Below are 57,671 nucleotides of genomic sequence, written 5' to 3'. Positions count from 1 at the left end.
CACGAACGTTTCACCACCGTGCTGGAGGGGCTGGATGCGGCGGTGTCGGTGCTGTCGGTACAGCAGGGCGAGTTGCTGTTCGCCAATCGCAGCTACCGGCTCTGGTTCGGCGCCGACCCGGCCGGCCATGCGCTGCTGTCGGGTAGCCAGTTGGGTCGCAGCGCCGGCCCCGATGTGGACGAAGAAGTCGACGACTACTCCGGCCTGCCGGCCCAACACCTCAGCGACGCCGGCACCGCGCCGCGTGAGGTCTTTGTCGAATCGCTGGAGATGTGGTTTGACGTGCGCACACGCTATCTGCAGTGGACCGACGGCCGCCTGGCGCAGATGCTGATTGCCACCGACATCACCACCCGCCGCCGCGCCGAAGAACAAGCCGCGCTGCAGGCCGAGAAAGCGCAGATGACCAGCCGCTTGATGACCATGGGCGAGATGGCATCCAGCGTTGCGCATGAGCTGAACCAGCCGCTCACCGCGATAACGAACTACTGCAACGGCATGGTGTCGCGCGTACGCAATGACGCGATACAGAAAGACGATCTATTGGCCGCGCTGGAGAAGACCGCCAAGCAGGCCCAGCGCGCCGGTCAGATCATTCACCGCATCCGCAACTTCGTGAAGCGCAGCGAGCCCAAGCGCGAAGCCGCGCAGGCGCATGACATCGTCGAGGACGCGGTCGAGTTGGCCGGCATCGAGCTGCGCCGGCGCAATGTGGCCATCCACACCTATGTCGCGCAGCGCCTGCCGCAGTTGATGGTGGACCCTATCCTGATCGAGCAGGTCTTGATGAATCTGCTCAAGAACGCGGCCGAGGCGATCGACAACGCCGGCCTGCCGGCCTCGCGCCGGCATATCGAGTTGCGCGTGATCCCCAAGCACACGCCCGAGTTGGGCGGCCATATCGACTTCAGCGTCACCGATATGGGGCCGGGCATGCCGGAAGAAGTGATCTCGCGCATGTACGAGGCCTTCTTCTCCACCAAGTCTGACGGGCTGGGCATTGGCCTAGGGTTATGCCGGTCTATTGTGGAGTCGCACAAGGGCCGGATCAGGGCCGAGAACTTATACAATGGCGCAGCTATTGTGGGCTGCAGGTTCGCCTTCAGCATCCCGGTAGACATCTCCCGCATTGACCCGACTGCGCCGACCAGCGTGGCCGGAGCGAGCGGGCCAACAGCACCAGCAGCAGCAACAAACCAAATTTCGACACCATGAGTCTGATTCCGAAGAAGGGCAATGTCTACGTTGTCGATGATGACGAGGCCGTACGTGACTCATTGCAATGGCTGCTTGAGGGCAAGGACTACCGCGTTAAATGCTTTGACTCGGCCGAATCATTCCTGAGCCGTTATGACCCGCGCGAAGTCGCCTGCTTGATCGCCGACATCCGCATGGAAGGCATGAGCGGCCTGGAGTTGCAAGACCGTCTGCTGGAGCGCAAGAGCCCGCTGCCCATCGTCTTCATCACCGGTCACGGCGACGTGCCCATGGCCGTGCAGTCGATGAAAAAAGGCGCGCTGGACTTCATCGAAAAGCCCTTCAAGGAAGACGAACTCGCCGCCATCGTCGAGCGCATGCTCGAACAGGCTAGAGCCGCCTTCTCCACCCATCAAGAAGCCGCCAGTCGCGATGCCTTGCTGCAGCGCCTGACAACGCGCGAGTCGCAAGTGCTGGAGCGCATCGTCGCCGGCCGCTTGAACAAGCAGATCGCCGATGACCTTGGCATCAGCATCAAGACGGTGGAAGCGCACCGCGCCAACATCATGGAAAAGTTGAATGCCAACACGGTCGCCGATCTGCTGAAGATCGCCCTCGGCGCACCGGCCAAGGCTTGATCAAGACCTGACCCCAAGAAGCGCGCCGAGAGCGCGCTTTTGCTTTTTTCGGAGATGAATATGACCGCAGAACTGATCGATGGCGTGGCCCTGTCCAAGCAGATTCGCGCCGATGTGGCGTTACGCGCAGCGGCGCTGACCGCCAAGGGTGTGAAGCCGGGGTTGGCCGTCATCCTGGTTGGTGAAGATCCGGCCAGCCATGTCTACGTGCGCAACAAGGTCAAAGCCTGCGCCGACGCCGGCCTGCACTCGGTGTTAGAGAAGTACGAAGCCTCAATGAGCGAAGCCGACTTGCTGGCCCGCATCGATGCCCTGAACAATGACCCCAGCATCCACGGCATCTTGGTACAGATGCCGCTGCCCAAGCATATTGACCCGCACAAGGTCATCGAAGCTATCGCCACCAGCAAGGATGTGGACGGCTACTCGACCTTGAGCGCCGGCGAGTTGATGACCCAATTGCCCGGCTTTCGCCCCTGCACGCCTTATGGCTGCATGAAGTTGATCGAAAGCACGGGCTATGACTTGAAAGGCAAGCACGCCGTGGTGATAGGCCGCAGCAACACCGTCGGCAAGCCGATGGCCCTGCTGCTGCTGCAGGCCAACGCGACCGTCACGGTCTGCCACAGCGGCACGCCGGACATTGGTTTTCACACCCGCCAAGCCGATGTGGTGGTCGCCGCCGTTGGTCGCCGCAATGTCTTGACCGCCGAGATGGTCAAGCCGGGCGCGGTCGTGATCGACGTGGGCATCAACCGCAACGAGGAAGGCAAACTCTGCGGCGACGTCGACTTTGACGGTGTCAAAGAAGTCGCCGGCTGGATCACACCGGTGCCCGGTGGCGTTGGGCCGATGACCATCACCATGCTCTTGGTCAACACCATCGAGTCAGCCGAACGAGCAGCAGCGCAGGCCGCATGAATAACCCATTACTCTCCACCGCCGCCCTGCCCGCTTTCGCCAGCATCAAGCCCGAGCACATTGCCCCCGCCATCGAGCAGTTGCTGAGCGAATCACGAGCGGCGCTGGCGCTCGCCACCTCGGATGCAACACCGGCCGACTACGACGCGCTGTCGGCCAGTTTGGGCGTTGCCACCGAACGATTCGGGGCGTCATGGGGCGCGGTCAGCCACCTGAACGCCGTCGCCAACACGCCCGAGCTGCGCGAGGCCTATAACGCCGCGTTGCCGGCCGTCACCGAATTCTTCACCGAACTCGGCGCCGACGAAGCCCTTTACGCCAAGTACAAGGCGATCGCCGCAGCCCCGGGTGCGGCAAGCTTGAGCGCGCCGCGCCAGCAAGCGCTCAAGCTCTGGCTGCGCGACTTCGTGCTGTCGGGCGCCGAGTTGCAGGGCGAAGCCAAGGCCCGCTTCGCCGCGATTCAAGAGCGCAGCGCCGAACTCGGCCAGCAGTTCTCCGAGCATGTCTTGGATGCGACCGACGGCTATGCCTATTACGCGAGCGCCGAAGAAATGGCCGGCGTGCCGGCCGACGCCGTCAGCGCCGCGCTTGAAGCCGCCAAGGCCGAGGGCAAAGAGGGTCACAAGCTAACGCTGCACTTCCCCTGCTACTTGCCGGTGATGCAATATGCGAGCAATCGCGACTTGCGCGCACGTTTGTACCGCGCCTATGTGACCCGTGCCAGCGAACTGGGCGACAAGCCTGAGCTGGACAACAGCGCCATCATCGAAGAGCTGCTGCGTCTGCGCCATGAAGAGGCCGCGCTGCTGGGCTTTGCGAACTTTGCCGAGGCCGCCATGGTGGCCAAGATGGCCGACTCGCCGACCCAGGTCCTGGACTTTCTGCGCGACCTCTCAAGCCGCGCCCGCCCCTTTGCCGAGAAAGACCTGGCCGAGCTGCGCGAGTTTGCCGCCAAGGAACTGGGCCTGGCCGATCTGCAGCCCTGGGACACCGCCTACGCGTCCGAGAAGCTCAAGGAAGCGCGCTACGCCTTCAGCGACCAGGAAGTCAGGCAGTACTTCACCGTGCCGCGCGTGCTGGCCGGTCTGTTCGACATCATTGAGCGCCTGTTCAATGTGAAGATCAGCGAGCAGCCGGCCGAGGTCTGGCATGAGTCGGTCAAGTTCTATCAACTCGTCAGAGACGGAGCGCTTGTCGGCCAGTTCTACCTCGACCTCTATGCCCGCAACGGCAAGCGCCCAGGCGCCTGGATGGACGAGGTGCGCAGTCGCTGGGCGAGGCCGGACGGTGCGCAGCAAACGCCGGTGGCGCAGCTGGTGTGCAATTTCTCTTCGCCCACCGCCGACAAGCCCGCGCTGCTCAGCCATGACGACGTCACCACCTTGTTCCACGAATTCGGCCATGGCCTGCACCATCTGCTGACGCAAGTGGACGAACTCGGCGTCTCCGGCATCTCCGGCGTCGAATGGGATGCCGTCGAACTACCCAGTCAGTTCATGGAGAACTTCTGCTGGGAATGGGAAGTGATTCAGAAACTGACCAGCCATGTGGACACCGGCGAGGCGCTGCCGCGCGCGCTGTTCGACAAGATGACGGCGGCCAAGAACTTCCAAAGCGGGCTGCAGACCCTGCGCCAGATCGAGTTTTCGGTCTTTGACATGCGCTTGCATGCCGAAAGGGGCAGCGAGGCCACCGTGCAAGCACTGCTCGACCAAGTACGCGCCGAAGTGGCCGTGATGGCCGCACCCGCCTTCAACCGCAGCCAGCACAGCTTCTCGCACATTTTTGCGGGCGGTTATTCGGCCGGCTACTACAGCTACAAATGGGCCGAGTTGCTCAGCGCTGACGCCTGGAGCGCCTTTGAGGTCGAGGGCGTCTTCAACGCCGCTTGCGGACAGCGTTATTTGCAAAACGTGCTTGAAGTTGGTGGTTCTCGGCCCGCGATGGAAAGCTTCAAGGCCTTCCGCGGCCGCGAGCCGAACATCGACGCCTTGCTGCGGCATCAAGGCATGGCCTGAGCTTGTCATCGCAAGGCCTGTGCTGACCGATTCAATAGACTTTTGTGAGGTCAGCGAAGTCAGCTCTTGAGCTTGTGCAGGAATTCGCTCAAACTCGGGCCACCGCAGGCCGAGCAGGAGTGCCCCATTGAGCGAAGACTTGCCACAAGATTGCACAGGCCGTACGCGAGTATTCCGGCAGCCACGGCGCCTGCTGTGCTGGATTTTGGCTGGTACTTTTGCTCAGCTGGCTCCGGCGCTCGCGGCGCCGGAACTGCGGTTTTTGACCACCGAATACCCGCCCTACTCTTCGCCCAAGCTGGAGGGAGGGGGCGCGATGGAATGGGTGTTGCGGGCGGCACTTGAGCCACGCGGCTATGTGATTCAAGTCCAACCGGTGCCCTGGGCGCGAATCTCGCGCGAAATTGCCCAAGGGCAGGTGGATGGCGTGATGCTGCTCTGGCCTACCGATGTGACCGAGCTGGGCCTCTTGCCCACGCAGCCAGTGTTCATCAGTCATCTTGGCTTTTTTGTGCGGCGCGAACAGTGGCAGGGGCAAGGCATCAGCAACTGGCAGATGTTGAAGGGGCAGACTGTGGGCGTCGTGCGCGGCTACACCTACCCCGATCAATTGCACGCGACCGGGGCGGTCTTGGAGCCGTCCCTCAGCGACCTGCACAATTTGAAGAAACTGGCGGCCAAACGCTTTGACTATGCGGCACTGGAACGCGCGACCGGCGAACACCAGCTGGCGCAGGATGCAAACGGTGAGTTGGTACGCAAGCTTGTTTGGCAGGCGCCGGCCTTGGTGAGTATTCCTTTGACCTTCGGCATCGTGCCAGGGCGGCCCGGGGCCGAGAGACTCCTGAACGAATTGGAGCTAGGCCTGCAGCAATTGCGGGGGCAACGCGCCCTGAAGGCCATGCTGGATAAATTCAAGGTCGACCCGGCCGCCGCGCTGCAGCCCGAACCGCTGCCAGCCCTCAAGCTGCGCCGGGCAAGCCCTGCGAACCCCAATGCTCGCCCCAGCAAACCCCAATGAATCCGCGCCGCGCCGCGTCTTCCTGGATTCGATCAGCAAGCAGCCGCAGCGCTTGTATCAGTCGCAGACTCAACGACAAAAAGGCACATGCGCATTGAAGCGCACGACAAAATCGGGCTCGCTCAGCAGGAATTTGCGCCCGAAATAGGCATGTAAGGGGCTGTCTTGGGCCAGTACGGTGCGAAAGGACTTCGGGTCCAAGCCCTGCTCCTTCATGGCCATGGCGATGGCCAAATCGCCACCCAGAATCGCGTCGGCGCGGCCGCCGCGCACAAAGGCACGTAAGAGCATGTCGTCGCTGGCGGGGCGCAGCACCACTTGATACTTCTGTTCCTCGATCATCTTCAAGCGGTTGGAGCCGAGATGGGCGCCGACTCTGGCTGTCGCCTTGAAGTCGGCCGATAGCGGATCAAGCTTGCTGGCGGCAGGCAAATACCACACCCATTTTTGATCGGCGATCACATCCGTCGCCTGCGCCCAGACCAAGCGCTCGGGCCGCAAGGTCGCGGGGAAGAAGCCGTCCACCTCGCCACGCTCCGCCATCAACTGCACCCGCGCCCAAGGATAGACCTCCACCGCATAGCTGCGGCCCATGCGTTTGAGCACACAGCTCACGACCCGCACGGCCACGCCGTCAAATGATTTGTCTGCCTGGTAGCTGCCGTAAGGGGCCTGATCGTGCGTACCCAAGCGCACGGGCAAGGGCAAGGACTCGGGCCCGTGCGCTGCGACTTCGCCACCTGGGCCGGTGATGGCCAAAAGGCTGCAAATGGCCAAGACTCGAAACTGGTACATGCCCTTAATGTACCTATTTGGAACGCAGCGCTCAAAGCCGCTCCCATCAAGGCTTGTCTTTGAAATCCCCCACGGTCGAGATCACGAAGCCCTCAGCCTTGATGTGGCGTCGCCAAGCTGCGTTGACCTGTTCCAGCGTGGCCGCCTGGATGGCTGCGTCGCGGGCGGCGACATAGGCCCAGTCCTTGCTGCGATCGGCCAGCAGATTCAGCGTGCCGGCCAACTGCGCCTCGCTGGCACGTGCCTGCAGCCGCGCTTCGGCCAAGTCCTTCTTGGCCCGCTGCAGTTCAGCCTCGCTGATGCCGGTTTCGTTCATGCGGCGCAGCTCGTCCTGCACCAAGGCAATCACCGCGTCGCGGTTCTGCGGTGCGAAGCTGCCACCAATGCTCAGGCTCGCATCATTGCCCCAGAACGGCGCATTCAGGCCGGCGCCGATGCCATAGCTCAAGCCCTCTTGCTGGCGCACCCGCGTCGACAAACGGCTTTCCATGCCACCCGCGCCAAACACCTGCACGGCCAGATTCAAGGGAACAAAGTCGGCGTCCGCTTCGCTGAGTTTGAAGTCCAAGCGCATGCGCAGGGCGGCATTGGCCTTGTCGCGCGCCAACACGTCAAAGCGCGCGGCTGGGATAGCCATATGCGCCGGGCTGTGGCGAACAAAACGCGTGGCGGCCGGCTTCTTCCAGCCACCGAAGAGCTGCTCGACGGCCGCTTCTAAGCCGGCCGGCAGCGCACCCACCACCGCCACACGCGCCTCGTTGGCAGACCAATAGTCAGCGTGGAAGCTGCGTACATCGGCCAGCTGTGTTTCTTGCAGCTGCGTGATTTGCTCGTCCAGGCTGAGCTGGTAGTCGGGGTGGCCCAGCTGCACGCCCAGGGCGCGGTTGTAATGCGCACGCACGGCCTCGCGCCGCAAAACCTCCAGCTCCTGGCGAGATGACTGCAAACCGGCCAAGCCGGCTTGCTTGATGCGATCGAATGCCTCGTTAGGCAATGCGGGCGCTTGCATCAAGCGAGCAGCCAGCTGCAAGACCTCGATCAAGCTGCCCTGCTCAGCCGTGATGCTCAAGGTCGCACCCTGGTCGCCGCCGCTGATGCTCATGCCTGCCTTGAGTCGAATCAAGGCGTCTTGCAGCGCCTGTTTGCTCAGACCGGCGCTGCCTTCCATCATCAGCTCACCCACCCAGCCGGTGCCACGCCGCGCGAACGTGGCCTCGCGTTCACCCCAGCGCAGCTGCATTTGCATTTGCACATTGTTGCCACGCGTTTGCTTGGCCAAGGTCTGCAGCACGATGCCGCTAGGCAGCGTCTTCATCACGGTGCGCTCTTGCAGCTTCGCGGGCGTGGGGTCAAAGCGCTCGCCCTCTTCCACCTTGGGCGGGCCCTTCAGATCAGCCAAGCGCTGGTCGAGCGGCGGCGCTGCCGGAATCTCCACCCGCGTGACGACATCGGCCGGCACATAGCGCCCCAGCGTGCGGTTGGCCGGCTGCAAATAGGCTTTGCGTACCCGCTCCACATCGGCCAAGGTGACGCGCGGCAAGTCCTCCATCAGCTGAAACAGCAGGCGCCAGTCGCCCGCGCCTAGCAGGCCGGAGATCTGCTGAATCAGCGCTTCCGGGTTCTTCATCTGCTCGCGGTAAGAGTTCAGCGCCACATCGCGCACGCGCTGCAATTCCTCCTCGGTGAAGGGCTTGCCGGCGCGGCCTTCGACCAGATCAAGCAAGAGCTTCTCGACTTTGTCGGCCTGCTCTTGAGTTGGCGGAATCGCGATAGCCGTGATGCCGCCGGGCGCCTGCCCGCCAAGACCGCCCAAACCGGCATGCAGCGCCAGCTTGCTTTCGACCAGCTCCTTGTAGAGCTGCCCGCTCGGCGGCATCGACATCAGCAGGCTCAGCACCAGCAGCGGCGCCGAATCGGCATGCGCAATCGCCGGCACATGGTAGTAGGCGACCAGGGCGGGCTGGCCGCCAACGCGCCGCACCACCACTGTGCGCTCGCCGTCCTGCGCCGGCTCTTGTGTGTAGGTCTGCAGCAAGGGCTGCTCGGGCTTCTTCAGCGGGCCAAAATGCTCGGCGATTTTGGCCAGCGTGCTGGCGGGATCGAAGCGCCCCGCCACCAGAATGGTCGCGTTATCGGGCCTGTAATGGCGTTTGTAAAAGGCCTGCAGCCGCTCGATTGGCACGTTCTCGATATCGCTGCGCGCGCCAATCGTCGAATTGCCATAGGGATGCCAGTCATAGGCCACCGCCTGCACGCGCTGGAACAGCACCTGCATCGGCTCGTTCTCACCGCGCTCGAACTCATTGCGCACGACGCTCATTTCCTTGTCCAGATCGGCCCGCGCGATGAAGCTATTGACCATGCGGTCGGCTTCAAGAGCTAACGCGAAGTTCAAAGTGTCGGGGTTGGCGTTGAAGGAGGCAAAGTAATTGGTGCGGTCATTGGTGGTCGTGCCGTTGAAGCGGATGCCCTTGGCGGCAAAGGCACCGGGGATATCGCGGTGCGTGGGCGTGCCCTTGAAGACCAGATGCTCCAGCAAATGCGCCATGCCGTACTCGCCCTGCGACTCATGCCGGCTGCCCACGCGGTAGGTGATGTTGACGGTCGTGGTGCTCTGCGCCTCATCGGGGAAAAGCAAAATCTGCAGGCCATTGGGCAAGCGATATTCGGCGATACCGCCCAACTCGCGCACGAAAACGGGCTGCTGAGCCGTCTTGTTGGCCGTATGTGTTGTTGCGTTTGCTTGTGCCGCGATGCTGGTCTTGGGCTGCGATGCCTTGGCCTCCACCGAGTTCGGCGCGAGCACTTGCGCCAAGACCAGCGCCAACAAAACACCCGACAATCGGAAGGGAATACGCAACATAGTTAGCCCTGATCTGCAATGAGTTTTCATCAATGTCCGGCATTCTGAGGCAAGAATGCAGGCTGCTTTTTTTGCAAGGCCAGCCAGCCCCGACAATCGCTCACCTATGAAGACACCGAAAAGATTGCAGTCCCTGCTCGACGAAGGCCTGATCGACGGCGTATCGCGCCAATTGATGAGCGGCAAAGAGGCGCAAGTGTTCGTCGTCCAGTGCGGCGGCGAAACCCGCTGCGCCAAGGTCTATAAGGAAGCCACCCAGCGCAGCTTCCGCCAGGCGGTCGACTACACCGAGAACCGCAAGGTCAAGAACAGCCGCGAGGCCCGTGCCATGGCCAAGGGCAGCAAGTTCGGCCGCGAGAAGCAAGAAGAAGCCTGGCAAAGCGCCGAGGTCGATGCCCTCTACCGACTGGCCGGTGCCGGCGTGCGGGTGCCCAAGCCCTTCAACTTCTTCGAGGGCGTGCTCTTGATGGAGTTGGTCACCGACGCCGACGGCTCGGCCGCACCGCGCCTGAACGATGTGCAGTTCACGCCGCAGCAAGCCTTCAAGCATCACGCCACGCTGGTGCAGGAAGTGGTGCGCATGCTCTGCGCCGGCATCGTGCATGGCGACTTATCGGAGTTCAACATCTTGCTGGCGGCGGACGGCCCGGTCATCATTGACCTGCCGCAAGCGGTCGACGCGGCAGGTAACAACCACGCTAAACGGATGCTCTTGCGTGACGTTGAGAATCTGCGTAATTTCTTCGGACAGTTCGCACCCGACTTGCTGCACAGCGACTTCGGCCATGAGATCTGGGCCTTGTTCGAGCGCGGCACGCTGACGCCCGACGCCAGGCTGACAGGCCGCTTCGTGCACCAGAACCGGCCAGTCGACTTGCGCGGCGTGATGCGTGAAATCGACGACGCCCGTGATGAAGACTCGGCGCGGCGCCTGCGCATGCAGCAGCAACAGTAGCTGCAATATTCACGGCAAACTCAGAAGCCCAGCTCCCAGCCGCGATGCTAGAGTGAGCCCCCAAAAGCCAAGCAACTCAACATGCCCAGAGCTTCGGCGGGCACCGGAGGTGGAGTGAGTCTTGATCAGCCCATCAACATCGCCTCGCTTGCCTGGCTGCTGGTGGCTTTGACGCTTGTGCTGATTGGCGCCGCGCTGTGGATATTCCGCCTGCGCCGGCAACTCATCGCTGAGCAACGGGCCGTGCTGGCGCTTCAAGAGGCGCGGCAAATTGCCCAAGCGCTGTCCGACCATGTGCCCGGCATGTTGGGCTATTGGACCCGCGACCTGCGCTGCAGCTTCGCCAACAAGGAGTACCTGACCTGGTTCAAACGCAGCCAGCAGCAAATGCTGGGGCTGAGCATGCAAGAGCTGCTTGGACCCGAACTATTCGGAAACAACGAACCCCATATCCGCGCTGTTTTAGCGGGTGAGAATCAACAATTCGAGCGACAGCTGACCCGCGCTAACGGTGAGATTGGCTACACCTGGGCGCAGTACATTGCGCACAAGGTCGACGGTGAAGTGCGCGGCTTTGTGGCCTTAGTGCTGGACATCTCAGAACTGAAGAAGGCCGAAAAGGCGCTGAGAGAAAGCGAAGCATTCAATCTGGCCGTTTTGAATTCTGTGGCCGCCGAGATTGCGGTGCTGGATCGCGAGGGCATCATCATTGCGGTCAATCAGCCTTGGCGGCAGTTCGCCGAAGCAAATGGCGGTCCCAAGAATGGCAGCATCGGGCACTGCTACCTGGACAGTTGCCGCGGCACGGGTGATCCAGCGCAAGCCTCGGATAGCAGCCCTTTGGAGGCCCATGCCGGCATCGCAGCCGTGCTCAACGGCAGCAAGCGCAGCTTCAATCTTGAGTACCCCTGCGACTCACCCACCGAACAACGCTGGTTCGCCATGAACGTCACGCCGCTGAGTCGAGACGCTGGCGGCGCGGTGATCTCACACAGCTCAATCACCCAGCTCAAGCTGATCGAAGCGCAATTGCAGCGATCGCTGCAAGACAAAACCGCGCTACTGCTGGAAGTTCACCACCGCGTCAAAAACAATCTGCAGGTGATCACCAGTCTTTTGCGGATGGAAGCCCGGCGCAGCGAGAGTGCGGCCACCAAAACCGTGCTCAAAGACATGCAGGCGCGCATACGCTCGATGTCCTTGTTGCACGAAACCATTTATCGCAGCGGCACCTTCGCCGCCATCGATCTGGGCACCCATATCCGCCAAGTCGCCAGCCAGAGCTTGAAGAATTTGCAAGTCGAAGACGGCCTGCTGCAACTGCATGTGCAGGCCCAAAGCCTGCAAGTCGGGCTTGACCAAGCCACAGCCTGTGGCTTGCTGCTTACGGAGTTGGTCTCGAATTGCCTCAAACATGGTTTTTCCGATGGTCGCGCGGGTGAAATCCGCATTCAACTGGCGCCCAAGCCCGACAGCGCGCTGTGGAGCTTGCGTGTCAGCGACAACGGCGCGGGTTTGCCTAGCGACTTTGATGCCCGACAGGGCAAATCCCTGGGTCTGCAACTGGTGGGCAGCCTGGCGACGCAAATGGGCGGCATATTGCTGATTGGGGCTGGGCCGGCGGCGGAATTTACGGTAGATTTCGCACCCGAGAAGCCGGCTGCACTTGAGATCAATTTAGCCAGGAGTAGTTTGTGAGCAAACTCAAGGTTCTGGTGGTGGAAGATGAACTGATCGTCGCCATGGACATCGCCGAGCAATTGCGCGACCTCGGGGCCGAGCCGGTGGGCCATGCCAAATCCGGCGAGCAAGCGATCGAACTGGCCGGGCAATTGCGCCCCGATTTGGTCATGATGGACGTCCACCTGGCCAGCAGCATGGACGGCATCAGCGCCGCCCAAGTCATTCGCGACCAGTTCGACATTCCCTGCTTGTTTTTGAGCGCCTTCAGCGGCGCCGACAGCCTCGCCCGCGCCCAACTCACCGCGCCGGCCGGCTACTTATCCAAACCCTTTGATGAGAGTGAATTGGGCTTGGCCTTGGCGGCCGTTTCCAAATAGCTCGGCCCGCCCTTGTCGGCTCGCGTTAGCATGAGCGCCTCCCCAGTTCAATGTTTGGAGGATGAGATGGCAGCGAGCAGCAAGATCAAGTCCATGGTGGTGCATGTCAATGACAAGCCGCGCTCGGCCCAGGTGGTGGCGCTGGCGCAGCGTTTTGCGCAGGCCTTGGGCGCGCACTTGGCGGCGGTACATGCGGTTGCACCCAGCAATACCGGCGCCTATCTCTCGCCCGAAGCCGCCAGCTTGGCGCTGGACCTGCATGAGGGCGAAGATCAGCGCCGCGTGCAGCGTGCTGCCGAGTTGGTCAAAGCGGCCGGCGCCGACATCAGTTTTCGCAGCGAGATGGGCGACTCCGCCGAGGCCATGGTGCAGATTGCACGCAACTGCGATTTGCTGGTCATGAGCCAACAAGACCCGCAGGTGCCGGACGGCTCGGCCGACGGCCTGATAGGCCGCTTGCTGGTCTCCGGCGGCTGCCCGATTTTGTTCGTCCCCTATGTCAATGACACGCCGCTGGCGCGCTGCGGCGAGCGCGTGCTGGTGGCCTGGACTGACAAACGCGAAAGCGCCCGCGCCTTGCGCGACGCCCTGCCTTTCTTGCAGCGCGCCAAACATATCGAGCTGGTGCGTTTTTCAGAAAGCGCCGAGCTCGGGCCCGAGCCTCTGCTGCGCCCGCAAGCCTATCTACGCCTGCACGGCATCGAGTGCACGCTCAAGGTCTTGCATCAACGCGAGCCCTCGCTGGGCGAACGCCTGATGTCGTCCTTTATGCCGGACGCCTCGGTCGCCGAGGCCTTGTTGTCACACGCGGCCGACAGCGACAGCGACCTGATCGTGATGGGCGGCTACGGCCTGACCCGGCTGTGGGAACTGGTGCTGGGCGGCGTCACGCGCTCGATGCTGCATTCGATGACGGTGCCGGTGCTTATGTCGCACTGAACAGCGATTTCAAGACTCACCGTTTTGATGGCGCGTTAGCCTTGCCGCAGGCCATTGCGCCAGCAGCAACAAGCCCGCCATCAACCACAGGGGTGCGGCGCTGACGCTGGCAGCGGCCAGCAAACCAAAACCGACCGGCATCGCCACCGTCGCGCCGTTGGTGGCCACCATGCGCAGGCCCAAGGCCTGACCGTGGCGGTCGGCCGGCGTGACCTGGTGCAGCATGGCCATCACCATCGGCTGCACCGAGCCCAGCGCCAGGCCTAGCAGAGCCGAGCCCAACATCAGCCCCGGCGTGCCGGGCAACCAGGCGTAGACGGCCAAGGTGGCGGCGGCCATCAGCATCGCCGCACGCAAGGCCTTGACCTCATCCAACTGTTTGGACCAGCGGATGATGGCCAGGCGCACGGCCATCGCGGCCACAGCAAACGAGGCCAGCACGAAACCAATGCTGGACGCACTCAGCCCCTTGGCGTGGCCGATCACCGGCACCACAAAGCTGTGCGCATCCCAGGCCGCAGCCAGCACCACGTTCATCAATAGCAAGTAGCGCAGCGCCGGTTGGCGCAGCAGATCCCAGGCCGGCTTGGCACGACTGGCCGCACTCTGGGCTTTCGGCGTGTGGCGGGGCAGCTTGGTGATGAACACCCAGGCCAGCACCGGCAAGAGGACAGCCAAGCCAAAAGCGGCCCGGAAGCTCACATAGTCGATCAACACGCCGGCCGCTACCGGGGCCAAGGCATTCGACATCGCCGGCCCCAAGGCCATCCAACCGAACACGCGTTTGAGCTCGGAGGGCTCGTCGGCCATCTGGCCCGCCTCACGCTGCATCGCCACCGCCGCCACGCTGAGCGCGCCGCCGGCGAGGAAGCAGCTCAGCCCTATCGTCCACAGGCCCTGCCCCGCCAGAGCCACCAGGGCGCCAAACAGCGCCATCAGCACCGCGATGCCGACGGGTCGGTGCAGGCCATACCGGTCGGCTTGCCGCCCCGCCCACATCGCCAACAACATCGGCGCCACCGCGAACAGGCTCAATAAAACCCCGACCGCCCATTCACCATGGCCTTGATGCAAGACCCATAGGCTGGCGGCAACACGCGTCACCGCCATGCAGGCATGCAAGGAAATGAGACCGGCGATCAACCAGGGGAAAGCGCGGCGCAAATTGGCGGCCGGGCTGGGCTTAGTCAAGACCTGGCCTCGTCGGCTTCGTCATCATCAAGGGGACTGCCTGCCAATTTAAGCAGGGCCAATGCCGCCTCATCCGGCAGCGCCTCCACATCTTTGAGCTTCCTCGTCATCACCCGCGTGCGGGTCTCGGCCAGGTCGATGCTGTTGCTGGCCTCGTCAAGCTTCTTCTTGGTCTTGGCCAAGACCTCGCCGAACTTGCCGAACTCGGTCTTGACCGCGCCCAGCACCTCCCAAACCTCGGCCGAACGCTGCTCCAGCGCCAGCGTGCGAAAGCCCATCTGCAAGCTGGTCAAGGTGGCCAATAAAGTAGTCGGGCCTACCAGCATCACTTTGAATTCACGCTGCAGCGCCTCCAACAAACCGGGCCGGCGCAGCGCCTCCGCGTAAAGCCCTTCGGTCGGCACAAACAGAAGCCCAAAGTCGGTGGTGTGCGGCGGCGCGACGTATTTGTCCCGGATGCTTCTGGCCTCGGCACGCAGCCGCGTCTCTATCGCCTTGCTCGATTGCTCAACACCCACGGCGTCGGCGCGATCCTGCGCATCGAGCAAACGCTCGTAGTCTTCGCGCGGAAATTTGGCGTCGATCGGCAACCACAGGGCGACGCCATCGCTGCGCTGACCCGGCAAGCGAATAGCGAACTCGACCCGCTCGCTGCTGCCGGGGATGGTCGCCACATTGGCCGCGTACTGCTCGGGCGTGAAGACCTGCTCCAGCAAGCCCTGCAACTGCACCTCGCCAAAAATGCCGCGCGTCTTGACGTTGTTGAGCACCCGGCTCAGGCTGCCCACATCACGGGCTAGGCCCTGCATCTCGCCCAGGCCTTTATGCACCTGCTCCAGGCGCTCGGCCACTTGCTTGAAGCTCTCGCCCAGGCGCTGCTCCAGCGTCGCATGCAGTTTTTCGTCGACGGTGGCACGCATCTGCTCGAGCTTTTTCTCGTTGTCTTGCTGGATCAGGCTCAGGCGCTGCTCGACGGTCTGGGCCAGTGCCCGCAAGCTCTCGGCAAGGGTTTGCGTTTGGCGCTGCGCGGCCAGGTCCTGCGCCTCGCGGGCGGCCAAGGCCTGCACGGTCTGCGCTTGGCTGCTGCCGGCCAGACCGCTGCTGAGGGCTTGCTGAAAGCGCGCTAGGCTTTGCTGCAATTCTTGGCGCGTGGCGCCAGCACTGCGCGTCAGCTCGTCACGCAGTTCGCGTTCCAAGCGCTCGTTGGCTTGTTGCAGGATGGGCAGCAATTCGGCGTCTGCTCTGCCCTCACTCGCCATCCGGCGCATTTGCAGCCAGAGCAAAAACATGCCCAGCACCAGCAGGCTCAGGGCCGCCAAGCTCATCGCTTCGAAAACACTCATGCCCTGATTGTCTCAGCTGTTCCAGGCCCGAACAGCATGAAGCGTGCGTGCAGCAGACCCGAGGGCATTCCCTGCCCAAAGTGGCGAGGGTCTTGAGAAACAATCCTCCCTAACGTCGACTCATGACGTCAAACCAAAAATGCAACACAGGGGGATTGGATGAAACGCAGGAATCTCTTGCTGGCACTGGCCGCGGCGACCGTCCTGGGCGAGGGCTTTCTGGGCCAGCTAGCCCAGGCGGCCTCGCCGGAGACAAAGTTTGCTGCGCTGTCCTTGATCGGTGACTCCATCAATGTCGTGACGTTTCAAACCACGGTCGGCAGCAAGTTGGACCGCAATATCAAGCAATCGGCCGCAATTCCGGACGCGCCATTCGACGTCACCGCGCTGCGCACCATACAGGCCAGCGTCAAAGAACTCAAAGGGCCAGGCGAAGTCTTGCTCTACCGCTCACCGTCGATCGATTTATTCGGCGACCCTTGGGCCTTGTTCGACGGAAACAAGCTGCTGCTGCCGCCGAACTTGGTGGAGGCGATGAAGAAGGACGGCGCCAGCCATTTATTGCTGCTGACGCGTAACCGACAGGACGCCAAGCTCGCGACCACCCAGGGTGCCGTGGGCAGCGGCCGACTGGAGGGCATTGGCTTCTACATCGACCGCCAAAAGCGCATGTACAACACCGACACCCTGGAAAGCGGCCAGGGCTTCCTGGCGCCGTACACCTATTTGCAACTGAGCCTGGTTGACTTGTCCAATGCGCAAGTTTTGCAGCAGCAAACGATCAGCAGTTCGCAGACCATCGGGTCGGCCCGCAGCAAAGATGGCTTTGATCCCTGGCAAGCCCTGAGCCCGGAGGACAAGGTCGACACTTTGGAGCGGATGATAGAGAAAGAGTTGCGCCAAGCGGTGCCTGCCCTGATCGGGCCAAAGTAAATCGATCCGACTGAATCAGCGGGCAAGGGGCAGACAAGTGGCAGAAATGGATCGACGACGTTTTCTTCAGTACGGCTCGGCTACCCCCATGGCTGCCATGCTGGCGGCTTGTGGCGGCGGATCGGGGGATGCTTCTAGCCCAGCACCGCCGCCCGCTCCAGCACCGGCTCCTGCTCCGCCCTCCCCCAGCGGCGGCCCGTCCGCCAGCGAATGGGAGGCGCTGGGCACACAGCTCAAAGGAGTGTTGATCCGCCCAGGCCACGCCGACTATGAGCGCCTGCGCCGCCCCGCCAATGCGCGCTACGACGCCTTGCTGCCGCAAGCCTTGATACGCTGCGCCGGCTCGGCCGATATCCAGGCCGGCTTGGCCTTCGCGCGCCGCCTCAGCATCGCCGTCGTGCCGCGCGGCGGCGGCCACAGCTATATCGGTAACTCGACCGGCAGCGGCCTCATCATCGACGTCGGCGCGATGGACAGTGTGCGTCTGGAAGGCGATTTAGCCATCGTCGGCGCCGGCGCCAAGCTGGCCGATGTGTACGAGAGTTTGATCGCGCAGGGCCGCTGCATTCCTTCCGGCAGCTGCGTGTCGGTCGGTATAGCCGGCATCACCCAAGGCGGCGGCTTCGGGGTGATAGACCGGGCTTACGGCCTGACATGCGACGTGCTGCGTAGCGCTCGCGTGATCACGGCAGACGGCGCCGAGCTGCTCTGCAGCGACAGTCAAAACACCGACCTGTTCTGGGCCTTGCGTGGCGGCGGCGGCGGCAATTTCGGCATCGTCAGCGAGTTCACGTTTCAAACCCATGCCGTGACGCCCTTGCAGCAGTTTGCGGCCGACTTCGCCTTGGTCGATTTGCCGGCCGTGCTGGCGGCTTGGAGCGAATGGCCCAAGACCATGCCGGATCAAATCTGGTCGCAACTCGTTGTCTCGCCCTCAGGCTGCCATCTCTGGGGCTTCAGCATCGGCGACGAGCCGGCCTTGCGTCCGCATTGGCAGAGCTTGCTTGCCAAGATCGGCCGCCCAGCCTTGAGCAGCTTGCAAACGCCGCGCAGCTACCGCGAGGTGATGCTGGGCGCTTGCACCAGTTTGAGCCCGGCGCAATGCCATCTGCCGAGTCAAAATTCAGCCGGGCTGCTGGGTCGCGTCGCGATGGCGGCCAGCTCGGACTTTTTTGACAGCCTGACCGATCCGCAAGGCATGGCCGCCGCCTTGAGCGCGGCCGTGCTGGCGCGTCGCAGTGCCGGCCGCCCCGGCACTGTCATCATGAATCTGATGGGTGGCGCCATCGGCCGCGTGGCCTCTGATGCGACTGCTTTTGTACACCGCCAAGCCTTGTTCAGCGCCCAGTACTACGCCGAATACAGCCCAGCAACATCCGGCAGCGAGCTCAACGACGGTGAGCAATGGGCGTACGGCATGCGCCAAACCTTGCGGCCCTGGAGCAGCGGGCGCGCCTACCAGAACTATCTGGATGCGCTGATCACAAACCCCGAAGAGGCCTATTACAGCAGCAATCAGGCCCGGCTCAAACAGATCAAGGCCCGGGTCGACCCGACGGGCATGTTCAAACAGCCACAAGGCATCACCGGGACCTGAAAAAAGATCCTCAAGCAAAATGCCTGACTCTGCATGCTCCTGACCAGGCTCACTCATGTCCTTACCCGGCGCTCTGCGCTTTCGCACGCAAGCCATCACCATCACTGCCGAGCAAGAAGACATACAGGCCTCGGGTGAGCATTCGATCTTGATCGAGGCGGCGGCCGGCACCGCCAAGACCACCTCGCTGGCCCTGCGCATCTGCGAAGTCCTGGCGCGCGGCGCCGCACCGCGCCGCATGCTGGCACTGACCTTCACGCCCACCGCCTGCCTGGCTCTGCGCCGCGCCCTGCAGTTGGTGGCCGGCGACAGCCTGATGCACAAGCAGGTCCGCGTCGAGACCTTTGATGCCTATGCGGCCAGCGTGCTCCAGCAGGTCGAACGCGTGCAAGGCGATAGGGCTGTGCCGCCGGTGCGCCAGCTGCACAGTGCCGAGCAGGCTCGGGCCTATGTCTGGAGCGCCATCGAGGCGGTGGCCAACAACCCGCTGGAGCGTCATGCCGAAGACCTCGTGCTGCCGTCCTACGGCGCCGAGTCCTATGTGGGCGATTTTTTGCGCCGCATCCAAAGCATCAAGGGGCGCTTGGCTCTGGAGCTGAACCCGTCCGAACAGGGACTGGACAGCCCCGACTATGCGGCCGATGAGTTGGGCCTGGACTACAGCCTGCTGCGGGTACTGCGCGCCTATGAACATCTGCGCCTGGACTCGGGCTATGAGCAGGCCAATTTCCGCATGCCACTGGACGCCACCTATGACCTCGCCCGGCTCTTGCGCTCGGACAGCATCGACAGCCCCGAGGAGCTTCCGCTGGGCCAGTTCGACGGCATCTTTGTCGACGAGATGCATGACTGCAATGAGGCGATGTTCACCTTGTTGCGCGCGCTGCTGCACAGACCCGAAGTGTATTTTTGCGGCGTTGGCGACCGCGATCAGGTGATCCACCAACATTTCGGTGCCGACGCCCGCTTCATGAGCCGCGCGCTCGACGCGGAGCTCGGCCGGCGCCTGCAGCGCCTGCCGCTGTCCCTGAGTTTTCGCTACGGCGACAAGCTGGCGGGCTGGATGGCCAAGCTCGCTGCTAAACCGATTGCGGCGCAGCAGCTGCGCCAGACCGAACTGCGCATGCTCAGCTGCGACGGCCCGGCGCAGCCGACAACCGCTGCGGCCGTCGTCAGCGCCTTGCAGACTTGGCGCAGCGAGCAACGCAAGGACGATGTCTATAGCGACTGCGCGGTGCTGCTGCGCCATGAATCGCAATCGGTGCTGCTGGAGAACGCCTTGCACGCCCAAGGCATCGCCTATCAATGCATGGGTTTTGTCAGTTACCTGCGCAGACCCGAGGTACTGTTCGTGCGCAGCGTCTATGCGATTGCCAGCGGCCGGCTCGACACGCTGGGCGGGGCCGAGACACGGCGCTTGATCCCGGACGCCTTATTCGAGATGACGCAAACGCCGCCGCTGAAGGCGGATGATCCCGACTATCAATCCGCCGATGCCTTTATGCGCGAAGCCAGAGCCGCCGCGGCCGACAGCGAGCAAGTGCTCGCCAAGATCTTCAACCAGCACATCCTCGACTGGGCGCCCAAACCGGTTAAACAGCGGCTGCAAAAGGCCTTGGCTGTGGTGCAGCAAGGCGCGGACTTCGCCGCATTCCTGGCCGCGCTGGAGATGGCCAAGTTTGGCCGCGACGTCTTCGTCGAGAAGGAGCGCCGGGACGAGCTGGGCCGCCATATGAAGGGTCTGCTGGCCGCCTCCGCCGAGCATCGCAGCGCGCTCGACTTCTTCCAATCACTGCAAGCGCTGGACGAGGCGCAGGCGCAGCGAGTGGCCGCGCGCGCCGAGGGTAAGGTGTTCTCGCACAAACACAAGAGCCGCCCCACCATCACGCTGGCCAGCGCAGCCCATGTCAAAGGTCTGGAGTTTGAGCATGTCTTGCTGCCCTTTTTGACCCAGGGCGTGTTCCCCGATGCCCAGGCCGAGCCGGTCGGTGAAAGGAACCTCTTTTACGTCGCCGCGACGCGGGCCAAAGGCCAATTGACCTTGCTGGTCAATGCCGAGCGACCAAGTGCGTTCGTGCCGACTGCCTTGCTCAATAAAACGAAGCCATGATCCGTTTGACCTGCTTGGGCCCAAGCAGGTTCACACCCTAGTCACCCCGCACAGGCAGGATCGCGCCGTTCCGTCAGCATTGTTTTTTGACGGTGGCCCTCATCCATCCTGGACTAGATCATGACAAGCAAATTCTTCTCCCGCGCCGTTGCGGTCGGCGCTTTGAGCGCATTCACGCTGGCTGCCGGCCTGAGCTCCGCCCACGCAGCCACCTTGGCAGCCGACGGCAGCTGGACCGAATTCCTGGTCAATGCCGACCTGACCCCGGTCAACAGCCCGAACAGCCTCGACTGGCTGCTTGGCTTTGACGATGCCAGCACGGCTCACTTCACGTTCACGATCGCCGCCGGCTTTGTCGGCAGCTTGACCGTGCTGGACAGCGGCATTTCCGGCGATCGCTTCATTGTCACGAACAAGGGCGCCGCACTCGGCGAAACCAGCGTCGGCGTTGACGGCGACCCCTTGCTGGAAGGCAGCTCCGTGGCTGACTTCAACATCGCCTTGGCCAACCCGAGCTTCAGCCGCGGCGTCTACACGCTGCAAGCCGGCAACTACGACATCAGTGGCTATCTATCCAGGTCGGTCCAGCTCGCCGGCAGCCCGATGAATGTGACCACCGGCGGCCTGCAACTGACCGTTTCAGCCGTGCCCGAGCCGACGACCCTGGCCAGCCTGCTGGCCGGCCTGTCGCTGCTGTCGCTGGCCCTGCGCCGCAAAGCCAGCAAGTAAGCCACCCCGCATTCAAAAGGCACATCACCATGTTTAAAACACGTCCTCTGCTGCTGGCCTTGGTGGCCGCTTTTGGCCTGAACGCGGCGCAAGCCGTCACCGCGGGCCCTAGCCCCATCAGCGTCAAAATCATCGGCTTCAATGACTACCACGGCACGCTGGAAACTCCCGGCACCTTCGGCAAGAACACCACCATCCCTAGCGCCCAGCGCCCCGCCGTCGGCGGCGCCGAATATCTGGCTGCCTACGTGGCCAAGATGAAGGCCAGCAACCCCAACACCGTCGTCGTCGGTGCGGGCGACTTCATCGGCGCCTCGCCGCTGATCTCGGCGCTGTTCTTTGACGAGCCTGCGGTGGAGACGCTGAACAAGATCGGCGTTGATTTCTCGTCGGTGGGCAACCACGAATTCGACAAGGGGAAGGACGAGCTGCGCCGACTGCAAAACGGCGGCTGCAAACTGGACGCCGGCGGCGTCCAGGAAGCCAATAGCTGCAAGGGCTTCGGATCCTCGGCACCGGGCACTTTTGACGGCGCCAAGTTCAAATGGCTGTCGGCCAATGTGGTCGAAACCGCCACCGGCCGCACCTTGCTGCCGGCTTATGGCGTGAAGAGCTTTGGTGGCGTCAAGGTCGCCTTCATCGGCATGACGCTCAAGGGCACACCGGGCATCGTCACCCCCACCGGCGTGGCCGGCCTGGCCTTCAAGGACGAAGCCGACTCGGTCAATGCCTTGATCCCCAAGCTGCGCGCCCAGGGCATCGAATCCGTTGTGGTGTTGATTCACCAAGGTGGCTTCCAGAACGCGGCGGCCGGCAGCGGCCTCGCCAACGCCAGCGACATCAACGGTTGCCTGAACGATCTCAAGAACCCGGACGGCAGCGCCAGCGATATCGCCAAGGTCGTCGCTCGCTTTGACAACGCGGTCGATCTGGTCATCAGCGGCCACACCCACGCCGCCTACAACTGCTCGAAGAACACCGTCGACGTGACCGGCAGCAACGCCGCCAACGCGGTCAGCACGCCGCGCCCCACCGGCCTGCCTAACAAGACCGGCCGACTGATCCCGGTCACCAGCTCGAGCGCCTTCGGCCGCGCCTTGACTGAAGTCGATCTGAGCATCGACCCCGTCAGCCGCGACGTTACGGCCGTCAGCGCCACCAACCGTTTGGTGGACCGCAGCGACGCCGCCATCAACACCGCCATCGCCAACAACCCGGAAGTCAAGAACGTGGTGCAGGCCTACAAGAACGCGGTCGCTCCGATCGCCGGTCAAGTGGTGGGCACCATCACCACCGGCCTGAGCAATGGCGCCAACAGCGCCGGCGAAATGGAAGCCGGTGATCTGATCGCCGACGCGCAGTTGCAAGCGACCCAGCCGGCCGCACTGGGCGGCGCGGTGATGGCCTTCATGAATGCCGGCGGCGTACGCAGCCCCGGCTTCGTCAAGCCCGCCGCTGCCAGCTACCCTTATGCGCTGACCTACGCCGACGCGTTCACTGTCCAGCCGTTCGGCAATAGCCTGGTGACGATGACGCTGACAGCGCAGCAACTCAAGGACGTGCTGGAGCAGCAATTCAAAGGCTGCAAGGGCCAGACCGCAGACCGCGTGATGCAAGCCAGCAATGGCCTGAAGTACAACTGGAGCGCCGCAGCACCTGCTTGCGCCAAGATCCAGAACGTGACGCTGACGCCGACCGATGTGACGGTCTACCCGCCAGTTGCAAACGGCGCACCGGACAACATCGTCATCAACGGCGTGGTGCAAAACCCGGCCAAGACCTACCGCGTCACGGTCAACAACTTCACTGCCACCGGCGGCGACGGCTTCACGGTCCTGCTGGGCGGCAGCAATGTCCAGGGCGGCGCACAAGACATCGATGCCTTGATCGCTTATCTGTCCGGCTACAAGAATGCCGCGAACGCCTACAACCCAGGCAACGCGGCTCTGAACAAGCCACGCATCACACAGACTCCTTGAGATGAAAAACAGCCGCCCAACGCTTGATGGCAAGCGGGCGGTGTCGAGCTGGAAACCAAAGGTGGCCGGGCTATTTTTTAGCCTGGCCACCTTTGTTTGCGGCGGCACCCAAGCCCATCAACATCCGCATCAACATTCGCAGGGTCAGCAGGGCCATGCCCAATCGCCAAGTGAGCCCGAGCGGCAGGCGCTGCTGCAGGCCGCCCGCAAGGCACTGGCCGCTGGTGACAGCGACACCGCACAGCGGCGACTCGACGCAGCCGCAATGATCAGCCATTCGGCCGACACCGAGTTGCTGCTCTTGCAGGCACAAATGCAGGCCGGCGATTACCGCTCGGCCTTGATGTTCGCCTCGCACACCGCCGGCGCTCATATCCATGAGCCCGAGGCTTTAGCGCTCTATGCCTGGATGCTGGCCTTGGGCGAGCAGCGGGCCGAAGCCAAGCGCATGCTGGAGGCCGGCCTGAAGCGCCTGCCCCTAGAGCCGACCCTGTTGGCGATGCAGCGGCAACTGCCTCTTGCGGAGCCGGCGGCTGCGGCCGAGCCAGCCCCGCAAGCCGCCGCCATTCGCCCCGGCCCGCTGGCCATTGGCGCGCCCGTTCCCGCCCATGCGCAAGCGCTGGGCAGCGGGCTTTTGCTTGACGCCGGCCGGCTCGCTTTGGTGCCCTGGCAGCCCAGCCAGGCAGACGCTCAGCTCTGGGTGCGCAACGGCCTGGGCCAGGCCAGTGCCGCCCGCCTGGTGCAAAGCTTTGACGCACTGGGGCTGGCTCTGCTGAGTTTGGACGCGCCTTTGCCCACCGCACATTCGGCCCTGACGCGTGCGCCGCGCGATGCCTTTGCCGGCAGCCCGGCCACCGCCTTCGCCTATCTGGCCACACCCTCGGCGCAAGCGGCTTGGCCGGCCATGCATCGGGGCTTTTTGGGCCGGCTCAGCGCCGCAAGCCAACAACAGGCCTTGGGGGTGGAACTGCCGCTGGCCCCACGTGGTGGACCGGTATTCGATCAAGCAGGACGCTGGATAGGCATCACGCTGGCGGACCAGAACGGCGAGCCGAAATTGGCGCCGCTGAGCGCCTTGCAAGTGGCGCTAGGGCGCAGCTTCGACAAGATTCCCGCCCAGCAACAAGGCCAGCCCATGGCGCTCGATCAGCAATATGAACAGGCCCTGCCCTTGACCGTGCAATTGCTGGTCGCGGGCAAACAGCCCTGATCCTTCAGCCCGGCTTGCCGATCTTGTTCTGCGTCTGGCTCTCAAAATCGCTCGCTGCATGGCGCTCCCACAGCTGGCTGGACGCCTCACCCCAGGTGCGGTTGACCATGCGGCCGCGCTGCACCGCTGGGCGCTGGGCGATTTGCTTGGCCCAGCGCTGCACGTTCGCATAACTCTCGACCTGCAGGAACTCGCCGGCGTTGTAAAGCAAGCCTTCGGCCAAGGCGCCATACCAGGGCCAGACCGCGATATCGGCAATCGTGTATTCGCTGCCGGCCAGATAGGGACTTTCGGCCAAACGCCGGTCCAGCACGTCAAGCTGGCGCTTGACCTCCATCGCAAAGCGGTCGATCGGGTATTCCATCTTGCTCGGCGCATAGGCATAAAAATGCCCGAAGCCGCCACCCAGATAGGGCGCACTGCCCATCTGCCAGAACAGCCAAGACAGGCATTCGGCCCTGCCGGCCGCGTCCTTGGGTAGCAAGGCGCCAAACTTTTCAGCCAGGTGCAAGAGAATCGCGCCGGATTCAAAAACACGAATCGGCTGCTCCCCGCTGCGGTCCAGCAGCGCTGGGATCTTGGAGTTAGGGTTGACGCCGACAAAGCCGCTGCCGAACTGATCCCCGTCGTTGATACGGATCAACCAGGCGTCGTACTCGGCGCCGCTATGCCCCAGCGCCAGCAACTCCTCCAGCATCACCGTGACCTTGACGCCATTGGGCGTGGCCAGCGAATAAAGCTGCAGCGGGTGGCGGCCAACCGGCAACTCTTTCTCATGCGTGGGGCCGGCAATGGGGCGATTGATGCTGGCGAACTGGCCGCCATTTTCCTTGTTCCAGGTCCACACCTTGGGCGGCGTGTAGGTCGAAGAGTCGGGTTTGGATGAATCGTTCATGCGATGAATTGGCTGCTTAGGGTTGGCGGTTCACTGACTATCCCACAAGGGCTCGGGCGGGAACTGCTCGGCCAGAAAATCCAACATCACGCGTAGGGCCGTCGACATATTCTTGCGCGAAGCGTAGACCGCATAAATGCTCAACTCGGTCGGCTTCAAATCGGGCAGCAGCGCGAGCAAGCGTCCTGCGCGCAAATGCTCTCCTGCCAGATAGGTCGGCAAAATCGCCACGCCCGCGCCGGCCAAGGCGGCTTGCAGCAGCGCGCCGGCATCATTGGCGCTGACATTGCCTTTGACATTCACGCTGACATTGACGCTGCTGGCAAGCGCCTCGGGCGCGCCCTCGCGCTCGAAGGTCCAGAGGCTTTTTCCATAGTAGAAATGGCTCAGGCAGTTGTGCTGGCTCAGCGCTTCCAAACCTTGCGGGCGGCCGCGTTTTTCCAAATAGGACGGCGCCGCGCAGACCACCGAGCGGCAAACCGACAAGCGGCGTGCGATCAAATTCGGGTCCAGCTCATTGCTGATGCGCACACCCAGGTCGATGCGCTCCTCGACCAGATTGACCGCGCGGTCCAGCAAGACCAGATCGACGGACACGGCCGGGTACAGCGCCACAAACTCCGCCACTACTCTGGCCAGTTGCGCCTGACCAAAAGAGCTGCTGGCCGTCAGCCGCAGCAGACCTTGCGGCGCCCTGTCGGGCAAGGTCACAGCGGCCTGCATATCGGCGCTCAAGTCCAGCAGCTGACGGCAACGCGGCAGCAACTCATGGCCGGCCGCCGTCAGGCTGAGTTTGCGGGTGGTGCGGTGCATCAGCCGCGCGCCGGCCCAAGCCTCCAGCTCCGCCAGATAGCGCGACACGACCGGGCGCGACAGGTCGAGCTGCTCGGCCGCAGCGGACTGGCTGCCGCAGTCGACCACGGTCACAAAGACCTGCATCGCCGTTAACTTGTCCATGCTGGGCCGTCAGCAGGTCAGTTCAAGCCGGTCAGTGGCTCGCCGCCACCGAGCAAGGCGATCAGATTGTCGACCGCCAGATTGCACATCGCGCGGCGCGTCGGCAGCGACGCGCTGGCGATATGCGGCGTCAGCACCACATTGCTCAGCGCCAGCAGGGCCGGGTTCAAGGCCGGCTCGCCCTCGAAGACGTCCAGACCGGCAGCAGCCAAGCGCCCGGCTGCCAAGGCCTCGGCCAGCGCCGCGTCATCGACGACGCCGCCACGCGCGATATTGGTCAAAGTCGCGCTCGGCTTCATCAAGGCCAGCTCCGGCGCGCCAATCAGATGGTGGGCCTGCGGTGAATAGGGGACGACCAAGACCAGATGGTCGGCGCGCCGCAGCAGCTCGTCCTTGCTCACCCACTGCGCACCGAGCGGCTTCTCTAACTCGGGGTCCAAGCGGCTGCGGTTGTGATAGATCACCTGCATGCCGAAGCCCAAGGCACCGCGCTTGGCGATCGCCTGACCGATGCGGCCCATGCCCAAAATCCCCAGCGTCGCGCCATGCACATCGGCACCGGCCAAGAGGTCAATCGACCATTGCCCCCAGCGGCCGGCTCGCAGGTAATGCTCGGCCTCGGTGATGCGCCGCGCCGCCGCCAGCATCAAGCCAAAGCCGAAGTCGGCCGTGGTCTCGGTCAGCACATCCGGCGCGTTAGTGACCCGCACGCCTTGGGCGCTGCAAGCGGCCAGATCAACATTGTTATAGCCCACCGTCATCAGGCAGACGGCGCGCAGCTCCGGGCAGGCGGCCAGCAGCGTCGCGTCAATCAGCTCGGTGCCGGTCGCAAATAGACCAGCCTTGCCTTGCAGGCGACGGATCAACTCGGCCTGCGGCAAGGGCGTGTCATCGAGCGGCTCCTCGACGTCGAAGTACTCGGCAAGCCTGGCCACAATGTCGGGAAAGATGCGCCGCGCCACCAGCACTTTTTGTCGAGCAGCCAAGCTTCAGTCCTCCAGGAAGCGCGTGAACTCGGCCACCGCAGCACGCTCGGTCTGCAGCGTGTTCTCGACCGCTTCTCGGTCGGCATAGCCCAGCGCCATGCCGCAGACCAGCATCTGCGCCGGCGGCAGGCTCAGCTCTTCGGCAATCAGGCGATGGAACTGCGTGAAGGCGGCCTGCGGGCAGGTGTGCAGACCGTGGCCACGCGCCGCGATCATGATGCTTTGCAAGAACATGCCGTAGTCCAGCCAGCTACCCTGCTGCATGACCCGGTCGATGGTGAACATCAGGCCGACCGGCGCGTCGAAGAACTTGTAGTTGCGGCCATGTTGAGCGTGCATGCCGGCGCGGTCGGTCTTGGCCAGGCCCAAAAGGCCGTACAGATCCCAGCCGACCTTGCGGCGCCGGTCGATATAGGGCGAGGCCCACTCGACGGGGTAGTAGGCATATTCCTGGTTATGTGTGCTCAGCTCGGCCGGGTCGTTATGAGCGGCCAGGATGCGCGCGCTCAAGCGCTCTTTTGCCGCACCGGTCAGCACATGCACCTGCCAGGGCTGGGTATTGGTGCCGGACGGCGCGCGCGCCGCTACACGCAAGATTTCTTCAATCGTCGCGCGCGGCACCGGCGTGGGCAAAAAGGCCCGCATCGAGCGGCGGGTTTCTATCGCCTTGTCTACGGCGGCCTGGTCTTGCGGGCTGGGAGTTTCAAACAAGTTCACTGGGGCATTCCTTTGCGGGTGGCTGGGGCTATTCTTGCACTGAGCGCTGTCGCGGCATTTGCTGCCATTGCAGCCAGCTGTGTGCAGCGGTATTCAAGGTATTGATCTGACATGCCAAGGTGCTGCTGATGTCATGGCCATAACCGCCCGCCATACTCAGCGCGACCGGGATGCGGCGGGCGCGCAAGGCATCCAGCACCCTTTGGTCCCGCGCCAGCATGCCGGCCGTCGTCAGCTTGAGGCGGCCGAGCCGGTCGCCTTCATGCGGGTCGGCGCCGGCCAGGTAGAAAGCCAGCCCGGGAGCAGCATGCTGATAACGCGCCCAAATCGTCGCCAAAGCAATGTCCAGCGCTGCCAGATACTCGGCGTCGGCGCATCCATCGGGCAGTTCCACGTCCAGATCACTCGCCTCTTTACGGGCCGGGAAGTTCTTGGCCCCATGCATGGAGAAGGTAAAGACGCTGGCATCGCCCTGAAAGATGGCGGCCGTGCCATTGCCCTGGTGGACGTCAAGGTCGATCACCAGCACATTCAGCGCTTGGCCATGCTGCTCGCGCCACTCGGCCTGCATCAGCTTGGCGGCAACCGCCACATCATTAAAGACGCAGTAGCCCGAGCCCCGGTCGGCAAATGCATGGTGGGTGCCGCCGGCCATATTGGCGGCCACGCCCTCTTGCAAGGCCGCGCGCGCCGCCGCGATGCTGGCGCCGACCGAATGGCGCGAGCGCGCGGCCATCTGGGCCGACCAGGGGAATCCGATCTCGCGCTGCGCGGCCGCACTCAGGCCGCCCTGCAGGACCGCCTCGATGTAGTCAGGCCTGTGCACCAAGGCCAGCTCGGCCTCACTGGCAGCCGGCGCTGCCTGCATGCGCAGCAGGCCCGGCTGCGCCTCGAAATGCTCGCGCAACAGCCGGTATTTGGATTGCGGAAAGGAGTGCCCGGCTGGCAGCGCCAGGCTATGGGCATCGGAATGAAAGGCCAACATGCCGACACCATAGCCGCTTTGGCGCGCCCCGCCTGTCATGCCGGCGTCACGGGCCAAGCGCAAGCTTTGATCAAGGGCTGGCAGGGCTTCATCTGCCTACCCCCTAACTTGTTGCGGTGCAGCAAAAAACCCTTGCAAACTTGTGGCGCGTCCATATACTTTGCATTGTTGCAGCGCAACAATCCCGCTGTCGAAGCAATTCAACAGACCCATATATCGGGGGTAGACCCCGGCCAAGGAGTGCTACATGCTGACCGCAGAACAAATCATCAATGCCCACAAAGCCAATGTCGAAACGCTGTTCGGCCTGACAGCCAAGGCGTTCGAAGGCATCGAAAAGCTTGTCGAACTGAATATGCAAGTCGCCAAGACCGGCTTGGCCGAATCGCTGGAATCCGCCCAAAGCCTGATGTCGGTGAAGGACGCGCAAGAACTGCTGGCCTTGCAGTCGACGCTGTTGCAGCCTAGCGCCGAGAAGGCAGCCGCTTACAGCCGCCATCTGTATGACATCGCCAACAGCACCAATGCCGCCGTCAGCAAGGTGGCTGAAGCCCAAATCGCCGATGCGCAAGCCAAGTTCGCCGCAGTGATCGACAGCGCCGCCAAGAACGCACCAGCCGGCAGCGAAAACGCCGTTGCCATGGTCAAGACCGCCGTGGCTGCCGCCAACAGCGCTTTTGAGTCCATCCAGCAAGCGACTCGCCAAGCCAGCGAAGTGGCCGAAGCCAACTTCGAAGCCGCCGCCGACACCGCCGTCAAGGCCACCCAAACCGCTGCCCGCAACGGCAAGCGCGCGACGGCCTAAACAGAAGCTGCAGTCCTGAAACTCCGGTTTCGGGTTGCTGGTCAAGAAGCCCGGTTCACAAACCGGGCTTTTTTACGCCCGAATGCCTCAGGCGCTTGGCGCAAATCCAAGCCTAGAACCTCGACAGCCGATGAGCTTTCAAGTTATTTGCTGCGCCGCAACAAAAATTGCTTGCATTTCGGTTTCAAGTCCCTACAATTCGTTTTGTTGCAGCGCAGCATTTAACTGTGCAGCAGCTTGCGAACATCCGCAAGACGAATTTCATTTGAAATCAACCGGGGATCGCCCCCCACACAGGAGCACACCATGCTGACAGCTGAACAATTCTTCGCCGCCCACAAAGCCAATGTCGAGACTCTCTTCGGCCTGACCACCACTGCCTTCCAAGGCGTTGAGAAGCTGGTCGAGCTGAACATGCAAGTCGCCAAGACCGCGCTGGCCGAAGCCGTTGAGTCCACCCAAGCCGTGATGTCGGTCAAGGACGCTCAAGAACTGATGAGCCTGCAAGCTACCCTGCTGCAGCCTAGCGCCGAGAAGGCAGCTTCCTACAGCCGCCACGTGCAAGAAATCACCAGCAGCACCAGCGCCGAAGTGGCCAAGGTTGCCGAAGCTCAAGTGGCCGACGCTCAAGCCAAGTTCGCCGCTCTGGTCGAAACCGCCTCCAAGAACGCACCCGCTGGTTCCGAGAACGTGGTGGCCCTGGTGAAGAACGCCATCACCACCGCCAACAACGCGCTGGAATCGGTGCAGAAGGCTGGCAAGCAAGCCGCTGACGTGGCCGCCGCCAACTTCCAAGCCGCTACCAACTCGGCCGTCAAGGCATCGCAAACCGGCGCCCGCGCCGCCAAGCGCGCTGCTTAATTGATGGATTGGCTCGGCCCGCAGGGCCTTGCTGACTGAATCAAAAAAAGGCCCGGTGCATGCACCGGGCCTTTTGTCTATTCAGGGCTGCAGTTGCAGGCGGTCTAACTGGTCGGCCACCAACTCCAGCCGCAACAATGGGTTGTCCAGTTGCATCAGGCGTTGCCGCTCCTCCGGAGCCAAGGGCAGCAGCTCGCACCAGCGGTTGGCCAGCCAGCCGCAATCCTCCCAGCGATAAGGGGGCTGCAGCGGCAGATCGAGTGCCGCAGCCCCTAGTTCCAATTTGTGCAGCAAGGTCTGCAAAAGCTCGGCCGCGGGCCGCAGGTCCGGCGGCACCGCCACCTCGCTGTCCGCCGCCAACTCCTCCACCTCCCCCGACCACAGCCCATGCGGGGACTGCGCAATGCTGAGCAACTTGAAGCGCTGACCGCCAACACAGCGCAGCTTGAACAAGCCGGCCTGCGGCCTCTCCAGGCTTTCGATATGGGCCAGCGTGCCGAGCAGATTGAAGCGCTCGGATGCAAAACCGGCCTGCCCGCTCAGGCGCCGGCGCACCTCGCCGCCCTCCAGCAGGCTGACGACGCCAAAGGGCAGACCGCCCTTGTCGCAGCGCTCCACCATGTCCAGATAGCGCGGCTCGAACACCTGCAGCTGCAAGTAGCCGCCCGGGAACAGCACCGACTGCAGCGGAAAGAGGGGCAAGGTTTGCGGCTTCATGCGGGCAGCTTTGCTGTTTAGCGTGTCTTCGCCGCGATTTTGGCGCGGATTTGCGGCAGCATGGCCAGCGCCGCTTCGCGCCCGGCCTGCACCGACTGCTTGCGCACCGTGAAATCGGCGCTGCCGAAGCCGTCCAGCTTGGGCCGCAACACCACATCGGCCTCCCTCAGCTCGAAGTTATTGATGCTGCGCCCCATGATGGAAAAAGTCTGCAGCAACATCCGAATGGCGTCGCTGCCGGGCTTGGCCTCCGGCGGCGAGCTGATGTCCACCGCGATCACCAACTCGGCCCCCATCTGGCGGGCATAGCGCACCGGCACCGGGGCGACCAAGCCGCCGTCCACATATTCGCGGCTGCCGATCTTGACCGGCTGAAACACCGCCGGCACCGAGCTGGAGGCCCTCACGGCCGCACCGGTATCACCGCGCTGGAACAAAATGCCGCTGCCGTCCGCCAAATCGGTGGCCACAATGCCCAGGGGCAACTTCATTTGTTCGATCTGCTTGGCGCCGGTTTTCTCACGCACATAACGGGCCAAGGCCTCGCCACGGATCAAGCCACGGGTCGGGAAGGCCCAGTCGGTGATGGATCCTTCGTCCATGCCCTCGGCCAGCACCGCCATTTCGCGGCCACTCAAGCCGGAGGCATACAGTGCCGCGACCAGGCTGCCGGCCGAGGTGCCTGCCACCAGATCCACCTTGATGCCCTGTTCCTCCAGCACCTGAATCACGCCGATATGCGCAAAGCCGCGCGCCGCACCACCACCCAGGGCCAGACCCACGCGGGGCGGCACGGGCACCGGCGCTGGCACGGCGGCGCGGGCAACCGGATCCACCATAGTCACGGGCGGCTTCTCGGGTGGCACCAAGGGCGCATTCGAGCAAGCCGTGATCAGCAAACTCAGCAAGACAAAGCCGGCAGCTCGCAGGCCTAGAGAATGTCGGGCGCAGGAAAAGAATGAATTGAGCATGGCCGATTCTAGAAGCCTGCAACACAATCAAGCCCAAGGCATGGCCATCATGTCTGAGGAGATGAGCATGGGGCAATTCAACACGCAAGCCTGGGCCAGCTGATAGACCTGAAGGCGCTCAGCGAGTTCAGCGTCGGAACCCCGAGCACCAGCTTGATCAAGGCCGATCAGCTGCAATTGCTGCACCTCTTGTTGCCAGCCGGCCAATATTTGAGCCAGCACAAGCTGGCAGGCGAGCTGTGCATCCAATGCCTAGCCGGCCGTGTGCGCCTGGACATGGCCGGCACGCAGTTGCCGCTCAGTGCAGGCCAGCTGACCGTGCTGCGCGCCAACGAAGCCCATGCCGTCGTCGCGGAGCTGGACAGCAGCCTCTTGCTGACCTTGGTGCACAAGACTTGAATCGCTGCTGGGGCAGGAAAACCCCGGCCGACCAAAGCACCCGAGGCGGCCACAATCGCCGCCATGAGTAGCCCACACAGAATGCGCCGCTGGGCGCCCCGCTTGCTCGCCGGCACCGCTGCCGCGCTTGTTTTGACTGGCTTCAGCGCCTGGCTGGCCTTGCGTGCCAGCTTGCCGCAACTGGACGGCGCCATCGCCCTGCCTGGCCTGAGCGCGCCGCTGAGCCTGGAGCGCGACGCGCTGGGCACCGCCGTGCTGCGCGGCGAGAACCGGCTGGATCTGGCAAGAGGCCTGGGCTTTTTGCATGGCCAAGAGCGTTTTTTCGAAATGGATCTGACGCGGCGCTCGGCGGCCGGCGAGTTGTCCGCCTTGTTTGGCGACAAAGCCTTGCCGCGTGATATCCAGCGCCGCGCCCACCGCATGCGCGCCCGCCTGACCGAGCGCTTGGCCCAAATGCCCGCCGCCGATCAGGCCTTGCTGAAGGCCTACGCCGACGGAGTCAACGCCGGCTTGGCCGGCCTGCCCGTGCGACCCTGGCAATACCTGATCTTGCGCGGTGAAGCGTCCGCCTGGACCGCGGTTGACTCGCTGCTGGTGGTGGGCGAAATGTTCTGGATGCTGCAAGGCGGCAGTGTCGAGGCCGGCTTCGAGCGTGCCACCCTGCGCGAACACGCAGGCGATGCGCTATTCGACTGGCTGAACCCGCGCGGGGGGCCCTGGGACGCGGCACTGGACGCCAGCGAAGTGAAGCCGGCCGCGCTGCCGGGCCCGGATTTGCTGGATCTGCGCAAAACCCAGCTCGGCCGCTCGCCGCAAGCGGCATTCGAGCTAGCAGGCTCGGCGGGCGCCGAGGCGCCACTGATAGGCAGCAATAACTGGGCCGTGGCCGGCAGCCGCAGCAGCAACGGCCGGGCCATCTTGGCCGACGATATGCATCTGGACCTGGGCGTGCCCAGCATCTGGTTTCGAACCCAGTTGGAACTCAAGACCCAAGAGGGTCAGGTCTTGCGGGCAGCGGGCCTGAGCTTGCCCGGCATGCCCAGCTTGGTGGTCGGCTCTAACGGCCATATTGCCTGGGGTTTTACCAACGCCTACGGTCAGTGGTTTGACTGGATCAAGCTGCCGGATCAAGTGCCCTCGGCGCGGCTGAAATCGTTTACCGAAACGATTGCCGTCAAGGGCGCCGCCGCCAAGACGCTGGAAGTGCAGGAACTGGACGGCGCGCCCATCGTGCGCGAGCAAGCCAGCCAACGCTATGCATTGCGCTGGATCGCCCACAAGGGCGAGGCCTATAACCTGGGCCTGGACAAGATGCTCACGGCCCGCGATGCCGCCGGCGCGCTGGGCATCGCTCAAGCGGCCGGCATGCCGCATCAAAACATCCTGGTCGCCGACGACCAAGGCCAGATTGCCTGGAGCGTGGCAGGGCGACTCTGGACACAAGCGCCCGAAGGAGCCGGCTACGCGCGCTTCCAAAGCATGGATCTGGCCCCACATGCGTGGCTGGGGCTGGCTGACTATCCTCAGCTGCTGCGGCCTGCCGACGGGCAGCTCTGGACCGCCAACAACCGCCAATTGGGTGGCGCCAAGGCGCAAGTGATAGGCGACGGCGGCTTCGATCTGGGCGCCCGCGCGCAGCAAATTCGTGCCCGCTTGAGCGAGCACAGCAGCCACAGCCAAGCCAGCCTGAGTGCCATTCATTTCGACAGCGAAGCCCGCTTCATCAAGACTTGGGGCGATCGACTGCTGCCCCTGCTGGCGAGCAGCCCGGCCCATGCTCAAGCGCTCACACAAATCAAAAATTGGAACGGTCACGCCGATGCCGGAGAGGTCGGCTACCGCTTGATTCGCACGGTACGTCTGCGCACCCTGGATCAGCTCTGGCTGGCCTGGACAACACCGGTGCTGGGCGCGCAGCAGGCCGACGAAAAGCGGCGCTTCAAATGGCATTCGCAGTTTGAATACAGTGCCGTACAAGCACTGACGGAGCGCCCTGCCCACCTGCTGCCGGCAGGCTACGCCAGTTGGGACGCCTTTCAATTGGCACAGGTCGACGCGGCGCTGAAGGAGCTGACCCAAGACGGCAAGCAGGCTTTGAGTCAAGCCACATGGGGCCAGCACAACGCCAGCCGCATCCAACATGTGATGTCCAAAGCGGTGCCGGCCTTGTCGGCGTTTTTGGACATGCCCTCGCAGCCGCAAGGGGGCGACTCCAACCTCCCCTTTGTCGCCAAGCCTAGCTTTGGTCAATCCCAACGCATGGTGGTCTCGCCCGGCCTTGAAAGCGCGGCGAGCTTGTCCATGCCGGGAGGCCAGAGTGGCCACCCGCTGTCGCCGTTCTATGGCGCCGGGCATGCCGACTGGGCGGCGGCCAAGGCCACGCCATTGCTGGCGGGGCCGACCTTGCATCGGCTAGAGGCGCTTGCTCCGAAGTAGCTGCTCAAAGGCGGCCAGCGCCACGGGGCGGCTGAACAAATAGCCCTGATACGACGGGCAGCCCTGGCTGCGCAGAAAGTCGCGCTGCGCCTCGGTCTCCACGCCCTCGGCGATCACCTCCAGGCCCAAAGTTTCGGCCAGCATCACCACCATGCGCGCAATCGCCGCATCGTTGGGGTCAAGCAAAATATCGCGCACAAAGCCCTGGTCGATCTTGAGTTGGTCCAAAGGCAAGCGTTTCAGATAGGCCAGCGACGAGTAGCCGGTGCCGAAGTCGTCGAGCGAGAAGCCCACGCCGGCATCCTTCAAGGCATGCATCTTGTTGCTGACGGTCTCGGCATTCGAAATCAAAACGCCCTCGGTCAGTTCCAGCTTCAAGCACTGGGGTCGGGCGCCACTGTCGTACAGCGCCGCAAGCACCCTCTCGACAAAGCCGTCTTGCAAGAACTGCTTGGCGCTGACATTGACGGCCAGAGTCAGCTCGGCAAACTCGGGCTGCGAGGCCCAGGTAGCCAACTGCCGGCAGGCCGTCTGCAGCACCCATTCGCCCAAGGGGAGGATCAGGCCGGAGTCCTCGGCCACGGCAATGAATTCTGCCGGCGAGACCATGCCCAGCTGCGGGTGCAGCCAGCGCAGCAAGACCTCGGCGCCGATGATGCGGTCCGGGGCCCCCGGCTGATGCTGTGTCACCTGGGCTTGATAGTGAAGCAAGAACTGCCCCTGCGCCAAACCCTCACGCAAGCCCGACTCCATCGCGGCTCTGGCCGACACCACGGCCTGCATCTTGGGATCAAAAGCTCTCAAGGTGTTCTTGCCGGCCGCCTTGGCTTGATACATGGCCAAATCGGCACGCTTCAATGGCTCGTCAATCGCCTCATGCCGCTCACCAAACAGCGTCACCCCAATGCTGGGCGTGCTGTGATGCGCATTGCCGGTCAGGTGGTAGCTGTCGCTGAGCACGTCCAGAATCTTGCGCCCGACCACATTTGCCTGTGCCAAGGCCTCAATGGGGTCAACGCTGAGCTCTTCCAGCATCACCACAAACTCATCCCCACCGAGGCGAGCCACGCTATCGCTTTCTCGCACGCAAGTATTCAGGCGCTGAGCGATTTGCACCAAGAGCTGGTCGCCGCGCTCATGCCCCAAGGTGTCATTCAAGGTCTTGAAGTTATCCAGGTCGACAAAAAGCAAGGCCCCCAGACTGCCGCGGCGCAGCGCCATGGCCTGAGCCTTCTCCAATCTATCCATCAACAAACGCCGGTTCGGCAAATTGGTCAGCGGGTCGTAGAAGGCCAAACTCTTGATCTGATCCTGATTGAAGCGCCGCTCGGTGATGTCTTGAAAGGTACCGACCAGCTTGCTCGTTACTCCATTCTCCCGCTCGGCAAAACCCTGCGCCCTGATCCATTTTTGCTTGCCCGACAAAGTCGTCAGTGGCAACTCCAAATCAAAGACCTGCCCATGTTCAAAGCAAGCCTGCACCGCCTCCATGGCAATAGGCCTGGCGTCGGCGCCAATCAAGCCTAGCGCCTCTGAAAGCGAAGGCGCCGAGGGTAGATTGAACTCGGTGATCTTGAATACTTCGTCGGACCAAGTCATTTGCTGGGTCAATGCATCAATCTCCCAGCCGCCAACTTTTGCCAGCTCACCGGTGCGCGCCAGCAGACGCACAGCGCGGCCGAGTGCCTCGCGCATGCGGTAGTCTTCGCTGACATCGCTGAACACCAGCACCACCCCGACGATGACCCCTTGTGAGTCACGGATCGGCGCGGCGCTGTCGGCAATTTGAAACTCTTCGCCACTCCGAGAGAGCAGTGCCGTGTGATTGGCCAAGCCGACCACTTCGCCATGCTCAATCACACGTTGTACGGGGCTGACCGAAGGCTCACGCGTTTGGGCATTGACGATACGAAATACCTCGCTAAAGTCCCGCCCCAGCGCATCCGCCAAGGGCCAGCCGGTCAAACGCTCGGCCGCCGTATTCATCCGCGTGATCACGCCCTGCGGGTCGGTGGCGATGACCGCATCACCGATCGACTGCAAGGTGATGGCCAGATTCTCTTCACTCAGACGCAATTGCTCTTCGGCCGCCTTGCGGGCCGAAACGTCGCGCACCACGGCCTGCATCAAGACCTGGCCCTCGATTTCCACCCGACTCAGCCGCACCTCGGCCACAAACGTCGAACCATCATCCAAGCGTTGATGCAACCACTCAAAGCGATGACTGCCTTGTTGCAACGCGATCTCGATCAAGCGCTTCGCTTCCGACCGCGATGTTGCGCCATTCGATTGGGCGGGTGGCGAGAGCTCGGCCGGATGGCGGCCCAGCAACTCGTCCCGCGAGGCAACCCCGAACAACAGCGAGGCGGCCGGATTGGAATCAATCACCTTCTCCCGGTCCAGCACCATGACCGCATCGGCATTGGCCTCGAACAAGGTGCGGTGCCGGGCCTCAGAGCGCTGCAACTCGGCGGTGCGCGCCTGCACCTGCTTCTCCAAGTCTTGGTGCGCCTTCTGCATCGCCTGCGCCATGCCGTTGAAAGCGAGCGACAAACCCAAGACTTCTCTGCTTTGGCCGCCGCCTATAGGCGCGCGCACCGCGTGATCGCCGGCGCCAAGTTGGTCCACCGCGCCCACCAGACTCTTCAGGGGCCGCGTCAGCCCATATGCCAGCCAGCGAATCAACAGCAAGGCCGTAGCACCCATCAAGAAGAAGACCCAAGCCAAGCTCTGCGCCTTCTCGCTCAGACCCGCCAACGCCTCACGTTTAGGCGACATATGCACCAAGGTCCAAGCCTGTGCCGCACTCAATTGCACAGGCCGGTAGACCACCAGAATCTCCTCTCCTTGGGGGCTGGTTTGCACCATCGTCCCTTCGAAACCGCTGCGGAGTACCGGCGCCAGCACGCCGCTATCCAGCGGCGGCCCTTGCCACAAGCTACCCGACTGCGCCAGCAATAGACCAGCAGAATCAAAGAGCAGCCGTTGAATGGGCGCGCCCGCGCCGGCCAATTGCTCGTCAAATTCGGCGCCGACGAATTGCTGCAAGGCAACCGTCGCAATCAATACGCCTGCCAGGCGACCACTGACGTAACCCTCTTGGTCAACGGATCTGATTTGCCGCACGATGGCGACTCCGCGAAGCGGCGCCGGCAACTGCACGATCAACTCCGATGCGCCGGCTTGGCTGGCACGCTGCAACAACTCGGGCGCAGCAAAAACTTGGCCTAAATCTTTTGGTTCACTGCTGGCAAGTACGCGCCCTGACAGGGGCTCGACAACACTGAGGCCCACAAAACGGTCCGGATAGGCTCGCTGCCAGCGATCAAAAAGCCTCAGCAACGTGAGCTGTGCGGCAGGGTCGCTTGATTCCACCTGTTTGGCCAAGACGGTGTTTTCGGCCACGATCATCACATCGCCACGGCGCTCCTTGATGCCCTCAACGAACAATCCGCGTTGCAAGTCGGCGCGCGCTTCCAGGCTTCGCATCGCCTGCGCCATACGCTGATCGCGCTCGCCGACGATGCCGGCACTGGGCAGGCCCATGAACCACAACCAAAACAGGCCACCGCCCGCGACCAAGAACAGCGCCGCGAAACTGGCCGCAATCCGGCTCGCCAGGGAACTGTGCTGAAACAGCATCGGCTTCAGTCGGCGTAGTCAAAACTACGCAGCTCAAACACCCGAGCCTGCGACTGCACCTGCGTCAAGCCCTGAAACACTAGCGCCGACTGCACATTGTTCCAACTGGCTCCGGGCGGCAATTTGCCCAGCTTGGCCAAAAACTGGAACTCGCTTTGCAGCGTTGGCGCGGCCGGATTGAACAAAATGGACGGCGCCGACGGCACATCCAATAGCTCCCGCCGTGTGATGGCCGCGATTCTCTCGACCGACACGGCCGCCGCGGAGCCCGGCGCCGCTCCGGTAAAGGCTTGCGTGTCGGCAATCGCCCAGCGCGCCGCGCGTTCCAGATTGGCCTGCGAACGCCGCATCCATTCGATCGCTCGCAGATAGGCCGCCAGCAACTGCTGTACCGCCTGCGGTGCCTGCTGCGCGAAACTGCGCTCGATCACAAAGTAGTCGCTGCTTTGACCTCTGAAGACGATGTGATTCTTTTTGCTGCTGCCCAGCGCAATCGTCGGCGCAGGCTCCCAGGCCGCGAAAGCATCAATCTCGCCACGCTCCAAGGCGGCAGGCATATCGGCAACCCCCATGGTCATCAGCGTCACTTGGGTCGGGGCAATGCCCGCCGTGGCCAAACCCTGCAACAAGGTCAGGTGAGCGCTTGAGGCCTCAACAAAGGCAATTCTTTTGCCGACCAGATCGCGCACCTGCATATCCCCTTTGGCGACGATAGCCGTGGAAGATTGCTTGACCAAACCGGCAATCCAAACGCTGCCTTGGGCGGCGGCCAGCAGCGTGGGCATATCGCCCAACAAGCCCGCATCTAGGCGGCCATCGGCCAGCAAGGGCAGCATATCGGCGCCGCGCTTGAAAGCATGGGTCTTGAGCGGCCGATTTGCTTCAGCCAAGGCCCGGGCCAAAATTCGGTCGCGCTGAATAACGGCACTCAGTACGCCTGATGGATAGCCCAGCGGCTGCGCGCCCAGATCAAGGGAGGCCGAGGAAGTCTTCAAGCCATAACTATCAAAATAGTCGGCCGCAAGGCTGCTTGAGCAAGACGGCAGCAATCCCGTAACAAGCAGGCAAGTCAGAAGCTTGCGCATTGCCAATCGCCGATGAATGGCGGCCCTTGTCAGGCCACTGAAGCTCACCATGTAGGCTCCCCCTGCGAGCCAATCCAATACGGCTTCGCGGCCTCATCTTAAGTGACTATTCGCGCTGGATCGGGCAAATTAAGACACCTTATAGCTCTGCAAATGAATGCTTGTTTCGGTCGTCTCGATGCCCTTGATCAGCCGCACCCGCTCCAGCACATTGGCCAAGTCGCCCAGGTTGGGCGCGCGCAGCTCGGCCAGCAGATCCCAGCGCCCGTTGGTATCGAACAAGCCCGACACCCCCGGCTCGCCCAGCAAGATGCTGATGACTTCACGCGTTTTGTTGCCCTCCACCGCGATGCTCATCCAGGCGGTGATTTGATTCGGCGTCGCGTCCGGCCTGAGCTTGACGGTGTAGCCATTGATGACGCCGGTGTCTTCCAGCTTGGTGATGCGGTTGCTGACGGTGCCGCGTGACACCTTCAGTTTGAGGGCCAAATTGGCGACGCTGGCGCGGGCGTCCTGGCGTAGCAAGGCGATCAGTTGCTGGTCCAAAGTGTCCATGAATAGCTGTCCTGCTGAGTTCGGGCTGGTGGAGATTCTGCCATTTCGACAATTTAGTTTGACTAAATGATAGATCTCTCTGACTTTTTGATCTTTTCTTGCTCTTCTCGCTAACAAGCGGCTTGGCCAGAATTCAGTCATTCGAAAAACGGAGACTGCCATGACCACCTTGCTGACCACCGAAGATGTTGCCCGCATTACCCAAACCCTGGGCCTGCCCGAAGTATTCAAGCGCTTGGTGGGCTACCTCGAAGCCGACTATTTGCGCTGGAACGAATTCGACAAATGCGCCCGGGTGGCCAGCCACACCGAGGACGGCGTGATCGAGCTGATGCCAATCGCCGACGCCAGCCTCTACAGCTTCAAATACGTCAACGGCCACCCCAAGAACACCCGTGTGGGCCTGCCAACGGTGATGGCAGTGGGCCTGCTGGCTGATGTGGCCACTGGTCGGCCGGAGCTGGTCAGCGAACTGACCCTGACCACCGCCCTGCGCACCGCGGCGACGTCGGCCATGGTGGCCCGCAAACTGGCACGCAAAAACGCCAAGTCCATGGCCTTGATCGGCAATGGCGCGCAAAGCGAGTTCCAGGCTCTGGCCTTCCACTATCTGCTGGGCATCAGCGAGATCCGGCTGTTCGACATCGACACCGCCGCCACCGCCAAGCTCTTGTGCCATTTGCAGGGCCTGCCCGGTTTGACGCTGAAGGTCTGCGCCAGCACCGCCGAGGCCGTACGCGGCGCCGACATCGTCACGACGGTGACGGCGGACAAGACCAATGCCACCATCATCACACCCGACATGATCGAGCTCGGCATGCACATCAATGGCGTCGGCGGCGACTGCCCCGGCAAGACCGAGATGCACCGTGGCGTTTTGGAAGCGGCCAAGGTGTTTGTCGAGTTTGAGCCCCAGTCGCGCATCGAGGGCGATCTGCAACAGATGCCGGCGGATTTTGCGGTGACGGAATTCTGGCGCGTGCTCAAGGGCCTGAGCAGCGGCCGTGACAGCGCCGAGCAGATCACCTTTTTTGACTCGGTCGGCTTCGCGCTGGAAGACTTCTCGGCGCTACGCCTGCTGCGCGATTGCGCCCGCGAGCTGGGCCTGGGGCAGGATGTCAGCTTGATTCCTCAAATGGCCAACCCCAAGGACTTGTTCGGCCAGCTCGGGCTGGCTCACGCAAGCAGCACATTGCGCGCCGCTTGAGCGCCGCTTGAGCGCCGCTTGAGCGCCTTTGAAGGTCTGAAAGCCTAAGTGCTGGTGCTGGGGGCCATCCATTGATGGTCCAGCAAGCTCAGTCCGGCGCCTTGGCGGCGGCGCTCGCGCAGCTGGCGTACGACCTCATCCAGGCGCGCGGATTCGGCCGCCGCCAAGCTGGTCAAAATGCGCTGATCCAGCCCGGGCAGCTGTAGCTCGGCCTGCCGCACAGCCTGACGGCGCGCGGTCTGCCTGGACTCCCATTGCGCCGCAGCCGCGGCCGCTTGCTCCACCTGACCCGTGGCCCTGAAGCAGCGCTGTTGCGCCCGCAACGCGGGCAAGGCCACCACGTCGCGGACCCGCAGCTCCGCGCCATCAAACACCGCCGCCAGCAACTTCAAAGCCTCTTGCGGGCGGCACTCGCCTTCTTCCATCAAGGCCAGCTCCAGCAGCACCGGGCGCCGTATCGCATGCCAGGCGTTGGCCGCGGCGCGTTGCTCCAGATCCAGAAAAGCGCCGCGTGCCATCTGCCGACGGCCGCAGCGACGGTGCCAGCGCGCCTGATTCGCTCGCCACATGCAAACAATGTATTGACTGGCAACGTCCGGCGCCAGGGCGGCCGCTGGCTCGTTGAAGCTGTTGGCGCGCTCCAGCACGGCGGCCGCAGCGTCGAATTTCTCCGCATCGATATAGGCGTCATAGAGGCTGCAGATCAGATGCATCGCATTCGAGTAACGTCGAATCCGCTCGTAGTCTGATTTGTGCTGATCCATATGCCCCAGCGCCTCAAACATCAAGGTCAGCGCCGCGTCACCGTCGCCCATGGACAAATAGACCATGGCCAGGCGCTCCAGGGCCTGCGCGGTCAACAAGTTGTTGTGCAATTGCAATCCGTCTTGCAGCGCCACATGGGCGGCGCGCAGCGCTTGCTCGGGCATCAGTAAATTGGCCTGTGCAAATGAGAGCTGGGTCATCACGCCGGCGCGCTGTGCCGAGGCCTGATCGACGGAGATCAGGTCCAGCATGGCGGCGCAGTCGTGCAGGACTTGATCGAAGCGGTCGAGCTTGGTCAGCGCCGCCACGCGCGCATTCAGCAGCCGGTATTTCAGCTCTCGTTGGCCCTCGTCCAAGTCGGCAGGCAATTGAGCCAGCAGCCGCTCCAGGGCCGCCAAGCCGGCATCGAACTGCTCCGCGTCCAACTGCTTTTGCAGCTCGCCAAAGGCTTTTTCAAGCGCGGTGGGCTGCATAGATTTGGTCCCCATCACCAACTCCTCTTTATCCATTCAAACTCAATCAAAGTAGCGCCGACGCAGCGCCGCGTAGCGGCCGTCGAGCTTGATCCGGTCCAAGGCGCTTTGCAGCCGCTGCTTGATCGTGGGCTCGATTTCTGGGTGCAGGCCATACCAGTACGAGAGATCGGTGTCCATGGCGGCCAGCTCGGTCAGACTGGCAAAAGGCAGCTTGTGCTGCTTCAAATTCCAGGCCGCAGCCCAGTCCAACATCACGAGCAGGTCCATGCGGCCCGCCAGGAGCTTGCGCAGATTGCTCGCATCATCCTGCGCCCATTCGATCTCAGCTTCGGGCGTCAAACCCATGGCCAGCAAGCGCTTGGCCGCAGCGGATTCGCGCACCACGCCGATCTTCAAGCCTTGTAACTGCTGCAGGCCGGTGAAGTGAATGTCGGTGCGCCGCGCCAGGCGATAGATCACGATGCGCCGCTCACTGATCGGGCCCACCCACTGAAACAAGGCTTCACGCTCGGGCAAACGTGCCAGCGAGAACAGCACCGAATGCTTGGACTCGGCGGCAGAGCGCATCGCCCGTATCCAGGGCTGAACTTGAACATCCAGGCCCAAACCGGCCTCGCCCGCCATCATGCGCAGCAAGTCCACACTGAAACCAGCCGGCCCGCTGGCGCCCGAAAAATTCAAGGGGGGCAAGTTTTCGGTGAAAGCCTGCAAGAAGAAAGGCTGAGCCGGCTGAGCATGGGCCATTGGCACGGACGCCAAACCTAGGGCCAGCGCTGAGCCTCGCACCAGTTCACGTCGCCTCATCGGGTCTCCCGCATCTTCGATACAAACCCAGTGTAGAGCGGCCACAGCGGCCAATAGGCTTCAATGCCTCTGCAAGGCCGCAGCCACCTGCGCGTCCAGATCCGGCAAGGCCAGCGCCAGCCGCGTCCATGCCGGCTCATTCAACTCCCGCAACGCCGCGCCCCAGACCGGATTGGGGAAATGGCTGTCCCAGTCGAAACGCGCAATCACATGCCAGTGCAGATGCGGCACCACATTGCCCAGCGTGGCCAGATTGACCTTGGTCGGGCTCAAGGCACTGCGCAAGACCCGCTCAATCGTCGTGACCGCCCGCATGCAGGCCTGCGCCTGGGCCTCGTCCAGATCGCTGAACTCCGCCACATGGCTTTGCCAGATCAAGCGGTAAAAAGCCGGAAAGTTCTCATCGGCTACCCGCACGACCCGCCACAGCGGCGTCTGCGCAACGAGCAGCCCACCCGGCTCCTGGCACAAAGGGCAGGTGGTGGAGCAAGCGGTGGGGCTAACGGTAAGGGTTGGGGATGGGGCTGGAGAATTCATGGCGAGCCTGCAATTCAAGATGGCCGCACTGTAATCGCAGCAGCTTCGGCACCTGCTCCCGCTGGCACCTCTGCCGCCCAATCACTGATCAGTTGTGCCATCAGGATCAGGTCTTGGGTGCCGGCGTGCAAATACCGGGCAAAGCCAGCCAGCCACTGTGCATCGGGTGCCTGCGAGCGCTTGCACATCGCCTCACCCTCGGCGCACCAGGTGACCAAGCCGGTGGCGCCCAAGGTCGCGGCCAAGCCTCTGAAGCTGTGCAGCGCCCTTTCCGCCTCGGCAAAGCTGGCGCGCGCCAGATAGGCGTCCAGCTGCACCGGCAAGTCCTGCGCCGAGGCACAAAAGCTGCTGACCATGCGCTGGTACAGCGCCGTCTTGCCCATGAATCTGTCAATCGTCAGCTGGGCTTCAATCCCCAGCTCCAGCGCCCTGGCCTGTAAATGCGCGGGCAAGGGCAAAGACGCAAAGTGTCGCCCGGCGCCGACTTGAGCTGCTTTGGCGGCGGCACTGCGGCCGCTGACGCGCAGCAAGACTTGCACCAATTCGGCCAACTCGAAAGGCTTGCTGACAAAGTCCGTCATGCCAGCGGCCAAGCATTCCTCACGGTCCGATGCCATCGCATTGGCCGTCATCGCCACCACCGGCAGCGCCGTCAAACCCAAGCCCTGCGGGCCGCCGGCGCGAATCAGGCGGGTGGCCGTGAAGCCGTCCATCACCGGCATTTGCACATCCATCAGCACGACATCAAAGGCGGCCGGCTCGGCGCGCAGCAGGTCCAGCGCCACCTGCCCATCACCGGCCAAACGGACCGTTGCCCCTGCCTGCTCCAAAAGGGTTTGCGCGACTTCCTGGTTGAGCTCGTTGTCCTCGACCAGCAGCAGTCGCAAGCCCGCCAACACCAGCTGCTTAGCCGCAGACGAGCGCGCCTGGCGCCGCACATTACCCTGCCCGGCGCGGGTGCGTTTGAGCATATCGTGCAACATCGCCGCCGTGATGGGCTTGACCAAGATGCCGTTCAGGCTGGCCTGCTCCTCCTTGCTGCGCTCGGCCAGGCGTTCGCGGCCATGCGCCGTCACCATCACGGTGATTGGCGAGTTAGGCCCCATCAGCTCGCGCATACGGGCCATCGTTTCCCAGCCATCCATGCCGGGCATTTCCCAGTCCATGAAGACCGCGTCAAAGGGCGGGCGCTCGGCCTGCTTGCGCGCCTGCATCAGCTGCAAGGCCTCTTGCCCATCGGCCGCCGCCTCGGCCAGCCAACCCAAGGACTGCGCCATATGCTGCACCAGCTCCCGGGCGATCGCGCTGTCGTCCACCACCAGCACGCTCAAATGCTCGGCCAGACTATCGCCCGCTTGCGCAGAGTCGTCGGCCTCCACGGCCAGCGCATCGCCGACCGGCAGGGTCAGGCTGAAATGAAAGGTACTGCCCTCACCCAGCACGCTATCCAGCGCCAGCTCGCCGCCCATCATCGCGACCAGGCGCTGCGAGATGTTCAGACCCAGGCCGGTACCGCCAAAGCGCCTTGTGGTCGAGACCTCGGCCTGCGAGAAGCCTTCGAAGATCTTTTTCTGATTCTCCGGCGCGATGCCAATGCCACTGTCGCGCACCGCAAAGCGCAAGACCACGTCCGAGCCGCTGTAGCGCAGCAACTCAATGCGTATCACCACCTCACCCTGCGCGGTGAACTTGATCGCATTGCCGCTCAGATTGATCAAGACCTGCTGCAAACGCAGGGCGTCGCCAATTAAGACTGGCGGCACTTCCGCGGCGATGTCGAACATGACCTCGACCGGCTTCTTGCCCACATTGGTGGACACGATGGTCGACAGATCGCGCATCAGTTGGTCCAGCGCAAAAGGCTGCGGGTCCAGCGTCATCTTGCCGGCATCCATCTTGGAGAAATCCAGGATGTCGTTGATCAAGCCCAGCAAGGACTTGGCAGCGCCGGCGGCCTTGACCGTGTAATCGCGTTGGCGCTGATTCAGATCGGTGCCTTGCAAGAGCTTGAGCATGCCCAGGACCGCGTTCATCGGTGTGCGGATCTCATGGCTCATATTGGCCAGAAACTGCCCCTTGGCGGCCGTCGCCGCTTCGACTTGGGCGTAAGCCTGGGCGTTGTCGAGCGCGATCGCGCCGTAGCCGCAGAGTGCACGCATGATGAAGACCTCGCGCTCGCCATAGGCTCGCGCACGCGGCGACTGCACCGACATCACGCCCAGCAAACGCTCGCCGATCAGCATCGGAAAGTACATCAGGCTGATGGTTTCCATGGTGCCGGGGATGACAAAAGAGCCCTCGTCCTGCGGCGCCAACTCGATCTGCAGTTCGCGCCGCTCGCGCGCGCAAAGCGCAAACGATGAGTTGGGGTCCGCCAGCGGCATGCTCATGCCGGGCACGACCTGATCGCCCTCACGCGCGAACACCATATTCAAGCGCCCGGCCTCTTCATCAAACAAGCAGACGCCAAAAAATGTCGCATCCATCATCCGATGGACGTGGCGGTGCAGCGCAGCGAACACCGCTTCTGAGTTCAAGCTGGCAGTGATCTCGCGGCCAACCTGACCCAAGGTCTCCAGCGTGTCACTGGTGGCCTGTAGAAGCTCGGCCCGGCGCGCCTCGGTCTGCGCGACGAGTCGGTGGTGCTCGGCCGCCGCAAGCGCACGCGCCGTGTCCTGACGAACCTGCATGGCAATGGCGCGGTTGTTGCCGTCCTTGCTGCGGGCCGTGTCGCGGGCCTGTGCCGCCGCCCGCGCGCTCAGATAAGCACGCGCAAAATCGCCGGCCTCGGCCTGCGCCTGGGCCAACTCGTCGAACAACTCGCTCGGCGCCAAGAATCCTTCGATACCGGCCGCCGCATCTTGCGCCTGTTGCAAATAGTGCAGCGGCGCGCCGGCGGCCTGCAAATCGAGCGGCGCGGGCAGGTTGTGCTGACGATGCAAGCCGGCCAGCACCCGCAAGATTTTCACCTGCTCCTCGATATTCCCCTGCTGGATGACCTCGGCCAAGGCGCCCTCGGCCAAGGCCTTGGCCTCGACAGGCCGACCCAACTTAGCCAAAGCGCTCGCCTGGCCGCGGCAACTGCGCAGCACGGCAATGGGCTCACCGAGCTTCAGCGAAGCCTGCTCGGCCTGGCCAAAGCGCAGCAAGGCCTCGTCCGGCTGATCCAGGTCCAACAAGACCTCGCTCAAGCCCTGCAAGACCATCACATAGGTATTCGATGCGCCCAAATCGCCGATCGCGGCCAAGGCCTCAAGCTGGCACTGTCTGGCGTCCTGCAAGCGCCCCAACAGGCGCAAGACCGAGCCGGTCTGGGTCAAGGCCATCGCCAGCATCACGGGCCAGCCGCAGCCGCGCGCCAAGGCCAGGCCGCGCTCATCCCACTCCAGCGCTGCATCCAGATCACCCAGGCTGGCGAAAGAGTCGGCGCCATTGCAGGCCGACAGAATCGCCAACCTCAGTTGCCCGGTTTCCTCGGCCGCCTTGAAGGCCAGCAAAAACTGCACGATGGAAGGGCCGAGCTCACCGGTATAGCCGGCCACCACGGCCCGTACGCTGGCCAACATCGGCGTGACCACCGGCCCCTGATCCTCCTCGGGATCAAAATGCTGCTGCAGACTCAGCCCGGTCGCCTTGGCATCGCGAAAAGCCTGAAACAGCAGGCTGCGGGCGAGCGAAAACTTGATGCGGACCGGGTCGCCGCTGCGCCGGTAATCCGCCTGGCATTGCAGCAAGCAAGCATCGCGTTGGACAGGGTCGCCCGCATCACTGCGGATCGTGACCAGCGCGTTCCTGGCATCGCCGCTGCCCAGGCTGTCGCAACAACTCTCGTACACGGCGATTGCAGCCAGCACCTTGGGCTCGGCCAACGCCGACTTGCCACGCAAGATATCGATCTCGGCCTGCACCAGGGTCAAACGGGTATGAATCCCTTGATGGTCGAGCAAGGTCAACTCGACGACTTCCAACAAGGCCTGCGCCTCCCCGGCCCAACTCAGCGCGTTTTCGCTATCGCTTTGGCGCTGATACCAGGCCAGTTGCAGCAAAACAAGCAAGCGGTCCAGGCCCAGTGAAATCGGCAATGCCTGCAGCAAAGACGACACGACGTCCTTGCCAGCGAAGAGCTCAAGCTTAGGGGGGCCGAATTGCTTCACGCGAATGAAACTTCCAAAGACTCAGAATTAACACCCATTCGACCACAGGCCGCCCCCCTAGGGCGTGAGAACTGCACGCTTTTGTGAAGGCTTTACCGGCTCTTTACACCAGCACCCGCTCGATGCCACCGCTGTTCGCCTTGGCCACGTATTCAGGCATCCAGTTCTCGCCGAGGATCTGGCGGGCCATTTCGACCACGATGTAGTCGGCCTCCAGCAAGCCGTTGTTGAGGTCATTGCCGTAGCGGCTCAGGCCTTGCAAACAACTCGGGCAACTGGTCAGAATTTTGAGGTTCTCGGCGGCCGCGACCTTGCCACTGCCGCGCAGCTCGGCCTCCATCTTGAGCAGCTCTTCTTCCTTGCGAAAGCGAATCTGCGTGGAGATGTCCGGCCGGGTCACGCCCAGCGTGCCGCTCTCGCCGCAGCAGCGCTTGCTCTCGACCACATTCGGGCCGACCAGCGCATTGACGGTCAACATCGGCGCCTGCAGCTTCATCGGCGTGTGGCAAGGGTCGTGATAGAGATAGCTCTTGTCACTGCCCAGCGTGATGCCTTTTTCCAGCAGGTATTCGTGGATGTCGATGATGCGGCAGCCGGGGAAAATGTCCTCGAACTTATAGCCCTGCAGCTGGTCATAGCAGGTACCACAAGACACCACCACCGTCTTGATATCCAGGTAGTTCAGCGTGTTGGCGACACGGTGGAACAAGACCCGGTTGTCGGTGATCATCTTCTCGGCCTTGTCGAACTGACCCGAGCCGCGCTGCGGATAACCGCAGCACAGATAACCCGGCGGCAAGACGGTCTGCACGCCGGCATGCCAGAGCATCGCCTGCGTCGCCAAGCCGACCTGGCTGAACAGCTTCTCCGAGCCGCAGCCAGGGAAATAGAACACCGCCTCGGTCTCGGACGTGGTGCTTGCCGGGTTACGGATGATGGGGACGTAGTCCTTGTCCTCGATGTCCAAAAGCGCGCGTGCGGTCTTCTTGGGCAGGCCACCGGGCAGTTTTTTGTTGATGAAGTGAATCACCTGCTCCTTGATCGGCGCGGGTCCGACCGTGGCGCGGGGTGCCGCCGTCTGCTTTTTGGCAAAGCGCTTCAACACATCATGCGCCAGGCGTTGCGCCTTGAAGCCGACGCCGACCATCGCCGCACGGGCTAGCTTGATGGTCTCCGGGTTCGAAGCATTGAGCATGAACATCGCCGCCGCGTTGCCCGGCCGCCAGGTTTTTTGCCCCATCTTGCGCAAGAGGTTGCGCATATTCATCGTCACTTCGCCGAAGTCGATCTTGACCGGGCAAGGGTTCAAGCACTTGTGGCAGACCGTGCAATGGTCGGCCACGTCTTCGAACTCCTGCCAATGCTTGATCGAGATGCCGCGCCGCGTCTGCTCTTCGTACAAAAAGGCCTCGACCAGCAGCGAGGTCGCGAGGATCTTGTTGCGCGGCGAGTAGAGTAAATTGGCACGCGGCACATGGGTAGCGCAAACCGGCTTGCACTTGCCGCAGCGCAGGCAATCCTTGATCGACTCGCTGATCGCGCCGATATCGCTTTGCTGCATGATCAGCGACTCATGACCCATCAGGCCGAAGCTCGGCGTGTAGGCGTTCGTGAGGTCAGACGGATTAAGGCCGCCTCGCAAAAGCTTGCCCTTGTTGAAGCGCCCCTCGGGGTCGACCTTGGCCTTGTAGCCGGCGAAGCCCGCTAACTCTGAATCCAGCATGAACTCGAGCTTGGTGATGCCGATGCCATGTTCGCCCGAGATCACACCATCGAGGCCGCGCGCCAGCACCATGATGCGGCCGACCGCCTCATGCGCCGTCTGCAGCATCTCGTAGTTATCCGAGTTGACGGGGATATTGGTGTGCACATTGCCGTCGCCGGCATGCATATGCAGCGCGACCCAGACCCGGCCACGCAAGACCTCCTTGTGGATGCGTTTGCACTCATCCAGGATCGGTGCAAAAGCGCCACCATTGAAGATGATTTGCAGCGGCTTGAGGATTTGCGTCTTCCAGGACGCCCGCAAGCTGTGGTCTTGCAACTGATCGAAGAAGCTCAAGCCCCCAGGCTGGGCCACGTCGAGCTGATCCATCCACAGCTGCCATAGGCCGCCGACCTCGTCCAGCAGCGCCAGCGCTTGCTGAACCCGGTCACCCAGCAACTCGGCGCTGGGGATGTCGCCGGCGTCGTCGCTGCGGCCCAGCGGCAGGCTGCTCTGCTTGAACAGCTTCTTCAGCGCGGCCACGAAGGCCAATTTATTGCGCAGGCTCAACTCGATATTGATGCGCTCGATGCCCAGCGTGTATTCACCCATGCGCGGCAGCGGGATCACCACATCCTCGTTCACCTTGAAGGCATTGGTGTGCTTGGAGATCGCCGCCGTGCGCTTGCGGTCGAGCCAGAATTTCTTGCGCGCATCAGGTGAAATGGCCACAAAGCCCTCGCCATTGCGGCCATTGGCCAAGCGCACCACCTCGGAGGTTGCACGCGCCACCGCGTCGGCATCCTCGCCGACGATGTCGCCGACCAAGACCATCTTGGGCAGGCCACCGGAGGACGCGCCGGCCAGATTGGCGCGCTTGCTCTTGGTGCTGTAGCCAACCGCCTTCAGGTAGCGGTCATCCAGGTGTTCGAGGCCGGCGAGCACCGCGCCGCCGGGGCGCTTGGCTTCGGCAAACATGAAGTCCTTGATGTCGACAATCGCCGGCACGCAGTCCTTGGGATTGCCGAAAAACTCCAGGCAAACGGTGCGCACATGTGCCGGCATCTTGTGCACGACCCAGCGCGCGCTGGTGATCAGACCGTCGCAGCCTTCTTTCTGGATGCCGGGCAGGCCGGCGAGGAATTTATCGGTGACATCCTTGCCGAGGCCTTCTTTGCGGAAGGTGGAACCTGGGATATCGAGGCGCTCGGTGCGCTCAAGCTTGGTCCCCGAGGCGTCAAAGTAGCGCAGCTCGAAGCTGGCCGTCTCCACATCATGGATCTTGCCCATATTGTGGTTCAGCCGCGTGACCTCCAGCCACTTGGCGTCCGGCGTCACCATGCGCCAGGAGGCGAGGTTATCCAGCGCCGTGCCCCAGAGCACGGCCTTCTTGCCGCCGGCATTCATCGCCACGTTACCGCCCACGCAGCTGGCCTCGGCCGAGGTCGGATCGACCGCGAACACAAAGCCATGCGCCTCGGCCAGGTCGGCGACGCGCTGCGTGACCACGCCGGCCTCGCTCCAGATCGTCGCCACCTCGCGGTCCAAGCCGGGCAAGGTCAGCATCTCGACGCCGCGCAAGGCCTCGAGCTTTTCGGTGTTGATGACGGCGCTGTTCCACACCAAAGGCACGGCGCCGCCGGTATAGCCGGTGCCGCCGCCGCGCGGGATGATGGTCAGGCCTAACTCGATACAGCCCTTGACCAGGCGGGCCATCTCGGCCTCGGTGTCCGGGGTCAGCACGACGAACGGGTACTCGACCCGCCAGTCGGTCGCGTCGGTCACGTGCGAGACGCGCGAGAGGCCGTCGAACTTGATGTTGTCGCTGGCCGTTGTCTTTCCCAGCAGTTTGGTCGTGCGACGGCGCAGTTCGGCCACCGCGTCAAACTGGGCGGCAAAGCTCGCGATCGCGGCGCGCGCCGCTGTCAGCAATTCACCAACCGACTGGTCGCGCAGCGGATCGGTGCTCGGGTCGCGGCGCAGCTCGACTTCGTGCAGCCGGTGCTCCAAGGCCTCGATCAGCAGGCGACGGCGCTTGGGGTTGTCCAGCAAGTCGTCTTGCAAATAGGGGTTGCGCTGCACCACCCAGATATCACCCAAGACCTCGTACAACATGCGCGCCGAGCGGCCGGTGCGGCGCTCCTGGCGCAGCTGGTTGAGCAATTCCCAGGCCGGGGCGCCGAGCAGGCGGATGACGATCTCGCGGTCGGAAAAAGACGTGTAGTTGTACGGAATCTCCCGCAGGCGGGGGGCGGCATCGTGGCCCTGCTTAACAAGGGTCAGGTCTTGAGTCGGGACAGACATCAGCGGGAGCGGAGCATTCATGGCGGCCGGACGCACAAAAGCGCCCATGGTTGGCTGTTGAGCGGGCATCTGGACAGACCCACGTCAACAAGGCTGAGAACTTTGCAAGAGGCGCCTGAGCTTGTGGCTGCGCATCTGCTAAAAAATCTGAGCCGAACTCGAGGGATTACCCCAGCAGCTCGGGCGCCGATCGTACCGCAGTGCAGCATTCTGGCTGGGCACGCAGGCCTAAGACCTTGGCCCGTTTTGGGGAAATCCGCCCTTGCGCCGCTCGCGGTCTGCCTGTATTTTCCCCCACAAGCCACAAACACCCGGAGACCCCAGCCCATGATGACATCCAAGCACCTCGCTGCTGCCTTGACCTTGCTGCTCGCCGGCCTGACGCCGCAAGCCCAGGCACAAACCGAAATCCAGTGGTGGCATTCGATGGGCGGTGGCCTGGGCGACTGGGTCAACGATCTGGCCAAGGAATTCAACGCCAGCCAGAAAGACTACAAGATCGTGCCCAGCTACAAGGGCAGTTACGACGAGTCGATGACGGCCGCGATCGCCGCCTTCCGGGCCGGCAATGCGCCGCATATCCTGCAAGTCTTTGAGGTCGGCACGGCGACCATGATGGCTAGCAAGGGCGCGATCATGCCGGTCGGTGAAGTGATGAAGCTGGGCGGCGCCAAGTTTGATGCCGGCGCCTATGTGCCTGCCGTGGCCGGCTATTACACGGCACCCAACGGCCAGATGTTGAGCATGCCCTTCAACAGCTCGACGACGGTATTCCACTTCAACAAGGACGCGCTGAAGGCCGCCGGTATCACCACCCCGCCCAGCACCTGGCCCGAGGTTGCGCTGGCCGCCGCCAAGCTCAAGGCCAGCGGCCACAAATGCCCGTTCACCACATCGTGGGTCAGCTGGACGCAGCTGGAAAGCTTCTCGGCCTGGCACAACGTCGAGTACGCCACCAAGAACAATGGCTTCGGCGGCCTGGACACGCGCCTGGCCTTCAACACGCCGCTGCATGTGCGCCATATCGAGAACCTGGCCAATATGAGCAAGCAAGGCCTCTTGGTCTACAAGGGCCGCGGCAATGCGGCGGATGCGACCTTTGTCTCGGGCGAGTGCGCGATGATGACCGGCAGCTCCGGCATGTACGCCAATATCAAGAAGAACGCCAAGTTCGCGTCCGGCATCGCGCCGCTGCCCTACTACCCCGACGTGCCCGGCGCGCCGCAAAACACGGTCATCGGCGGCGCCAGCCTGTGGGTGATGGCGGGCAAGAAGACGCCTGAATACAAAGGCGTGGCCGCCTTTTTCAGCTTCTTGGCCCAGCCCGAGGTGGCGGCCGCCAGCCACAAGCGCACCGGCTATTTGCCGGTCACCAAGGCAGCGTTCGAGCTGACCGACAAGAGCGGCTTCTACAAAGAGAACCCCGGCACCGATGTGGCCGTGACGCAGATGATCCGCAAGACCACCGACAAGTCGCGCGGCATCCGCCTGGGCAACTTCGTGCAGGTACGCACCATCATCGACGAAGAGATGGAGCAGGTCTGGGGCGGCAAGAAGAGCGCCAAGGAAGGCTTGGACGCGGCGGTGCAGCGCGGCAACGAGCAGCTGGAGCGTTTCCAGAAAGCCAACGCCGGCGCGGCCAAGTAAAGCGTTAGACAAGACAAACAGTGGCTATAGAAAAACGCGTTCAATTCAAGGCCTCCTGGCTGCCCTGGCTGCTGCTGGCGCCGCAGTTGCTGGTCATTTCGGTGTTCTTCTTTTGGCCGGCGGCGCAGGCCTTGTTGCAGTCGCTGCAGCGCCAGGACGCGTTCGGGATGTCAACCGAATGGGTGGGGCTGGAGAATTTTCAACAGCTGTTCGCCGACCCCGGCTATCTGGCCTCGTTCAAGACCACGGCGGTTTTTTCGCTGCTGGTGGCCGGCAATGGTCTGGTCTTGTCACTGCTGCTGGCGGTGATGGCAGACCGCGTAGTCAAACGGGCCGGCGTCTACCGCACGCTGTTGATCTGGCCCTATGCGGTCGCACCGGCAATCGCCGGCGTGCTGTGGCTCTTCATGTTCGCGCCCTCGATCGGCGTGGTGTCCTACTGGTTGACGCAAATGGGCATCCCTTGGAACCATTTGCTCAACTCGGATCACGCGATGACGCTGGTGGTGATGGCAGCCGTGTGGAAGCAGATCTCCTACAACTTCCTGTTCTTCATGGCCGGCCTGCAGGCCATCCCCAAGTCCTTGATCGAAGCGGCCGCAATCGACGGCGCCGGCCCTTGGCGGCGTTTTTGGACCATCATCTTCCCGCTGCTGTCGCCGACCACCTTCTTCTTGCTGGTGATCAATATCGTCTACGCCTTCTTCGACACCTTCGGCATCATCGACGCGGCCACACACGGCGGGCCAGGCAAAGATACCTCGATCCTGGTCTACAAGGTCTATTACGACGGCTTCAAGGCCATGGACCTGGGCGGCTCGGCCGCGCAATCGGTGGTCTTGATGTTCATCGTGATCACGCTGACCGTGGTGCAGTTCCGTTATGTTGAGAAGAAGGTTCAATACTGATGATTGAACGCCGCCCCGTCTTGACCTTCATCTCGCACCTGGTGTTGATCCTGGGCGTGCTGATCGTCGCCTTCCCGGTCTACATCACCTTTGTCGCGTCCACACAAACGGCCGAAGCAATCGTGCAAGCGCCAATGCCCATGCTGCCAGGCAGTCACTTGATCGAGAACTACAAGACTGCGCTGTTCGGCAACTCCGCCGGCGCGGGGTCCACGGCACCGGTCGGCCGCATGATGTGGGTCAGCCTGATCAGTGCGCTGACGATTGCAATCGCCAAGATTGCCATCTCGCTGCTGTCGGCCTTTGCGATCGTCTACTTCCGCATCCCGGGCAAGTCTTTCTTCTTCTGGAGCATCTTCGTCACGCTGATGCTGCCGGTGGAGGTGCGCATTGGCCCGACCTACCAGGTGGTGGCCGATCTGGGCCTGCTCAATAGCTACGCCGGCCTGACCGTGCCGCTGATCGCCTCGGCCACCGCGACCTTTTTGTTCCGACAGTTTTTCATGACCGTGCCGGACGAATTGCTGGAGGCCGCCCGCATGGACGGCGCCGGCCCGCTGCGCTTCTTCAAGGACATCTTGCTGCCGCTATCCCGCACCAGCATTGCCGCGCTGTTCGTGATCCAGTTCATCTACGGCTGGAATCAATATCTGTGGCCGCTCTTGGTCACTACCGACGAGAACATGTACCCGGTCGTCATCGGCATCAAACGAATGATCAGCGGCGGCGACGCAGCGAATGACTGGAACATCATCATGGCTACCGCCATGCTGGCAATGATCCCGCCGGCCTTGGTCGTGATGCTGATGCAGAAGTGGTTCGTCAAGGGCCTGGTCGACACCGAGAAATAAGAAATAAAACACCATGGCTTCCATTTCCCTCAGAAACGTCGTTAAACGCTACGGCCACGGCCCCAAGGCCAATCAGGTCATTCACGGCGTCAATGCCGAGATCCGCGACGGCGAGTTCGTCGTCATCGTCGGGCCGTCCGGCTGCGGCAAGTCAACCTTGCTGCGCATGGTGGCCGGCCTGGAAGAAATCTCCGGCGGCGAAATCGCGATTGGCGAGCGTGTCGTCAACAACATCGAGCCGGCCGAACGCGATATCGCGATGGTGTTCCAGAACTATGCGCTCTACCCGCATATGACGGTGTTCGAGAACATGGCCTACGGCCTGAAGATCAAAAAAGTGCCCGAGGCCGAGATCAAGGCCCGCGTCGACAAGGCGGCCAAGATTTTGGAACTGGGCGGCCTGCTGGACCGCACACCGCGCCAGCTCTCCGGCGGCCAGCGCCAGCGCGTCGCCATGGGCCGCGCCATCGTGCGCAAGCCGCAGGTGTTCCTGTTCGACGAGCCGCTCTCCAACCTCGACGCCAAGCTGCGCGCGCACACTAGGCTGGAGATTCAAAAGCTGCACCGTGAACTCGGCGTGACGTCCTTGTTCGTCACCCACGACCAGGTCGAGGCGATGACGCTGGCCCAGCGCATGATCGTGATGAACGGCGGCCATATGGAGCAGATCGGCACGCCCGAAGAAGTCTATGCCCGCCCGGCCTCCACCTTTGTGGCCGGATTCATCGGCTCGCCGCCCATGAATCTGCTCAAGGGCCAGGCACAGGGCCTGACGTTCAAAGTCGGCGGCATCACGCTGGATCTGCCCGAGGCCGCGCCGCGCGACGGCGAGCTGATCTTGGGCTTGCGGCCAGAACATCTGGATCATTGGCAGCATGAGCAGGGCTGGCCTTTTGAGGTCGAGATGATTGAGATGCTCGGTGCCGAGCGCCTGATCTATGGCCGCTTGGGCAGCGAGCTGTTCACGCTGCGCATTGACGGCACCCAGACGCCGCCGGCCCCCGGTAGCACGCTGAAGCTGGCGCTGAGCGACAAGCATCTGCATTGGTTCGACCCGAAAACCACCCGCCGAGTGGAAGAGAAAGCAAGCCCCCAATGAACAACGCCGCCTGGCCCCTGCCCTTCTGGATCGCCCACCGAGGAGCGGGCAAGTTAGCACCCGAGAACACGCTGGCCGCCTTCCGCGCGGGAGCCCAACACGGCTACCGGGCCTTTGAGTGCGACGTCAAGCTCTCCAGTGACGGCCTGCCCTTCTTGTTGCATGACGCCACACTTGAGCGCACAAGCAATGGCCACGGCGTCGCCGGTGAGATGGCATGGCGCGACTTGTCCCGCCTGGATGCCGGCAGCTGGCACAGCCGCGCTTTTGCCGGCGAGCCGCTGCCCTGCCTTGACGTGCTGGCCCGCTTCGTCTTGGCCAATCGCTATGCCCTCAATATCGAGATCAAGCCCACCCCGGGCCAGGAGTTGCTGACCGGCCAGGTGGTCGGCCGCGAGGTCTTGCGCTTATGGAGCGGCTCGGGCTGCGCGCCCCTGTTGACATCGTTCGACCCGCCGGCCTTGCAGGGCGCCCTCGAAACGGCGCCCGACCTGCCGCGTGGTTTGCTGCTCGACAGCTTGCGCGCCGGCTGGCTGAGCGAAGCGCAGGCATTGGGCTGCCGGGCCGTCATCACCAACTATCGCTTGATGGATGACGGCACCATCGCCCAGATCCACGCCGCCGGCATGAAGGCACTGGTCTACACCGTCAACGACCTGACGGCCGCGCAAACACTGATCGCAAGCGGTGTGGACGGCATCATC

The 57,671-nt window shown here is 63.0% G+C and carries 44 protein-coding genes (2 of these 44 cut by a window edge); 25 read left to right on the top strand and 19 right to left on the bottom strand.

What is annotated here, in order from left to right; genetic code table 11:
* The 5 genes from PRZ03_RS03505 to PRZ03_RS03485 all read left to right on the top strand — a co-directional run.
* Window positions 1-1,215, top strand: partial view of a PAS domain S-box protein gene (locus PRZ03_RS03505; protein ID WP_273599055.1) — the final stretch only. Its footprint begins 1,380 nt before the window's first position; the window shows 1,215 of its 2,595 coding nt (coding positions 1,381-2,595); the start codon falls outside the window, past its left edge; its stop codon occupies window positions 1,213-1,215.
* On the top strand, window positions 1,212-1,835 hold the full coding sequence (locus PRZ03_RS03500) for a response regulator transcription factor (protein WP_263531809.1): 624 nt from the start codon (window positions 1,212-1,214) through the stop codon (window positions 1,833-1,835). The genes PRZ03_RS03505 and PRZ03_RS03500 overlap by 4 nt, the downstream gene beginning before the upstream one ends.
* A gap of 60 nt (window positions 1,836-1,895) precedes the next feature.
* On the top strand, window positions 1,896-2,756 hold the full coding sequence (gene folD / locus PRZ03_RS03495) for a bifunctional methylenetetrahydrofolate dehydrogenase/methenyltetrahydrofolate cyclohydrolase FolD (RefSeq protein ID WP_273599054.1): 861 nt from the start codon (window positions 1,896-1,898) through the stop codon (window positions 2,754-2,756).
* Entirely contained in the window at window positions 2,753-4,774 is a 2,022-nt protein-coding gene (locus tag PRZ03_RS03490) for a M3 family metallopeptidase (protein ID WP_273599053.1), read from the top strand. The genes folD and PRZ03_RS03490 overlap by 4 nt, the downstream gene beginning before the upstream one ends.
* Window positions 4,775-4,901: 127 nt before the next feature.
* Window positions 4,902-5,795, top strand: coding sequence for a substrate-binding periplasmic protein (locus PRZ03_RS03485; RefSeq protein ID WP_273599052.1), 894 nt, complete (start codon window positions 4,902-4,904; stop codon window positions 5,793-5,795).
* 69 nt (window positions 5,796-5,864) lie between these two features.
* On the opposite strand, the gene PRZ03_RS03480 is transcribed toward PRZ03_RS03485, so the two are convergent.
* Together PRZ03_RS03480 and PRZ03_RS03475 are read right to left on the bottom strand one after the other, a co-directional pair.
* Window positions 5,865-6,590, bottom strand: coding sequence for a substrate-binding periplasmic protein (locus PRZ03_RS03480; protein WP_273599051.1), 726 nt, complete (start codon window positions 6,588-6,590; stop codon window positions 5,865-5,867).
* A gap of 46 nt (window positions 6,591-6,636) precedes the next feature.
* Window positions 6,637-9,453 carry a M16 family metallopeptidase gene (locus PRZ03_RS03475; protein WP_273599050.1) on the bottom strand — a complete coding sequence of 939 codons (2,817 nt, stop codon included), beginning with the start codon at window positions 9,451-9,453 and terminating at the stop codon, window positions 6,637-6,639.
* 106 nt (window positions 9,454-9,559) lie between these two features.
* Between PRZ03_RS03475 and PRZ03_RS03470 the strand changes: the two genes are divergently transcribed.
* The 4 genes from PRZ03_RS03470 (at window position 9,560) to PRZ03_RS03455 (ending at window position 13,407) form a co-directional block, all read left to right on the top strand.
* A complete protein-coding gene (locus PRZ03_RS03470; protein WP_273599049.1) occupies window positions 9,560-10,408 on the top strand; it encodes a PA4780 family RIO1-like protein kinase in 849 nt (282 codons plus the stop codon).
* A 114-nt stretch (window positions 10,409-10,522) separates the two neighbouring features.
* A complete protein-coding gene (locus tag PRZ03_RS03465) occupies window positions 10,523-12,106 on the top strand; it encodes a sensor histidine kinase (RefSeq protein WP_273599048.1) in 1,584 nt (527 codons plus the stop codon).
* Window positions 12,103-12,468 (top strand): response regulator, encoded by a 366-nt coding sequence (locus PRZ03_RS03460; protein WP_273599047.1) that lies wholly within the window; start codon window positions 12,103-12,105, stop codon window positions 12,466-12,468. The genes PRZ03_RS03465 and PRZ03_RS03460 overlap by 4 nt, the downstream gene beginning before the upstream one ends.
* A gap of 30 nt (window positions 12,469-12,498) precedes the next feature.
* Complete coding sequence (locus PRZ03_RS03455) at window positions 12,499-13,407, top strand: universal stress protein (protein ID WP_273599046.1); 909 nt, start codon at window positions 12,499-12,501, stop codon at window positions 13,405-13,407.
* A 9-nt stretch (window positions 13,408-13,416) separates the two neighbouring features.
* Here PRZ03_RS03455 and PRZ03_RS03450 read toward each other — a convergent pair whose 3' ends face one another.
* Together PRZ03_RS03450 and rmuC are read right to left on the bottom strand one after the other, a co-directional pair.
* On the bottom strand, window positions 13,417-14,598 hold the full coding sequence (locus PRZ03_RS03450) for an MFS transporter (RefSeq protein ID WP_273599045.1): 1,182 nt from the start codon (window positions 14,596-14,598) through the stop codon (window positions 13,417-13,419).
* Window positions 14,595-15,941: a DNA recombination protein RmuC gene (gene rmuC, locus PRZ03_RS03445; RefSeq protein WP_273599044.1), complete on the bottom strand. Its 1,347-nt coding sequence runs from the start codon at window positions 15,939-15,941 to the stop codon at window positions 14,595-14,597. Before rmuC ends, PRZ03_RS03450 begins: the two co-directional genes overlap by 4 nt.
* A gap of 159 nt (window positions 15,942-16,100) precedes the next feature.
* Between rmuC and PRZ03_RS03440 the strand changes: the two genes are divergently transcribed.
* The 6 genes from PRZ03_RS03440 (at window position 16,101) to PRZ03_RS03415 (ending at window position 24,499) form a co-directional block, all read left to right on the top strand.
* Window positions 16,101-16,874 (top strand): hypothetical protein, encoded by a 774-nt coding sequence (locus PRZ03_RS03440; protein WP_273599043.1) that lies wholly within the window; start codon window positions 16,101-16,103, stop codon window positions 16,872-16,874.
* 46 nt (window positions 16,875-16,920) lie between these two features.
* On the top strand, window positions 16,921-18,471 hold the full coding sequence (locus PRZ03_RS03435) for an FAD-dependent oxidoreductase (protein WP_273599042.1): 1,551 nt from the start codon (window positions 16,921-16,923) through the stop codon (window positions 18,469-18,471).
* A gap of 55 nt (window positions 18,472-18,526) precedes the next feature.
* Window positions 18,527-20,581, top strand: a complete 2,055-nt coding sequence (locus PRZ03_RS03430; protein ID WP_273599041.1) for a UvrD-helicase domain-containing protein — start codon at window positions 18,527-18,529, stop codon at window positions 20,579-20,581.
* Between the two features lie 120 nt (window positions 20,582-20,701).
* The gene (locus PRZ03_RS03425) at window positions 20,702-21,310 is read left to right on the top strand and encodes a PEP-CTERM sorting domain-containing protein (protein WP_273599040.1); all 609 of its coding nucleotides are present in this window, start codon (window positions 20,702-20,704) and stop codon (window positions 21,308-21,310) included.
* Between the two features lie 29 nt (window positions 21,311-21,339).
* On the top strand, window positions 21,340-23,289 hold the full coding sequence (locus tag PRZ03_RS03420) for a bifunctional metallophosphatase/5'-nucleotidase (RefSeq protein ID WP_273599039.1): 1,950 nt from the start codon (window positions 21,340-21,342) through the stop codon (window positions 23,287-23,289).
* 1 nt (window position 23,290) lies between these two features.
* A complete protein-coding gene (locus PRZ03_RS03415) occupies window positions 23,291-24,499 on the top strand; it encodes a hypothetical protein (protein ID WP_273599038.1) in 1,209 nt (402 codons plus the stop codon).
* Window positions 24,500-24,503: 4 nt separating this feature from the next.
* On the opposite strand, the gene yghU is transcribed toward PRZ03_RS03415, so the two are convergent.
* Genes yghU through PRZ03_RS03390 form a run of 5 tightly spaced genes read right to left on the bottom strand, consistent with a single transcriptional unit; the run spans window position 24,504 to window position 29,039 of the window.
* Entirely contained in the window at window positions 24,504-25,394 is an 891-nt protein-coding gene (gene yghU, locus PRZ03_RS03410) for a glutathione-dependent disulfide-bond oxidoreductase (RefSeq protein ID WP_273599037.1), read from the bottom strand.
* Window positions 25,395-25,424: 30 nt separating this feature from the next.
* Complete coding sequence (locus PRZ03_RS03405) at window positions 25,425-26,351, bottom strand: LysR family transcriptional regulator (protein WP_273599036.1); 927 nt, start codon at window positions 26,349-26,351, stop codon at window positions 25,425-25,427.
* Between the two features lie 17 nt (window positions 26,352-26,368).
* Window positions 26,369-27,337, bottom strand: a complete 969-nt coding sequence (locus PRZ03_RS03400) for a 2-hydroxyacid dehydrogenase (RefSeq protein ID WP_273599035.1) — start codon at window positions 27,335-27,337, stop codon at window positions 26,369-26,371.
* A gap of 3 nt (window positions 27,338-27,340) precedes the next feature.
* Complete coding sequence (locus PRZ03_RS03395) at window positions 27,341-28,048, bottom strand: nitroreductase (protein WP_273599342.1); 708 nt, start codon at window positions 28,046-28,048, stop codon at window positions 27,341-27,343.
* Between the two features lie 34 nt (window positions 28,049-28,082).
* Complete coding sequence (locus PRZ03_RS03390) at window positions 28,083-29,039, bottom strand: histone deacetylase family protein (protein ID WP_273599341.1); 957 nt, start codon at window positions 29,037-29,039, stop codon at window positions 28,083-28,085.
* 247 nt (window positions 29,040-29,286) lie between these two features.
* Between PRZ03_RS03390 and PRZ03_RS03385 the strand changes: the two genes are divergently transcribed.
* A complete protein-coding gene (locus tag PRZ03_RS03385) occupies window positions 29,287-29,844 on the top strand; it encodes a phasin family protein (RefSeq protein WP_273599034.1) in 558 nt (185 codons plus the stop codon).
* A gap of 306 nt (window positions 29,845-30,150) precedes the next feature.
* A complete protein-coding gene (locus PRZ03_RS03380) occupies window positions 30,151-30,705 on the top strand; it encodes a phasin family protein (protein WP_273599033.1) in 555 nt (184 codons plus the stop codon).
* Window positions 30,706-30,786: 81 nt separating this feature from the next.
* Here the strand turns inward: PRZ03_RS03380 and PRZ03_RS03375 are convergent, their stop codons facing one another.
* A complete protein-coding gene (locus tag PRZ03_RS03375) occupies window positions 30,787-31,422 on the bottom strand; it encodes an LON peptidase substrate-binding domain-containing protein (RefSeq protein WP_273599032.1) in 636 nt (211 codons plus the stop codon).
* A 17-nt stretch (window positions 31,423-31,439) separates the two neighbouring features.
* A complete protein-coding gene (locus tag PRZ03_RS03370) occupies window positions 31,440-32,393 on the bottom strand; it encodes a patatin-like phospholipase family protein (RefSeq protein WP_263531785.1) in 954 nt (317 codons plus the stop codon).
* Window positions 32,394-32,546: 153 nt separating this feature from the next.
* Here PRZ03_RS03370 and PRZ03_RS03365 point away from each other — a divergent pair, with 153 nt between their 5' ends.
* Entirely contained in the window at window positions 32,547-32,792 is a 246-nt protein-coding gene (locus PRZ03_RS03365) for a cupin domain-containing protein (RefSeq protein WP_273599031.1), read from the top strand.
* A 63-nt stretch (window positions 32,793-32,855) separates the two neighbouring features.
* The gene (locus PRZ03_RS03360; RefSeq protein ID WP_273599030.1) at window positions 32,856-35,228 is read left to right on the top strand and encodes a penicillin acylase family protein; all 2,373 of its coding nucleotides are present in this window, start codon (window positions 32,856-32,858) and stop codon (window positions 35,226-35,228) included.
* On the opposite strand, the gene PRZ03_RS03355 is transcribed toward PRZ03_RS03360, so the two are convergent.
* From PRZ03_RS03355 to PRZ03_RS03345, 3 genes are all read right to left on the bottom strand, one after another.
* Entirely contained in the window at window positions 35,205-38,870 is a 3,666-nt protein-coding gene (locus PRZ03_RS03355; RefSeq protein ID WP_273599029.1) for an EAL domain-containing protein, read from the bottom strand. The genes PRZ03_RS03360 and PRZ03_RS03355 overlap by 24 nt on opposite strands.
* A gap of 5 nt (window positions 38,871-38,875) precedes the next feature.
* Window positions 38,876-39,955 carry an ABC transporter substrate-binding protein gene (locus PRZ03_RS03350; protein ID WP_273599028.1) on the bottom strand — a complete coding sequence of 360 codons (1,080 nt, stop codon included), beginning with the start codon at window positions 39,953-39,955 and terminating at the stop codon, window positions 38,876-38,878.
* Window positions 39,956-40,084: 129 nt separating this feature from the next.
* On the bottom strand, window positions 40,085-40,510 hold the full coding sequence (locus PRZ03_RS03345) for an Lrp/AsnC family transcriptional regulator (RefSeq protein WP_273599027.1): 426 nt from the start codon (window positions 40,508-40,510) through the stop codon (window positions 40,085-40,087).
* A 160-nt stretch (window positions 40,511-40,670) separates the two neighbouring features.
* Between PRZ03_RS03345 and PRZ03_RS03340 the strand changes: the two genes are divergently transcribed.
* Window positions 40,671-41,717: an ornithine cyclodeaminase gene (locus PRZ03_RS03340; RefSeq protein ID WP_273599026.1), complete on the top strand. Its 1,047-nt coding sequence runs from the start codon at window positions 40,671-40,673 to the stop codon at window positions 41,715-41,717.
* 44 nt (window positions 41,718-41,761) lie between these two features.
* On the opposite strand, the gene PRZ03_RS03335 is transcribed toward PRZ03_RS03340, so the two are convergent.
* The 5 genes from PRZ03_RS03335 to PRZ03_RS03315 form a co-directional block, all read right to left on the bottom strand.
* Complete coding sequence (locus PRZ03_RS03335; protein WP_273599025.1) at window positions 41,762-42,970, bottom strand: tetratricopeptide repeat protein; 1,209 nt, start codon at window positions 42,968-42,970, stop codon at window positions 41,762-41,764.
* Between the two features lie 27 nt (window positions 42,971-42,997).
* Window positions 42,998-43,762, bottom strand: a complete 765-nt coding sequence (locus PRZ03_RS03330; RefSeq protein ID WP_273599024.1) for a substrate-binding periplasmic protein — start codon at window positions 43,760-43,762, stop codon at window positions 42,998-43,000.
* Window positions 43,763-43,822: 60 nt separating this feature from the next.
* A complete protein-coding gene (locus tag PRZ03_RS03325; protein ID WP_273599023.1) occupies window positions 43,823-44,299 on the bottom strand; it encodes an HIT family protein in 477 nt (158 codons plus the stop codon).
* Between the two features lie 14 nt (window positions 44,300-44,313).
* The gene (locus PRZ03_RS23915) at window positions 44,314-48,453 is read right to left on the bottom strand and encodes a response regulator (RefSeq protein WP_273599022.1); all 4,140 of its coding nucleotides are present in this window, start codon (window positions 48,451-48,453) and stop codon (window positions 44,314-44,316) included.
* Between the two features lie 103 nt (window positions 48,454-48,556).
* The gene (locus PRZ03_RS03315; protein WP_273599340.1) at window positions 48,557-52,483 is read right to left on the bottom strand and encodes an FAD/FMN-binding oxidoreductase; all 3,927 of its coding nucleotides are present in this window, start codon (window positions 52,481-52,483) and stop codon (window positions 48,557-48,559) included.
* Window positions 52,484-52,792: 309 nt separating this feature from the next.
* On the opposite strand from PRZ03_RS03315, the gene ugpB reads away from it, so the two are divergent.
* The 5 genes in view from ugpB to ugpQ are tightly spaced (at most 26 nt apart) and all read left to right on the top strand, a layout consistent with a single transcriptional unit that may run on beyond the window.
* Window positions 52,793-54,109, top strand: a complete 1,317-nt coding sequence (gene ugpB, locus PRZ03_RS03310; RefSeq protein ID WP_273599339.1) for a sn-glycerol-3-phosphate ABC transporter substrate-binding protein UgpB — start codon at window positions 52,793-52,795, stop codon at window positions 54,107-54,109.
* 26 nt (window positions 54,110-54,135) lie between these two features.
* On the top strand, window positions 54,136-55,017 hold the full coding sequence (gene ugpA / locus PRZ03_RS03305) for a sn-glycerol-3-phosphate ABC transporter permease UgpA (protein WP_273599338.1): 882 nt from the start codon (window positions 54,136-54,138) through the stop codon (window positions 55,015-55,017).
* Window positions 55,017-55,868: a sn-glycerol-3-phosphate ABC transporter permease UgpE gene (gene ugpE / locus PRZ03_RS03300; RefSeq protein ID WP_273599021.1), complete on the top strand. Its 852-nt coding sequence runs from the start codon at window positions 55,017-55,019 to the stop codon at window positions 55,866-55,868. Before ugpA ends, ugpE begins: the two co-directional genes overlap by 1 nt.
* A gap of 13 nt (window positions 55,869-55,881) precedes the next feature.
* Window positions 55,882-56,967 carry a sn-glycerol-3-phosphate import ATP-binding protein UgpC gene (locus PRZ03_RS03295; RefSeq protein ID WP_273599020.1) on the top strand — a complete coding sequence of 362 codons (1,086 nt, stop codon included), beginning with the start codon at window positions 55,882-55,884 and terminating at the stop codon, window positions 56,965-56,967.
* On the top strand, window positions 56,964-57,671 hold the 5' portion of the coding sequence (gene ugpQ / locus PRZ03_RS03290; protein WP_273599019.1) for a glycerophosphodiester phosphodiesterase. The gene runs 33 nt beyond the window's last position; the window shows 708 of its 741 coding nt (coding positions 1-708); the start codon lies at window positions 56,964-56,966; its stop codon lies off the right edge, out of view. Before PRZ03_RS03295 ends, ugpQ begins: the two co-directional genes overlap by 4 nt.

This window comes from Roseateles albus, from assembly GCF_028595345.1.
GTDB classification, from domain to species: Bacteria; Pseudomonadota; Gammaproteobacteria; order Burkholderiales; family Burkholderiaceae_C; genus Paucibacter_A; species Paucibacter_A albus.
The sequence above is the reverse complement of the archived record's forward strand: the minus strand, read 5'-3'. Positions and strand labels throughout refer to the sequence as shown.

Coding starts and splice junctions, on each gene's coding strand:
- PRZ03_RS03500 (WP_263531809.1), top strand. CDS start 1,212: ATGAGTCTGATTCCGAAGAAGGGCAATGTCTACGTTGTCGATGATGAC.
- folD (WP_273599054.1), top strand. CDS start 1,896: ATGACCGCAGAACTGATCGATGGCGTGGCCCTGTCCAAGCAGATTCGC.
- PRZ03_RS03490 (WP_273599053.1), top strand. CDS start 2,753: ATGAATAACCCATTACTCTCCACCGCCGCCCTGCCCGCTTTCGCCAGC.
- PRZ03_RS03480 (WP_273599051.1), bottom strand. CDS start 6,590: ATGTACCAGTTTCGAGTCTTGGCCATTTGCAGCCTTTTGGCCATCACC.
- PRZ03_RS03475 (WP_273599050.1), bottom strand. CDS start 9,453: ATGTTGCGTATTCCCTTCCGATTGTCGGGTGTTTTGTTGGCGCTGGTC.
- PRZ03_RS03470 (WP_273599049.1), top strand. CDS start 9,560: ATGAAGACACCGAAAAGATTGCAGTCCCTGCTCGACGAAGGCCTGATC.
- PRZ03_RS03455 (WP_273599046.1), top strand. CDS start 12,499: ATGAGCGCCTCCCCAGTTCAATGTTTGGAGGATGAGATGGCAGCGAGC.
- rmuC (WP_273599044.1), bottom strand. CDS start 15,941: ATGAGTGTTTTCGAAGCGATGAGCTTGGCGGCCCTGAGCCTGCTGGTG.
- PRZ03_RS03440 (WP_273599043.1), top strand. CDS start 16,101: ATGAAACGCAGGAATCTCTTGCTGGCACTGGCCGCGGCGACCGTCCTG.
- PRZ03_RS03435 (WP_273599042.1), top strand. CDS start 16,921: ATGGATCGACGACGTTTTCTTCAGTACGGCTCGGCTACCCCCATGGCT.
- PRZ03_RS03430 (WP_273599041.1), top strand. CDS start 18,527: ATGTCCTTACCCGGCGCTCTGCGCTTTCGCACGCAAGCCATCACCATC.
- PRZ03_RS03425 (WP_273599040.1), top strand. CDS start 20,702: ATGACAAGCAAATTCTTCTCCCGCGCCGTTGCGGTCGGCGCTTTGAGC.
- PRZ03_RS03420 (WP_273599039.1), top strand. CDS start 21,340: ATGTTTAAAACACGTCCTCTGCTGCTGGCCTTGGTGGCCGCTTTTGGC.
- PRZ03_RS03415 (WP_273599038.1), top strand. CDS start 23,291: ATGAAAAACAGCCGCCCAACGCTTGATGGCAAGCGGGCGGTGTCGAGC.
- yghU (WP_273599037.1), bottom strand. CDS start 25,394: ATGAACGATTCATCCAAACCCGACTCTTCGACCTACACGCCGCCCAAG.
- PRZ03_RS03405 (WP_273599036.1), bottom strand. CDS start 26,351: ATGGACAAGTTAACGGCGATGCAGGTCTTTGTGACCGTGGTCGACTGC.
- PRZ03_RS03390 (WP_273599341.1), bottom strand. CDS start 29,039: ATGTTGGCCTTTCATTCCGATGCCCATAGCCTGGCGCTGCCAGCCGGG.
- PRZ03_RS03385 (WP_273599034.1), top strand. CDS start 29,287: ATGCTGACCGCAGAACAAATCATCAATGCCCACAAAGCCAATGTCGAA.
- PRZ03_RS03380 (WP_273599033.1), top strand. CDS start 30,151: ATGCTGACAGCTGAACAATTCTTCGCCGCCCACAAAGCCAATGTCGAG.
- PRZ03_RS03375 (WP_273599032.1), bottom strand. CDS start 31,422: ATGAAGCCGCAAACCTTGCCCCTCTTTCCGCTGCAGTCGGTGCTGTTC.
- PRZ03_RS03370 (WP_263531785.1), bottom strand. CDS start 32,393: ATGCTCAATTCATTCTTTTCCTGCGCCCGACATTCTCTAGGCCTGCGA.
- PRZ03_RS03360 (WP_273599030.1), top strand. CDS start 32,856: ATGAGTAGCCCACACAGAATGCGCCGCTGGGCGCCCCGCTTGCTCGCC.
- PRZ03_RS03355 (WP_273599029.1), bottom strand. CDS start 38,870: ATGCTGTTTCAGCACAGTTCCCTGGCGAGCCGGATTGCGGCCAGTTTC.
- PRZ03_RS03350 (WP_273599028.1), bottom strand. CDS start 39,955: ATGCGCAAGCTTCTGACTTGCCTGCTTGTTACGGGATTGCTGCCGTCT.
- PRZ03_RS03345 (WP_273599027.1), bottom strand. CDS start 40,510: ATGGACACTTTGGACCAGCAACTGATCGCCTTGCTACGCCAGGACGCC.
- PRZ03_RS03340 (WP_273599026.1), top strand. CDS start 40,671: ATGACCACCTTGCTGACCACCGAAGATGTTGCCCGCATTACCCAAACC.
- PRZ03_RS03335 (WP_273599025.1), bottom strand. CDS start 42,970: ATGGGGACCAAATCTATGCAGCCCACCGCGCTTGAAAAAGCCTTTGGC.
- PRZ03_RS03330 (WP_273599024.1), bottom strand. CDS start 43,762: ATGAGGCGACGTGAACTGGTGCGAGGCTCAGCGCTGGCCCTAGGTTTG.
- PRZ03_RS03325 (WP_273599023.1), bottom strand. CDS start 44,299: ATGAATTCTCCAGCCCCATCCCCAACCCTTACCGTTAGCCCCACCGCT.
- PRZ03_RS03315 (WP_273599340.1), bottom strand. CDS start 52,483: ATGAATGCTCCGCTCCCGCTGATGTCTGTCCCGACTCAAGACCTGACC.
- ugpB (WP_273599339.1), top strand. CDS start 52,793: ATGACATCCAAGCACCTCGCTGCTGCCTTGACCTTGCTGCTCGCCGGC.
- ugpE (WP_273599021.1), top strand. CDS start 55,017: ATGATTGAACGCCGCCCCGTCTTGACCTTCATCTCGCACCTGGTGTTG.
- PRZ03_RS03295 (WP_273599020.1), top strand. CDS start 55,882: ATGGCTTCCATTTCCCTCAGAAACGTCGTTAAACGCTACGGCCACGGC.